This is a genomic window from Streptomyces sp. NPDC007025 (assembly GCF_042869455.1).
Classification (GTDB): domain Bacteria; phylum Actinomycetota; class Actinomycetes; order Streptomycetales; family Streptomycetaceae; genus Streptomyces.
The window spans coordinates 239,493-295,387 of sequence record NZ_JBIAFT010000012.1 but is presented as its reverse complement, the minus strand read 5'-3'; the positions used below and the strand labels follow the sequence as shown (position 1 = coordinate 295,387).

45 protein-coding genes and 2 pseudogenes are annotated in these 55,895 nt (G+C 72.6%); 22 read left to right on the top strand and 25 right to left on the bottom strand.

Annotated features, from left to right (window positions below; all coding sequences use genetic code 11):
• Nucleotides 1-87: 87 nt before the first annotated feature.
• Together ACFYMO_RS24350 and ACFYMO_RS24345 are read left to right on the top strand one after the other, a co-directional pair.
• Nucleotides 88-1,155, top strand: a complete 1,068-nt coding sequence (locus ACFYMO_RS24350) for a glycosyltransferase family 2 protein (RefSeq protein ID WP_366774611.1) — start codon at nt 88-90, stop codon at nt 1,153-1,155.
• Nucleotides 1,155-2,498 carry a polysialyltransferase family glycosyltransferase gene (locus ACFYMO_RS24345; protein ID WP_388548849.1) on the top strand — a complete coding sequence of 448 codons (1,344 nt, stop codon included), beginning with the start codon at nt 1,155-1,157 and terminating at the stop codon, nt 2,496-2,498. The genes ACFYMO_RS24350 and ACFYMO_RS24345 overlap by 1 nt, the downstream gene beginning before the upstream one ends.
• 90 nt (nt 2,499-2,588) lie before the next feature.
• Here the strand turns inward: ACFYMO_RS24345 and ACFYMO_RS24340 are convergent, their stop codons facing one another.
• Nucleotides 2,589-3,350 (bottom strand): TetR/AcrR family transcriptional regulator C-terminal domain-containing protein, encoded by a 762-nt coding sequence (locus ACFYMO_RS24340; RefSeq protein ID WP_388548846.1) that lies wholly within the window; start codon nt 3,348-3,350, stop codon nt 2,589-2,591.
• A gap of 71 nt (nt 3,351-3,421) precedes the next feature.
• Between ACFYMO_RS24340 and ACFYMO_RS24335 the strand changes: the two genes are divergently transcribed.
• Nucleotides 3,422-4,996 carry an FAD-dependent monooxygenase gene (locus ACFYMO_RS24335; RefSeq protein ID WP_366774613.1) on the top strand — a complete coding sequence of 525 codons (1,575 nt, stop codon included), beginning with the start codon at nt 3,422-3,424 and terminating at the stop codon, nt 4,994-4,996.
• Here ACFYMO_RS24335 and ACFYMO_RS24330 read toward each other — a convergent pair.
• Nucleotides 4,978-5,349, bottom strand: a complete 372-nt coding sequence (locus ACFYMO_RS24330; protein ID WP_366774614.1) for a VOC family protein — start codon at nt 5,347-5,349, stop codon at nt 4,978-4,980. The genes ACFYMO_RS24335 and ACFYMO_RS24330 overlap by 19 nt on opposite strands.
• 239 nt (nt 5,350-5,588) lie before the next feature.
• Nucleotides 5,589-7,076, bottom strand: coding sequence for an amidase (locus ACFYMO_RS24325; protein WP_366774615.1), 1,488 nt, complete (start codon nt 7,074-7,076; stop codon nt 5,589-5,591).
• Between the two features lie 193 nt (nt 7,077-7,269).
• Between ACFYMO_RS24325 and ACFYMO_RS24320 the strand changes: the two genes are divergently transcribed.
• Entirely contained in the window at nt 7,270-8,157 is an 888-nt protein-coding gene (locus ACFYMO_RS24320) for a peptidoglycan-binding protein (RefSeq protein ID WP_388548883.1), read from the top strand.
• Between the two features lie 327 nt (nt 8,158-8,484).
• Here ACFYMO_RS24320 and ACFYMO_RS24315 read toward each other — a convergent pair whose 3' ends face one another.
• The 3 genes from ACFYMO_RS24315 to ACFYMO_RS24305 form a co-directional block, all read right to left on the bottom strand.
• Nucleotides 8,485-9,846 (bottom strand): hypothetical protein, encoded by a 1,362-nt coding sequence (locus ACFYMO_RS24315; RefSeq protein WP_366774616.1) that lies wholly within the window; start codon nt 9,844-9,846, stop codon nt 8,485-8,487.
• The gene (locus tag ACFYMO_RS24310; protein WP_075002098.1) at nt 9,846-10,577 is read right to left on the bottom strand and encodes an RNA polymerase sigma factor; all 732 of its coding nucleotides are present in this window, start codon (nt 10,575-10,577) and stop codon (nt 9,846-9,848) included. Before ACFYMO_RS24310 ends, ACFYMO_RS24315 begins: the two co-directional genes overlap by 1 nt.
• 460 nt (nt 10,578-11,037) lie before the next feature.
• A complete protein-coding gene (locus ACFYMO_RS24305) occupies nt 11,038-12,678 on the bottom strand; it encodes a glycoside hydrolase family 20 protein (protein ID WP_366774617.1) in 1,641 nt (546 codons plus the stop codon).
• 162 nt (nt 12,679-12,840) lie between these two features.
• On the opposite strand from ACFYMO_RS24305, the gene ACFYMO_RS24300 reads away from it, so the two are divergent.
• From ACFYMO_RS24300 to ACFYMO_RS24280, 5 genes are all read left to right on the top strand, one after another.
• Nucleotides 12,841-13,356, top strand: a complete 516-nt coding sequence (locus tag ACFYMO_RS24300) for a 2-oxo-4-hydroxy-4-carboxy-5-ureidoimidazoline decarboxylase (protein WP_366774618.1) — start codon at nt 12,841-12,843, stop codon at nt 13,354-13,356.
• 204 nt (nt 13,357-13,560) lie between these two features.
• Nucleotides 13,561-13,941 (top strand): succinate dehydrogenase, cytochrome b556 subunit, encoded by a 381-nt coding sequence (sdhC, locus tag ACFYMO_RS24295; RefSeq protein WP_037706945.1) that lies wholly within the window; start codon nt 13,561-13,563, stop codon nt 13,939-13,941.
• Between the two features lie 6 nt (nt 13,942-13,947).
• Entirely contained in the window at nt 13,948-14,445 is a 498-nt protein-coding gene (locus tag ACFYMO_RS24290; protein ID WP_366774619.1) for a succinate dehydrogenase hydrophobic membrane anchor subunit, read from the top strand.
• Nucleotides 14,446-14,476: 31 nt separating this feature from the next.
• The gene (gene sdhA, locus ACFYMO_RS24285; RefSeq protein WP_366774620.1) at nt 14,477-16,240 is read left to right on the top strand and encodes a succinate dehydrogenase flavoprotein subunit; all 1,764 of its coding nucleotides are present in this window, start codon (nt 14,477-14,479) and stop codon (nt 16,238-16,240) included.
• Nucleotides 16,240-17,019 (top strand): succinate dehydrogenase iron-sulfur subunit, encoded by a 780-nt coding sequence (locus tag ACFYMO_RS24280; protein WP_075002103.1) that lies wholly within the window; start codon nt 16,240-16,242, stop codon nt 17,017-17,019. Before sdhA ends, ACFYMO_RS24280 begins: the two co-directional genes overlap by 1 nt.
• Before the next feature lie 320 nt (nt 17,020-17,339).
• Here ACFYMO_RS24280 and ACFYMO_RS24275 read toward each other — a convergent pair whose 3' ends face one another.
• Entirely contained in the window at nt 17,340-20,291 is a 2,952-nt protein-coding gene (locus tag ACFYMO_RS24275; protein WP_388548839.1) for a BTAD domain-containing putative transcriptional regulator, read from the bottom strand.
• A gap of 147 nt (nt 20,292-20,438) precedes the next feature.
• Here ACFYMO_RS24275 and ACFYMO_RS24270 point away from each other — a divergent pair, with 147 nt between their 5' ends.
• Together ACFYMO_RS24270 and ACFYMO_RS24265 are read left to right on the top strand one after the other, a co-directional pair.
• Complete coding sequence (locus tag ACFYMO_RS24270) at nt 20,439-20,849, top strand: hypothetical protein (protein ID WP_366774967.1); 411 nt, start codon at nt 20,439-20,441, stop codon at nt 20,847-20,849.
• A 366-nt stretch (nt 20,850-21,215) separates the two neighbouring features.
• Nucleotides 21,216-22,475 (top strand): acyl-CoA thioesterase/BAAT N-terminal domain-containing protein, encoded by a 1,260-nt coding sequence (locus tag ACFYMO_RS24265; RefSeq protein ID WP_388548836.1) that lies wholly within the window; start codon nt 21,216-21,218, stop codon nt 22,473-22,475.
• Nucleotides 22,476-22,501: 26 nt separating this feature from the next.
• Here ACFYMO_RS24265 and ACFYMO_RS24260 read toward each other — a convergent pair whose 3' ends face one another.
• Both ACFYMO_RS24260 and ACFYMO_RS24255 read right to left on the bottom strand, forming a co-directional pair.
• Nucleotides 22,502-23,905, bottom strand: a complete 1,404-nt coding sequence (locus tag ACFYMO_RS24260; protein ID WP_388548833.1) for a metallophosphoesterase — start codon at nt 23,903-23,905, stop codon at nt 22,502-22,504.
• Between the two features lie 52 nt (nt 23,906-23,957).
• The gene (locus tag ACFYMO_RS24255; RefSeq protein ID WP_276479139.1) at nt 23,958-24,197 is read right to left on the bottom strand and encodes an SCO4848 family membrane protein; all 240 of its coding nucleotides are present in this window, start codon (nt 24,195-24,197) and stop codon (nt 23,958-23,960) included.
• Nucleotides 24,198-24,583: 386 nt separating this feature from the next.
• Between ACFYMO_RS24255 and ACFYMO_RS24250 the strand changes: the two genes are divergently transcribed.
• Entirely contained in the window at nt 24,584-25,801 is a 1,218-nt protein-coding gene (locus tag ACFYMO_RS24250) for a D-alanyl-D-alanine carboxypeptidase family protein (RefSeq protein ID WP_388548830.1), read from the top strand.
• Nucleotides 25,802-25,997: 196 nt separating this feature from the next.
• Here ACFYMO_RS24250 and ACFYMO_RS24245 read toward each other — a convergent pair.
• The 3 genes and pseudogenes from ACFYMO_RS24245 to trpS form a co-directional block, all read right to left on the bottom strand.
• A pseudogene (locus ACFYMO_RS24245) lies at nt 25,998-27,017 on the bottom strand (YhjD/YihY/BrkB family envelope integrity protein); the annotation flags it as partial.
• 109 nt (nt 27,018-27,126) lie between these two features.
• On the bottom strand, nt 27,127-27,810 hold the full coding sequence (locus ACFYMO_RS24240) for a 2'-5' RNA ligase family protein (protein ID WP_276478188.1): 684 nt from the start codon (nt 27,808-27,810) through the stop codon (nt 27,127-27,129).
• A gap of 11 nt (nt 27,811-27,821) precedes the next feature.
• Nucleotides 27,822-28,835, bottom strand: a complete 1,014-nt coding sequence (gene trpS, locus ACFYMO_RS24235) for a tryptophan--tRNA ligase (RefSeq protein WP_366774784.1) — start codon at nt 28,833-28,835, stop codon at nt 27,822-27,824.
• A gap of 241 nt (nt 28,836-29,076) precedes the next feature.
• On the opposite strand from trpS, the gene rocD reads away from it, so the two are divergent.
• Nucleotides 29,077-30,303 carry an ornithine--oxo-acid transaminase gene (gene rocD, locus ACFYMO_RS24230; protein ID WP_366774783.1) on the top strand — a complete coding sequence of 409 codons (1,227 nt, stop codon included), beginning with the start codon at nt 29,077-29,079 and terminating at the stop codon, nt 30,301-30,303.
• A gap of 210 nt (nt 30,304-30,513) precedes the next feature.
• On the opposite strand, the gene ACFYMO_RS24225 is transcribed toward rocD, so the two are convergent.
• Nucleotides 30,514-30,828 (bottom strand): hypothetical protein, encoded by a 315-nt coding sequence (locus ACFYMO_RS24225; protein WP_388548825.1) that lies wholly within the window; start codon nt 30,826-30,828, stop codon nt 30,514-30,516.
• Between the two features lie 162 nt (nt 30,829-30,990).
• Between ACFYMO_RS24225 and ACFYMO_RS24220 the strand changes: the two genes are divergently transcribed.
• The gene (locus ACFYMO_RS24220) at nt 30,991-31,731 is read left to right on the top strand and encodes a GntR family transcriptional regulator (protein ID WP_360303140.1); all 741 of its coding nucleotides are present in this window, start codon (nt 30,991-30,993) and stop codon (nt 31,729-31,731) included.
• Here the strand turns inward: ACFYMO_RS24220 and ACFYMO_RS24215 are convergent.
• A complete protein-coding gene (locus tag ACFYMO_RS24215) occupies nt 31,692-33,236 on the bottom strand; it encodes a PLP-dependent aminotransferase family protein (RefSeq protein WP_366774782.1) in 1,545 nt (514 codons plus the stop codon). The genes ACFYMO_RS24220 and ACFYMO_RS24215 overlap by 40 nt on opposite strands.
• 46 nt (nt 33,237-33,282) lie before the next feature.
• On the opposite strand from ACFYMO_RS24215, the gene ACFYMO_RS24210 reads away from it, so the two are divergent.
• The 3 genes and pseudogenes from ACFYMO_RS24210 to ACFYMO_RS24200 all read left to right on the top strand — a co-directional run.
• Nucleotides 33,283-33,756, top strand: a complete 474-nt coding sequence (locus ACFYMO_RS24210; protein WP_388548821.1) for a carboxymuconolactone decarboxylase family protein — start codon at nt 33,283-33,285, stop codon at nt 33,754-33,756.
• The gene (locus tag ACFYMO_RS24205; RefSeq protein WP_366774781.1) at nt 33,756-34,496 is read left to right on the top strand and encodes an isocitrate lyase/phosphoenolpyruvate mutase family protein; all 741 of its coding nucleotides are present in this window, start codon (nt 33,756-33,758) and stop codon (nt 34,494-34,496) included. Before ACFYMO_RS24210 ends, ACFYMO_RS24205 begins: the two co-directional genes overlap by 1 nt.
• Nucleotides 34,497-35,383: 887 nt before the next feature.
• Nucleotides 35,384-35,773: pseudogene (locus ACFYMO_RS24200) on the top strand (RHS repeat-associated core domain-containing protein); the annotation flags it as partial.
• 1,028 nt (nt 35,774-36,801) lie between these two features.
• On the opposite strand, the gene ACFYMO_RS24195 reads toward ACFYMO_RS24200, so the two are convergent.
• From ACFYMO_RS24195 to ACFYMO_RS24175, 5 genes are all read right to left on the bottom strand, one after another.
• Complete coding sequence (locus ACFYMO_RS24195) at nt 36,802-37,764, bottom strand: glycine betaine ABC transporter substrate-binding protein (protein WP_366774779.1); 963 nt, start codon at nt 37,762-37,764, stop codon at nt 36,802-36,804.
• 67 nt (nt 37,765-37,831) lie between these two features.
• Entirely contained in the window at nt 37,832-39,871 is a 2,040-nt protein-coding gene (locus tag ACFYMO_RS24190) for an ABC transporter permease (protein WP_388548817.1), read from the bottom strand.
• Between the two features lie 52 nt (nt 39,872-39,923).
• Nucleotides 39,924-41,069, bottom strand: coding sequence for a glycine betaine/L-proline ABC transporter ATP-binding protein (locus ACFYMO_RS24185; RefSeq protein ID WP_388548814.1), 1,146 nt, complete (start codon nt 41,067-41,069; stop codon nt 39,924-39,926).
• Nucleotides 41,069-42,649, bottom strand: a complete 1,581-nt coding sequence (locus ACFYMO_RS24180) for a GMC oxidoreductase (RefSeq protein ID WP_366774776.1) — start codon at nt 42,647-42,649, stop codon at nt 41,069-41,071. Before ACFYMO_RS24180 ends, ACFYMO_RS24185 begins: the two co-directional genes overlap by 1 nt.
• Nucleotides 42,650-42,806: 157 nt before the next feature.
• Nucleotides 42,807-44,309, bottom strand: coding sequence for an aldehyde dehydrogenase family protein (locus tag ACFYMO_RS24175; RefSeq protein ID WP_366774899.1), 1,503 nt, complete (start codon nt 44,307-44,309; stop codon nt 42,807-42,809).
• 474 nt (nt 44,310-44,783) lie between these two features.
• On the opposite strand from ACFYMO_RS24175, the gene ACFYMO_RS24170 reads away from it, so the two are divergent.
• Nucleotides 44,784-45,386 (top strand): hypothetical protein, encoded by a 603-nt coding sequence (locus ACFYMO_RS24170; protein ID WP_388548812.1) that lies wholly within the window; start codon nt 44,784-44,786, stop codon nt 45,384-45,386.
• A 76-nt stretch (nt 45,387-45,462) separates the two neighbouring features.
• Here ACFYMO_RS24170 and ACFYMO_RS24165 read toward each other — a convergent pair whose 3' ends face one another.
• Complete coding sequence (locus ACFYMO_RS24165; protein WP_366774901.1) at nt 45,463-45,990, bottom strand: nuclear transport factor 2 family protein; 528 nt, start codon at nt 45,988-45,990, stop codon at nt 45,463-45,465.
• 91 nt (nt 45,991-46,081) lie between these two features.
• Entirely contained in the window at nt 46,082-47,110 is a 1,029-nt protein-coding gene (locus tag ACFYMO_RS24160) for a winged helix-turn-helix domain-containing protein (RefSeq protein WP_366774902.1), read from the bottom strand.
• 131 nt (nt 47,111-47,241) lie between these two features.
• Between ACFYMO_RS24160 and ACFYMO_RS24155 the strand changes: the two genes are divergently transcribed.
• Both ACFYMO_RS24155 and ACFYMO_RS24150 read left to right on the top strand, forming a co-directional pair.
• Complete coding sequence (locus tag ACFYMO_RS24155; RefSeq protein ID WP_366774903.1) at nt 47,242-48,456, top strand: MFS transporter; 1,215 nt, start codon at nt 47,242-47,244, stop codon at nt 48,454-48,456.
• 163 nt (nt 48,457-48,619) lie between these two features.
• Complete coding sequence (locus ACFYMO_RS24150) at nt 48,620-49,162, top strand: MarR family winged helix-turn-helix transcriptional regulator (protein WP_366774910.1); 543 nt, start codon at nt 48,620-48,622, stop codon at nt 49,160-49,162.
• Between the two features lie 160 nt (nt 49,163-49,322).
• On the opposite strand, the gene ACFYMO_RS24145 is transcribed toward ACFYMO_RS24150, so the two are convergent.
• The 4 genes from ACFYMO_RS24145 to ACFYMO_RS24130 all read right to left on the bottom strand — a co-directional run bounded on the left by ACFYMO_RS24145 (nt 49,323) and on the right by ACFYMO_RS24130 (nt 53,627).
• Entirely contained in the window at nt 49,323-50,321 is a 999-nt protein-coding gene (locus ACFYMO_RS24145) for a malate dehydrogenase (protein ID WP_019354825.1), read from the bottom strand.
• Between the two features lie 112 nt (nt 50,322-50,433).
• Nucleotides 50,434-51,768 carry a helix-turn-helix domain-containing protein gene (locus ACFYMO_RS24140; RefSeq protein ID WP_366774905.1) on the bottom strand — a complete coding sequence of 445 codons (1,335 nt, stop codon included), beginning with the start codon at nt 51,766-51,768 and terminating at the stop codon, nt 50,434-50,436.
• Between the two features lie 357 nt (nt 51,769-52,125).
• A complete protein-coding gene (locus tag ACFYMO_RS24135) occupies nt 52,126-52,749 on the bottom strand; it encodes a DUF3017 domain-containing protein (protein WP_366774906.1) in 624 nt (207 codons plus the stop codon).
• Nucleotides 52,750-52,772: 23 nt separating this feature from the next.
• On the bottom strand, nt 52,773-53,627 hold the full coding sequence (locus ACFYMO_RS24130) for a bifunctional methylenetetrahydrofolate dehydrogenase/methenyltetrahydrofolate cyclohydrolase (RefSeq protein ID WP_366774907.1): 855 nt from the start codon (nt 53,625-53,627) through the stop codon (nt 52,773-52,775).
• Nucleotides 53,628-53,928: 301 nt separating this feature from the next.
• Between ACFYMO_RS24130 and ACFYMO_RS24125 the strand changes: the two genes are divergently transcribed.
• Nucleotides 53,929-54,852 (top strand): hypothetical protein, encoded by a 924-nt coding sequence (locus tag ACFYMO_RS24125; RefSeq protein WP_388548807.1) that lies wholly within the window; start codon nt 53,929-53,931, stop codon nt 54,850-54,852.
• A gap of 206 nt (nt 54,853-55,058) precedes the next feature.
• Nucleotides 55,059-55,733: a hypothetical protein gene (locus ACFYMO_RS24120; protein WP_388548805.1), complete on the top strand. Its 675-nt coding sequence runs from the start codon at nt 55,059-55,061 to the stop codon at nt 55,731-55,733.
• Nucleotides 55,734-55,895: the final 162 nt, after the last annotated feature.

The following is a 55,895-nucleotide window of genomic DNA, read 5'->3' as shown; positions in this document are numbered from 1 at the left end:
CCCGTTCACCATCCGGCCACGCGCCGTTCACTCACGGGTCCGCCGCAGGTCAAGACGGGGCGGGACGTGAACCCTAGGGTCCTTCGGGTGGTCAAGCTCTCCGTCATCGTGCCGTTCTACAACGTGCAGTCATACGCCCCGGAAACGCTCCGGAGTCTCCGGGCGAACGCCCGCCGGGATTTCGAGTTCGTTCTGGTCGACGACGCCTCCCGGGACGGGACGCCGGACATTCTGGAGCGGGCCGAAAAGAGGCTCCGGGACGTGGCGCAGGTGGTCCGGGTCCGGCACATGCGCAACGCCGGTCTGGCGACGGCCCGCAATTCGGGGCTGGACCGGGCGAGCGGCGAGTTCGTCACGTTCCTGGACGGGGACGACTGGCTGGCGCCCGGCCACTATCCACGGCTGGTGGCCTGTATCGAGCGGCTGGGCTGCGACTTCGTGCGCACCGACCACGTCCGGTGCACGGGGCGCTCGCGCACCCTGGCCCGGGTGCCGCACGGCCGGCGGGGGGTGGTGGAGGATCCGCGTGCGGCGATCCTGCCGGCGACCCGCAGCACCTCCGTGGACTACGCCTACGCCTGGGCGGGGATCTACCACCGCAGGCTGCTGGACGAGGGGCTGCTGCACTTCACCGACGGGCTGCGCACGGCCGAGGACCGGCCCTGGATCTGGCGGCTGCACCGCGAGGCGCGCTCGTTCGCCGCGGTCGGGCTGCTGGGGGTCTTCTACCGGCGCGGGGTCGCCTCCTCGCTGACCCGGATCGGGGACGTGCGGCAACTCGACTTCCTCCGCGCCTTCGACCAGGTGGTCGAGGAGACCGCGCGGGACCGGGACGCCGAGCTGCTGCTGCCCAAGGCGGTGCGCACCTATTGCGCGCTCGTCTCGCACCATCTGACGAGTGACACGTTCGAACCCGCGGTGGCGCGCACGCTGCGGACGAAAAGCGCGGCGGCGCTCGGGCGGCTGCCCGCCGGGCTGCTGTCGGAGGCGCTGGACTCGATGGACAGCGAACGGTCCGTCCGGCTGCGGCGGCTGCTCAGGCGCCCGGCCCGGCCCGGACGCGCGGCGGGCGACGCCCCGGAGGCGGTCGACCCGGGTGCGCACACCACCGAAGCCGCCGGTTCCGGCGCGCGCGACAAGGGAGCGGTGGCCTGATGCGGACGCAGGTGTTCCTCGTCGGCTCCCTGTACGGCGCCGCCGCCCTGGCGGCGGCGCTCGACGCGGGCTGCTTCGAGCCGGCCGACCAGCGGCTGCTGCTGGTCAGCAACAACGCGGCGACTCCCGAGACGGCGCCGCCGCTGGAGACCGCACCGGGTTTCGAGCGGCTGCGCGGCCGGTTCGACCGGGTGCTGTCGTGGAACGAGACGATCCGGCCGCTGCACCCGGTGGGCTGGTCGCCGCGCGCGGACGACGCCCCCTTGTGGGAGCGGTATCTGCGCCGGATGTGGAACCTGGGGGACGGCCCCGAGGACGAGGTCACGCTCGTGCTGGACACGCTCCAGGATGAGCCCGGGGCGGCGGTGGCGCAGCTGTTCGCGGACGCGCCGATCGAAGCGTTCGCGGGCGGGCTGACGGGCTACGGTCCCACCGGCGGCAAGCTGGATCCGCTGGTGGGCACCCGGGTGCGCCGGCTGCTCCACCTGGATCTGGTGCCCGGTCTGGCGCCGCTGCTGCTGTCGGAGTTCGGCGTGCTGTCCGAGCCCGTCCCGGCCGAGGCGTTCCGTGCGGTGGTGGCCGAACTCGCGGAGGAGGCGCCGCCTTCGGTGGCCTTCGTGCCGCGGGGTGCGGCGCTGCTGTTGGGTCCGTCGCCGGCCGCGCCGGAGCTGCTCTCCCCGGACGAGGAGGAGTGGCTCCAGGTGCGGATGCTGCGCGGGGCCGCGGCGCGCGGCCACCGCGAGCTGGTGCTCAAGCCGCATCCGGCCGCGCCCGCCGGCCTGCCGCGCGCCGTCGAGAAGGAGGCGGGCGAGCTCGGTGTCGCGCTGACGGTGGCGGATCCGCTGATCCCGGCGGAGGTGCTGTACGAGGGGATGCGCCCGGCCCTGGTGGTGGGCTGCTGTTCGACGGCGTTGCTGTCGGCGTCGGCGCTCTACGGACTGCCCGTGGTGCGGGCCGGTACCGGCCCGCTGCTGGAGCGGCTCGCGCCCTACGAGAGCGCACAGCGGGTGCCGTTGACGCTGGTGGACGCGCTGCTGCCGGATCTGGAGGACGGTTCGCAGGTCGGCTCCGCCCCGCTTCCGCGCGGCGAGTTGGCGGCGCTGGTGCGCGCTGTCGGGTTCTGCATGCAGCCGCGGGTGCTCCCGGGGCTGCGTCCGGAGGCGGAGCGCTTCCTGGCGGAGCGGTCGTCCCCGGCGACCCGCCGCTACTTCACGCGCCGCCGGCTGACCGTGCTGGCGCTGCCCGGCGCGGTGCCCCGCCAGTTCGCTTTCGTCCCCCGCAACCGTGTGGTGCGCCGGGTCGCCCGCCGGGCGCGGGCGCTCAAGCGAGCGGCTCTGGGCTGAGTCCGGGCCGTGGGGGGGCGGGCGGGGCCGGGGCGGCGCCGGAGGAGGGGCTGGCCGCGTGCTCGCGCCGGGCCGTGCGGCGGCCTCGGTTCACCGCCCGGTGGCGTCGCCGGCGAGCACGGTGGCGCGCAGCCCGGCGATCACGGCCTGGAGCCCTTCCTCGAAGCGTGCGTCGAAGTCCGTGAACAGCTCCGCGCTGATCTGCGCGGCCAGCGGGTGTCCCACCATGCGCGCGGCGCGCTCGTCGGGGTCGTAGCCGGGGGCGCGTTCGTCGGGGAAGGGCTGAACGGCCTGTTCCTCGATGACGAAGCCGACGGTGTAGCTGAAGGCGGTGAAGAATGCGCGGGCAGCGGCGTTCACGCTGAAACCCGCCTCGGTCATCATCCGCAGGTAGCGTTCCTGGCCCTCGGCGTGCTCGGTGGTGGTCAGCCGCGTGCCGCTGAAGACTTTCGCCCCGTCCCGGTAGCGCAGCAGCGTACGCCGCAGCAGCCGCAGGCTCTCGGCGAACCACTCGTCCCAGGAGGCCGTCCCGGATGCCGGGGCTGCGAGGTCGCGCAGTTCGCGTGTCATGACGGTGGCCATCTCGTCCAGCAGGGCCTGTTTGCTGGCGAAGTGCCAGTAGAGCGCGGGCGCTTTGACGTTCAGTTCGGTGGCGATGCGGCGCAGGCTGAGCTGCTCCAGGCCCGTCTCGTTCAGCAGCCGCAGCCCGGCTTCGGCGACCTGGGTCCGGTCCAGCCGGGGGGCCGCGGTCCTCCGTGCGGGGGCTGCCGCCGCACGCGGCGGCTTGCGGACCGTCCCGTCCGCTGCCGCTTCGTCCGCTGCCTGGTCGGCCGCCTGTCTCTTCGTCGCCACATGCGCCAGCGTATCGCCGTCGTCGTCGCCGCACCTTGACAATTTAACGCCGTTAAGCGCATTGTCGCCCCATGACAGCACTTAACGACGTTAAGGACACGCCCGCGGGAGGCGGGAACGCGCCGCGTACCGGGGTGCTCGTGGTCGGCGCCGGTCCGACCGGCCTGGCACTCGCCTGCGACCTGCGCAGACGGAACATCGAGGTGCGGGTGGTGGAGAGCCGCGACCGGCTCGCACGCGGCTCGCGGGGGAAGGGCATCCAGCCGCGCACCATGGAGGTCCTCGACGATCTGGGCCTGGCACCGGCGGTGCGCGCAGCGGGCGGCCCGTATCCGCGGATGCTCATCCGCCGCCCCGGCCTGCCCGCGGCGGAGTGGGACATCATCGAGCGCGCCGAGACCCGCGACGACACCCCCTACGCCGAGGTGTGGATGCTCCCCCAGTGGCGGACCCAGGAACTGCTGCATGCGCGGCTGCGGGAACTGGGCGGCGACGTCGAGTTCGGCGCGGGCGTCACGCACCTGACGCAGGACCCGGACGGTGTCACGGCCCGGCTCTCCACCGGCGAAACCGTCCGCACCCGGTATGCCGTGGCCTGCGACGGCGGCCGCAGCACCGTACGCGCGGCGCTCGGCATCGGCATGACGGGCGAGAGCGTGGACGCCGAGCCGTCCCTCGTGGCCGACGTCCGCATCCCGGGGCTCGACCGGGGACACTGGCACGCCTGGCAGGACGACGCACACGGCACGCTCGCGCTGTGCCCGCTGCCGGGCACCGACACCTTCCAGCTCGTCGCCCAGCGCGCGGCCCTCGCCGCCGAAGGGGAGGATCCCGCGCCCGTCCTGCGCCGACTGCTCGCCGCCCGGACCGACCTGGCCCCGGAACAGCTCGAAGAGGTGCTGTACGCCTCACAGTTCCGGGTCAACGCCGCCATGGCCGACCGGTTCCGCCGGGGCCGGGTCCTCCTCGCCGGGGACGCGGCACACATCCACTCACCCGCCGGAGGCCAGGGCCTCAACACCAGCGTGCAGGACGCCTACAACCTCGGCTGGAAGCTCGGACTCGTGCTCCACGGGCACGCCGGAGAGGCGCTGCTGGACAGTTACGAGAAGGAGCGGGCACCGCTCGCGGCACGGGTGCTCGGCCTCTCCACCCGGTTGCACGGCCGGGCGGAGCGCCGGGGCGGCGAGACCGGGCAGCTCGGGATCGGCTATCCGGACAGTCCGCTGACGCGGTACCCGGCCGTGCCCCTTCCCGGCGGTCCGGCTCCCGGGGACCGGGCACCGGACGCGCGCCTGCCGGTCGGCGGAAGCGGCCCTGCGGCCCACGGAAGCAGCGGCGCGGCCGCCGGAAGCCGCGAGGCGACGGCGCCCGGCGGCCACGGCCGGGTCTTCGACCTGCTCCGCGGGCCGCACGCCACCCTCCTCGCGGTCGGTGACGCCGCGCCGCCTCGCGGCCTCCCCCCGTACGTGCGCACCCGCGTGATCCCCCCGGCCGGCGCCTACCGGAACGGGACCTTCTACCTCGTCCGTCCGGACGGATACCTCGCCCTGGTCACCGGGGACCCGCGGGAGGTCGCGGCGTATCCGGCGGTGCTGCACACCGGGGCGGCCGAGGGCGCGGCGGGTCAGGCCGTGGCGACGTAGGTGCCGAAGGACCACAGGTTGCCCTCCGGGTCCCTGGCGGCGTACTCGCGCGAGCCGTAGTCCTGGTCGGTGGGTGGCAGCACGATCTCCGCGCCCGCCTCCACCGCGCGGGCGTGGTGCGCGTCCGGGTCCTGTACGGAGACGTAGACGGCGCCGGGCCCCAGCCCGGCCATCAGACCGCTGTCGCGGGCGGTGCCGAGCATCACGAGGCCGTCCCCGAACCGCAGTTCGGCGTGGACCACCGAACCGTCGTCGCCCTCGTGGACGCGGACGGGTTCGAAGCCGAACGCGGCCTGCAGGAAGTCGAGGGCGGCGCGGGGGTCGCGGTAGGTGAGCGCGGGGTTGAGCGGCATGCCGGCCCTCCTCGTGCGTCGCGCGCCCTCCGGACCTCTCGGGCCCCGCGGGGCCTCCCCGGTGCGGCGCGCCTGCCGGGTACTGCTCCCACCCTGGCAGACACCCGCGGCATCGGCCTGCCGAGCACATCCGCCGTGCCGGGGAGAGAGCCTGGGCGGAGGCCACGGCCCGGCCGGGAGGCGCACCCGGCGGGTGCCGCCGACGCCGCGCAGGGCCCGCTCGCCACGCGCCCGGCCGCTCACACCGCCGGGGGGCGCCGTTCGTACCAGCGCTGGTCGGTCTCCAGCTGGGCGGCGAGGGAGACCAGCAGGGGTTCGCTGTCGGCGGGGCCCAGGAGCTGGGCGCCCAGCGGCAGCCGGTCCGGCTCGGTCACGGCGGCGGGGACGTTGACGCCGGGCCAGCCGAGGACGTTCCACGGCCAGGCGTACGGGCAGTGGGCGATCATCCTGCGGTCGGTCTGCCAGTTGGACAGCCGGGCCAGATCGCCGATCCGGGGCGGCGGGGTGGCGGTGGTGGGGGCGAGGACGACGTCGTAGCGGCGGAAGATCCGGCCCACGTGGCGGCGCAGCGGCTCCTCGGCGGCCCGGGCGGCGCGCAGCAGCGGGCCGCCCAGCAGCCGCCCGGTGCGGGCGGCTGCGCGGGTGCGCGGGTCCAGCAGCGCGGGGTCGGGGGTGCGCTGCGCCCAGGTGCGGATGCCCGCGGTGGCGCGGGGGAGGAACGTCAGCCCGATCGGACCGTAGTGCGGGTCGGCTTCCTCCACCTCGTGTCCGAGTACGGCGAGCCGTTCGGCCAGGGCGCGCACGGCGGTGTCGACGCGGGGGTCCAGCCGCTTCGGGGTGGCGGTGAAGGCCCACCGGGTGGAGAGCGCGATCCGCAGCCGTCCGGGGTCGCGGCCGAGCGCTCCGCGCACGTCCACGGGCGGCGGCCGGTGCAGATCGCCCTCCCGGTTTCCCGCGGCGGCGTCCAGCAGCAGTGCGGCGTCCTCGACGGTGCGCGCCAGCGGCCCGAGGACGGTGATGCCGTTGAACGCCTCGGGGTCCGGCCAGGTGGAGATGCGCCCCCGCTGGGGCTTGATACCGACGAGATGCGTCCAGGCGGCGGGGATCCGGATCGATCCGGCGCCGTCCGAACCGAGTGCCGCGGGCACCAGCCCGGCGGCGACGGCGGCTGCCGCACCGCCCGAGGAACCGCCGGGTGTGTGGGCCGTGTTCCAGGGGTTGCGGGTGTCACCGAAGGCGCGGCCCTCGGTGAACGGCCACTGCCCCAGTTCGGGGCTGTTGGTCTTGCCGACGACGATCGCTCCGGCGGCCCGCAGTCTGCGCACCGCCTCCGCGTCGGCGGTCTTGGCGGGGAAGTCCCCGGCGCAGCCGAACGCGGTGGGCTCCCCGCACACGTCGGTGTCGTCCTTGACCGCGACCGGGACGCCCAGCAGCGGCCGGCCGCGGCCCTGCGCCCGGGCCCGGTCGGCGGCGTCGGCCTCGGCCAGCGCCGCCTCCGCGCGCACTCTGCGGAAGGCGTTCAGCGTGGGCTGCGTGGCCTCGATCCGGGCGAGCGCCCGCTCGGTGAGCGCCCGGGAGGTGGTCTCCCCCGCTGCGAGGGCGGCGGCGGCACGGGCGAGTCCGGGCAGCGGCTCCGGCTCGCCGACACCGGTTCCGGGGGCGGGCGGGGGCTGCTGGGGCCGGGGCTGCGGCTGTTCGGCGGACCCCGTCCCGGTTCCTGTCGACATGGACACCTCGCGGGCTGCTCGTCGGTCGTCGGTCACGCCTGCGCCTACTGTCCCCGATCCGCACCCGGTTTTAAACCCGCCAGTAACAAAACCGGATGCGGCACCCGCCGCGGCGAGCGGCGACGGCGGGTTCACGGGGCGGCACGCTGGGCAGTGATGGACGCGTACACCTGTCGAACCTCCGGGGGTGGGGATGCGCAGGAGGGGAGCAACGGCCGTGCGCGGTGCGGCGGTCTCGGCCGCGGTGCTGCTGACGGCGGGCGCGCTCGCCGCATGCGAGGTGAAGGAAGGAGCGAGCGGCCCGTCCGTGCGGATCTCCACGGCCCCGCAGAAGGCGGCGGGGAAGCCGCCGCCCGCCCCGTCGCCCGCGCAGTCGAAGCACTCGGCACCGGCCCGGCCCGCGCGGCCCACCCGGCCGCAGCAGCCGAAGGCCGCGCGACCGGCCGCGCAGACGGTGCGGATGGCACCCGGCGCACGCGGCGCGCACGTACGCGAACTCCAGGCGCGGCTGCGGCAACTGGGCCACTTCGACCGCAACCCGACCGGCTACTACGGCCCGGTGACGGCCGCTTCGGTCTCCGCGTTCCAGCAGCGGCGCGGCATGCCCCGCACCGGCAAGGTCACCGACGCGGTGCTGAGCGCGCTGCGGGCCCGCACCCACGAGCCCACCCGCACCGAACTGCACCCGCCCACCAGCCGGCCACTGGCCGTTCCGGACCCGCGCTGCACCACGGGGCGCGCGCTGTGCATCAGCAAGACGAGCCGCACCGCCGCGTGGATGGTCGACGGCAAGGTGCGCACGGCGATGGACGTGCGATTCGGCTCGGCCTACACACCGACCCGCGAGGGCCAGTTCAAGGTCGACTTCAAGAGCCGGCACCACCGCTCGACCCTCTACGACAGCCCGATGCCCTACGCGATGTTCTTCAGCCGGGGCCAAGCGGTGCACTACTCCTCCGACTTCGCCGCCCGCGGGTACGCGGGCGCGTCCCACGGGTGCGTGAACGTGCGGGACAAGAAGAAGATCGCGAAGGTCTTCGCGGAGATCCGCCCGGGCGACAAGGTCGTGGTCTACAAGTGACCGCGCTCCGCCCGACAGAACGCCCCGCCCGCGCACCGGGCCGCCGTGCGAACAGCCGGGGAAGAGCGAGGGAGTGAGGGGGCGCGGGCGGGACCGGGGGAACGTGTCCCGCCCGCGCCATCGCGCGAACCCAGAGGTACGGGGGGAACCTCGGGCTTACCGCGCCGCCGATGACCAGTCGGCTCACTCTCTTCAGCGCCGTGCCCGGCGAAAGTGTCACACCGTCGGCCGGGTGAACCGTGTGGCGCCTGTCACTGCCGCGTCGATGCGGCTGAGGTCACCGCGACGCCGGTACGGCTGATCACCGGTGCGCCGGTGCGGCCGAAGTCACCGCCGCGTCGGTGCGGGCGTCGTCGCCGTCGTGCTCGGTGCCGGATCCGAGGGCTCGGACGGCACGCCGCCCCCGCTCGCACCGGAACCGCCGGTGTCCCCACCGCCGTCGCCACCGCCGGCGCTCTCCCCCGAACCGCCGCCGGAGCCGGTGCTCTGCCCGCCGCCCCCGCCGGCACTCTCTCCGCCGCCCCCGCCGGAGCTGTCGCCTTCCCCGTGCCGGGCGCAGAACCTCCGCACCACGGCCCGGCCGCCCGCGGCGCGTTCCAGCTTGCGGCGGTCGTCGGTCTCCAGCTTGTCCGCCGCGTACGCCCTGCACAGTGCCTCGGCGATGGCTTCCTTCCGGGAGCCGCCGTGGCCGCCGTGGTGCCCGCCCGCGCTGGGGAAGGTGCCGCCGGGTCTGTCCCTCCACGGGCCGTTGCCGCCCAGGTCGCCACCGGTGCCGCCGTCGGCGAGGTCCCGGGAGGAGCCTTCCTGCCCGCTCCCCTTGCCCCCGTCGGCGCCCCCGCCGTCTCCGTCCTCACCGCTGCCCCCGCCGGGCCGGGTGGACCGGTCGCGGCCGCCGTGCCGCTCGCCCGCGCTGTCCCGGCCCGGTGAACCGGCACCGCCTTCGTCGCTCCCCTCCGGGCTCTCGGTCCCGGAACTGGCGGCCGGGGAAGCGCTGGCGGCAGGCGCGTCGCCACTCGAGAACGGGGTCGGCAGCACGCCCGCTCCGGCCGCGACCGCGACCCCGCCGAGTGCGCAGCCCGCCAGCGCGACGGCGAATCCGGCCCGCAGGGGCCGGCCCGTGAGGATGTGCCGGGTGCGGCTGCGGGCACCGCCCAGCGCGCCACCGCCGCCGAGCGCACCCGCCGACGCGGCCGAGGGGGTGCCGCCGGAACGGGCGGCGAGCCGGGCGGCACGGAAGGCGTCCAGCGCGGCGGCCTCGCCGGGGAGTTCGACCGGCGTGGTGCCGGGTGCGGCGGGAGGGGGAGCGCTGTGGGCGGCGGAGAGCTCGTCCAGCGCTGCGGCGAGCCGGGCCGCCGTACGGCGGTCGGCCTCGCGGAACCAGTCGGGTGAGGGCACATCGAGACGGCCCCCGGCTCTTCGGCCCGACCGTCCGGTGCCGGCAGCGGAGTCCGCCTGCGCCGATTCTCCGGGAGCGGGGTTCGTGTGCTCCTGGACCGGGTCGGATTCCCGCCCTCCGGCCGCGGGTTCGTGCTCGGCGGACGAGCCGATCTCCAGCTCGGCACCCCGCGCCTCGGGGGCCGGTCCGGAACCGGAACCCGGTCTGCCGTCTTCACAGGCTTCGACCGGCAGGCCGCGCAGCAAGCGCTCCGCAGTCTCTTCGTCCAGCCAACTGTACCGGTCGTCCGCCATCACGTTTCCCTCAGCGTTCGGGTGGCTTTATGCGTCACACCGCGCGCCATGCCGCGTGTCCTGCCCTTCGCCGTGCCACCGCCCGGCCTGGACCCGGAGCCCGGACCGCCGGGGCCACCGGCCGGGCCGTCGGCCACCGCCCCGCCCGCGCCGTCGACCGCGTCGCCGGAAGGGCCCAGGGCCCGCTCCTCCAGCAGCTCCGCCAGCCTGCGCAACCCGCGGTGCGCGGCCGTCCGCACCGCACCCGAGCGCTTGCCCAGCACCTGGGCTGCGCTCTTGGCGTCCAGTCCGACCACCACCCGCAGCACGACCGCCTCGGCCTGGTCGCGCGGGAGTTGCGATATGAGCGCCATCGTGCTGCTGGTCCCCAGCGCCTCCAGCGCCTCGTCCGCCGTGTCGGTGCCCGCCGGCAGGACGGTCAGTTCGCTCTCGTCACCGCCGACGGCGGGGCGGCGGCCGCGCATCCGCAGATGGTCCAGCCCCCGGTTGCGGGCGATCCGCGCCGCCCAGCCGCGGAACCGGTCCGCGTCGCCGTGGAAGCGGGGCAGGTCGCGGGCGATCTGCAGCCACGCCTCGGAGGCCACGTCCTCGGCGTCGGCGTCCGGCACCAGCGTGCGCACGTAGCCGAGCAGGCGCGGGTGCACCGAGCGGTAGACGGTGCGGAAGGCGGACTCGTCCCCCTCCTGCGCCGCTTGCACCGCAGCGGTCAGCTCCGCGTCGTCCCCCTGCACGCCCGTCTCTCGCCCCACTCCGCGAAGGTGTCTGTGCTGTGCGCCGTTGCCGGGAGTCAGCATCCCGGCCGCCGGATTTTCGCGTCCCGACTGCCGGGTTCGGTCCACCCGGCGCGGCGCGAGCAGCACGCTAAGGCCAAGTGTGCACGCTCGTCCATGCCGAAGGGAGAGGCGGGGCGGCAGCACGCTGTGCGTAAGGATGCGGTAGCCCACCGTCAGCATCCGGACTCCGTGGTGAGCGCGGAACGGCGGCCCGCGAACGGTTGCGGCGTGGCGCGTAACACATTGCGAGGCGGTGGCGCTGAGGAGAGTACGGGCAAGCCGCTGGCGTAGTGAGCCCGTGTCCGACGGCGGCCGGGGTCTCTCCTGTGGGGGGTGGCGACCCCGGTCGCCCTCGGCTTTTCCCGCCCCCCCGGCCGCCGAACCGGGGCCGGTCGGTCCACGGCCGGGCCGGTCCCGGTCAGTCCACCTTGTCGACCAGTTTCACGAAGTCGTCCCAGGAGCGTTCGGGCCGCTGCGGGTCCCACAGCTTCTGGGCCGTCGCGGCGAGCGGCAGCCGGATCCCGCGGGCGACCTGTCCGGTGGTCTGCGCGTCGGCGAGGTCGCCCCAGACGGCGAACCGGCCGCCGAGGATGCGGTCCCGTCCGGCCCACTTGTCCGGCACCGGTTCGGTGCCGCGCACCACGGCGGGGGTCCACTCCTCGTAGATGCGTCGGCCGGTCGGGTAGGTGAAGTTGTTGGGCTGGCCGAGGACGTAGTACAGGTACTCGTCGTTGAGATTGACGATCTTCCAGCCCTCCTTCAGGTACTCGGACGGCTCCCGCTCCCCCGCTTCCCGTCCGGTCCAGTAGGCGACCTCGCGCGGCTTGTTCGGCTTGACGACGCCGCCGCGGTGCATGCCGTCGTTCCACACCTGCGGGATCTTGCCCTGCTTGTCCAGGGTCGAGGCGCGGTCGTTGAGCCAGGCGGTCGCCAGGTCCTGGACGGTGGCCTTGTCCCCGAACTCCTCCCGCGCCTTCTTCGCGAGCCCGGGGTAGGTCTGCTCCGGGTTCTCCGTCATCAGTGCCTGGTACTCGTCGCCGCCCGCGTGCGCCCACTTGCCGGGGAACAGATCGGCGAACTCGACCAGCAGTTCGTCGACGAGCTTGGCCGCGGCGGGCTTGCTGATGTCGATCGCGCCGCGCGGGGTGGCGCCCGAGGCGCTGCGCAGTTGCAGTTCGGGGTGGGCCTTCAGGACGGCGCCGAGGTGGCCGGGCGAGTCGATCTCGGGGATGACGGTGATGTGCCGGGAGGCGGCGAGGTCGACGATGTCGCGGACCTGCGCCTTGGTCAGGTGGGGGTCGGAGACGATCTCGGGGTGGGTCTCGCTCTCGACGCGGAACGCCTGGTCGTCGGAGAGGTGGAGCTGGAGCTGGTTGAGCTTGAGGTCGCCCATCTGGCGGATCCGGGCCTCGATCCAGTCGGCGCTGAAGTTCTTGCGCGCGATGTCCAGGGAGAAGCCGCGCTGCGGGCGGTCGGGGGCGTCCGCGACGGTGCCCTCGGCGAAGCGGCCCTGGGCCCGCCAGGTCTGGAGGAGGGTGCGGGTGCCGTAGAAGACCCCGGCGTCGCCGCCTCCGGTGATGGTGATCTTGCCGTCGCTGCTGACCAGCCGGTAGCTCTCGGGGCCGCCGTTCACTTTGCCGCCGGGGGACTTCCCGCCGTCCTCGCCGCGCTTGAGCTCGATGTCGCCGGTGCGGGACGGGCCCTTGGCGACCGGCACCTTCAGCTCGTCGGCGAGCAGCTTCGCCTCGTCGCGGAGCGAGTCGGCACCGGGGACGACGCGGGTGCGGTCCGTACGCTGCCAGCCCGGACCCCGTACGGCCTTCCAGTGGCGCACCGAGGGCACGGCCGAGGGTGCGGGGCCGAGCCGGTCGGGCCCCTTGGGTGGCTGCTCCGATCCGCTCCCCGAGGCGGAGGGGGAATCGCCGCCCCCGTCGCCGTCACCGCCGCAGGCGGTCAGGCCGAGCAGGCTGACGGCGAGGGTGAGTGCCAGCGGCGCGCCGGAGCGGCGCAGCGCCCCGCCGGCAGTCCGTCCCGACTTCTTCGACCAGTTTCGTCCCATACGGATACGGTATTTCCCCTTCCCAACCCTTCCCCGTCAGCTATGCGTCCCCACGCGTTCCCTTACGGGTGAAAAGCACGACTCGGACGGCCGATCTTGCCTGGTCGCCACTACCGTGGCGCATCCGGGTCCACATCCGGATCCATCGGACTTACGGAGCGCATGACCCTTCCCACCCCTCCCCGCCACGGAACGCGGACACCCCTGGACCGGCTCAACACCGCCGCCCTCGCGACGATCGAGCCGCTGCTGCTGCGCTGCTGCGGCAGCCGCCGCTGGGCCCGCCGCCTCGTGACGCACCGGCCCTACCCGGACGTGGAGGCCCTGCTGGCGGCGGCCGACGAGGCGAGCTACGACCTGACCCCGGCGGATCTGCGGGAGGCACTGGTCTGCGAGACGGCCGCACACCCGTTGGAGGGGGAGCCGCAGCCGGGCGTACTCGCCGCGCACACGGCCCTGCGGGCAGCCCACGCCGCGTACGAGCGGAAATTCGGGCACGCGTTCCTGTACTGCCTGGACGGGTTCGCCGCCGAGGAGCGGCTGGACCAGGTGCTGGCGGGCATCAGGTTGCGGTTGGAGAACGATGCCGACGAGGAGTGGGCGGTCACCGCGGAGGAGCTGCGGCGGCTGGCACGCGGGCGGCTCGGCCGGCTGGCGGCGCCCGGACCGGCGGACTGAGCCCCACCGTGGGGCCCACGGTGTGTCGCCGCTCACACCGCGGATAGGCCGTCCGTGCCTGATTGATCACACCTGCACACCCCTGGGCGAAGGTGCCGACAACCCGTCGCTACGATGACCGAGGCCGGTGGACCGTACCCGGCCGGGCCCGCCCGACCTACCGAAGCCGGCAGGCCCCAATATCCGCTCCCGGAGGGTTTATCCGTGCCGGCTGGAACGCTGTACCGCGGCCGGGAAGGAATGTGGTCCTGGGTGGCTCACCGAGTCACCGGCGTCCTCATCTTCTTCTTCCTGTTCGTGCACGTCCTCGACACCGCGCTCGTCCGCGTCTCGCCAGAGGCGTACGACGACACTGTCGCGATCTACAAGACTCCGCTCGTCAACCTGATGGAGTACGGCCTGGTGGCCGCCATCCTCTTCCACGCGCTGAACGGCCTGCGGGTCATCGCCGTGGACTTCTGGTCGAAGGGCGCGAGGTACCAGAAGCAGATGCTGTGGACCGTGCTGGGCGTGTGGATCGTCCTCATGGCCGGTGCCTTCTACCCGGTCCTGCAGCACACGCTGCGCGAGCTGTTCGGGAGCTGATCCGTGATGTCGACGACCGAGACGACCGAGGCCGCCAAGAACGACGGCGCGGGCGAGCCCACCGACAGCGTCACGCTGTACGACGTGGACCACCCGGCCCCCGTCATCGAAGCGCCGCGCAAGCGGACCGCGAAGACGCCCAAGGCGTCCCGCGGCAATTTCGAGATGCAGACATGGCTGTTCATGCGGCTGTCGGGCATCGTGCTGGTGGTGCTCGTCCTGGGCCACCTGCTGATCCAGCTCGTGCTGGACGGCGGCGTCAGCAAGATCGGCTTCGCGTTCGTCGCGGGCCGCTGGGCCTCGCCGTTCTGGCAGGTGTGGGACCTGACGATGCTGTGGCTGGCGATGCTGCACGGCGCCAACGGGCTGCGCACGGTGATCAACGACTACGCCGAGCGCGACAACACCCGCTTCTGGCTGAAGATGCTGCTCTACACGGCCACCGTCTTCACCGTCCTGCTGGGCACGCTGGTGATCTTCACCTTCGACCCGAACATCCGCTGACGTACCGGGGCTGAAGGCTGAGGTTTTCCCGATGAACAACGTCAAGATCCACAAGTACGACACCGTCATCGTCGGCGCGGGCGGCGCCGGTATGCGCGCGGCCATCGAGTCCACCAAGCGCAGCCGCACCGCGGTGCTGACCAAGCTCTACCCCACCCGCTCCCACACCGGCGCGGCGCAGGGCGGCATGGCCGCCGCCCTCGCCAACGTCGAGGAGGACAACTGGGAGTGGCACACCTTCGACACGATCAAGGGCGGCGACTACCTGGTCGACCAGGACGCCGCCGAGATCCTGGCGAAGGAGGCCATCGACTCCGTCCTCGACCTGGAGAAGATGGGCCTGCCCTTCAACCGCACCCCGGATGGCACCATCGACCAGCGGCGGTTCGGCGGGCACTCGCGCAACCACGGCGAAGCCCCGGTGCGCCGCTCCTGCTACGCCGCCGACCGCACCGGCCACATGATCCTCCAGACGCTGTACCAGAACTGCGTCAAGGAGGGTGTGGAGTTCTTCAACGAGTTCTACGTCCTGGACCTGCTCCTCAACGACGTGGACGGCATCCGCAGGACCGCCGGAGTCGTCGCCTACGAACTGGCCACCGGCGACGTGCACGTCTTCCGCGCCAAGTCCGTCGTCTTCGCCTCCGGCGGCAACGGCAAGTTCTTCAAGGTCACCTCCAACGCGCACACCCTGACCGGCGACGGCCAGGCCGCCGCGTTCCGGCGCGGGCTGCCGCTGGAGGACATGGAGTTCTTCCAGTTCCACCCGACCGGCATCTGGAAGATGGGCATCCTGCTCACCGAGGGCGCCCGCGGCGAGGGCGGCATCCTGCGGAACAAGGACGGCGAGCGCTTCATGGAGAAGTACGCGCCCGTCATGAAGGACCTCGCCTCGCGTGACGTCGTCTCCCGCGCGATCTACACCGAGATCCGCGAGGGCCGCGGCTGCGGTGCCGACAAGGACCACGTCTACCTGGACCTCACGCACCTGCCGCCGGAGCAGCTCGACGCCAAGCTGCCCGACATCACCGAGTTCGCGCGCACCTACCTGGGCATCGAGCCCTACACCGACCCGGTGCCGATCCAGCCGACCGCGCACTACGCGATGGGCGGCATCCCCACCAACGTGCAGGGCGAGGTGCTGGCGGACAACAGCACCCCCATCCCCGGCCTGTACGCGGCCGGCGAGGTCGCCTGCGTCTCGGTGCACGGCGCCAACCGGCTGGGCACCAACTCGCTGCTGGACATCAACGTCTTCGGCCGCCGGGCCGGCATCGCCGCCGCCGACTACGCGGCCACCGCCGACCACGTCGACCTGCCCGAGGACCCGGCCACGTTCGTCCTCGACGAGATCGAGAACCTGCGCGACGCCACCGGCAACGAGCGCGTGGTCGACATCCGCAAGGCGCTGCAGGCCACCATGGACAAGAACGTCATGGTCTTCCGCACCGAGCAGACGCTGAAGGAGGCCGTCGAGGAGATCGGCGCCCTGCGCAAGCGCTTCCGCGACATCAGCGTCCAGGACAAGGGCAAGCGCTTCAACACCGACCTGCTGGAGGCCCTGGAGCTGGGCAACCTGCTCGACCTGGCCGAGGTCACGGCGGTCTCCGCGCTCGCCCGCAAGGAGTCGCGCGGCGGTCACTACCGCGAGGACTTCCCCAACCGCGACGACGTCAACTTCATGCGGCACACCATGGCGTACCGCGAGGTGGGCGACGACGGCACCGAGTCGATCCGGCTGGACTACAAGCCGGTCGTGCAGACCCGCTACCAGCCGATGGAGCGTAAGTACTGATGAGCACCGCAACGCTGGACAAGAACGACTCCGCCGGGCCCGTCGACTCGGCCGAGAACAGCGCCTCGCACCTGATCACCCTCACGCTGCGGATCCGCCGGTTCAACCCGGAGGTCTCCGAGGACGCGCAGTGGCAGGACTTCACGCTGAAGATCGACCCGAAGGACCGCGTCCTCGACGCGCTCCACCAGATCAAGTGGGAGCAGGACGGCACCCTCACCTTCCGCCGCTCCTGCGCCCACGGCATCTGCGGCTCGGACGCCATGCGGATCAACGGGCGCAACCGGCTCGCCTGCAAGACGCTGCTGAAGGACATCAACCCCGAGAAGCCGATCACGGTCGAGCCGATCAAGGGGCTCACGGTCCTCAAGGACCTGGTCGTCGACATGGAGCCGTTCTTCCAGGCCTACCGCGACGTGATGCCCTTCCTCATCACCAACGGCAACGAGCCTACCCGTGAGCGCTACCAGTCCGCCGCGGACCGGGAGCGGTTCGACGACACCACCAAGTGCATCCTGTGCGCCGCGTGCACCTCGTCCTGCCCGGTCTTCTGGAACGACGGCCAGTACTTCGGGCCCGCGGCCATCGTCAACGCGCACCGGTTCATCTTCGACTCGCGCGACGAGGGCGGCGAGCAGCGGCTGGAGATCCTCAACGACCGGGACGGAGTGTGGCGCTGCCGCACCACGTTCAACTGCACGGACGCCTGTCCGCGGGGTATCGAGGTCACCAAGGCCATCCAAGAGGTCAAGCGGGCCCTGATCACCCGCCGCTTCTGACCCTCTCCGGAGCGCCCCCCTTCGCGGGGTGCGACTTCGCGGAATCAGTCCCCCTCCGAGGGCTGCATAACGTCGGCGGGGCACGCCTCCTGGGGTGCCCCGCCCTCCGCTTCGCGGTGGGGGGCGCGTTGTGGGGGCACGCCCCCTGGCGTCTTCGGCTGCCGCCGAGATCGTGTCGGGGGGCTCCGCCCCCCGACGGCCCCCCGCTAGTGGGCTTCGCCCCCTAGGACCCCCAGCCGCACCCGTGCAAGCCCCTGCTTACCTCGCTCCGGACCAGGGGCCCGGCCCGTCGGGTGCGGGAGGAGTCCTGATGCCGTCCGTCACAGCCCAAGAGCGCTCCCGCCGTCCTCCGGAAGCAGGCCGAGGAGTTCTCGCAGTTCGGGGACTTCGGTGCTGTCGGTGCCGGACAGGGCGCCGAGTGCGGCACTCCACTGCTCCCGCGCCTGCTGCGCCCGCCCCATGTCCGCCAGCACGTGGCCGCGCTCATGGCGGGCGAGCCCTTCGGCGTGGCGGTCGTGCCGTTCCGAAGCCAGTTCGGCCAGCCGGGTGGCCTCGTCAAGGGCGCGCCCCCCGTCGCCCACTGCGCGCAGTCCGCGCACCAGTCCCAGGCGGGTCTGTGTCTCCGAGTGCCAGTCCGGGAAGTCCCGCAGGACCGCGAGACCGCGCTCGAAGCTGCACAGGGCCTGCTTCGGCTCGTCGGCCCGCAGCAGGGCGTAGCCGATGTTGCAGTACGCCGTGTGCCGCACCACCGCGTCGCCGTTGCGTTCCCCGAGGGCGAGGCTGCGCTCGTGGTAAGCGACTGCCCCGGTCGGATCACCACGGTGATCGGCCAGGTTGCCGAGGTGGCTCAGTACGTGGGACTGCGCCACCGTGTCGGCCAGGCCTTGAGCGACGCGCAGGGCTTCGTGAAGAGCGTCCTGCGCCTCCGCGTCCCTGCCCAGACGATCCAGCAGCAGGCCCTGGTGACTGAGGGACCTGCGGATGCCGACCCGGTCCCCCGCCGCACGCTGCATCCGCAGCGCGCGGCCCGTGAACTCCAGGGCCTGATTCAGGCGGCCCGCGAGGAAGTGGGAGCCCGCGAGATCACTCAGTGCGATCGAGATGGCGTGCGCGTCTCCGACCGCACACGCTGCGGTCAACGCATGCCGGGCCAACTCCTCCAGTTCGTTCATCCGGCCGTATCGCTGGAGGAAGGGAAAGAGCTGCCGGACCACACCGGCCAGCGCCGCGCGGTCCGCCGCGCGGACATCGGCCCCTTCAGCGACACGCTCTGCCAGCACCGCGATATTCGGAAGCTCCGCGTCCGCCCAGCCGACGATGCCGTCGGGGAAGGCTCCTTCGCCGCCCCCCTCGGGAACGTACAGCCGGTCCCGGCGCTCGGAGCCCGGTGGCACCAGCGCGCACAGAAGGCGCCCGGTACCTTCCGCGTACCAGCGCAAGGCGGTGCTCAGCCGGCCGGCGGACGCCGGACACCCGGCAGCCGCCTCCCGCACCAGATCGTGCGCCGTATACCGCTCGGGGACGGGTTCCTCCAGCAGCGCAGCCTGCGTGAGCCGTTCCAGCGCCGCCGCGGTGCGCCCGGCGGACAGCCCGGCGAGCCGGGCGAGCAGCGGCTCACCGTAGTCGGGTAGGGGCACCGAGCCCACACAGTCCAGGACGAGCGCCGCGTCCCGGTCGACGCCCCGCTCGGATTCGCGCAAGGCGCGTACAGCACCTGTCAGCAGTCGACGGACGCTCAGATCGTCGTACTCCAGTCCTTCCAGCAGGCCGTCACCGTCCAGCAGGAGAGCGAGCCGGTCGGCGGTCAGTGTGCTGCGGGCCGCCAGACGCGCGGCCATCACCCGGAGGGCCAGCGGCAGACCGCCCGCGAGCGCGACCAGTTGGTGCCCCGCGCCGATGCCGTCGTCCCGGCCGGAGGCGGTCCGTAGCAGCGCGGCGCTCTCCCGAGCCGTCATCGGGCGCAGGGCCACGTGCCGAACGCGGTCCAGCGCCGTCAGCCCGCTGCGACTGGTGATCAGCACCCCGCAGCCGACGCCCGAGGGCAGCAGCGGCCGGACCTGCGCGGCACAGGCGGCGTCGTCCAGTACCAGCAGCATGCGCTCGCACGCCAGCACCGTCCGCAGCAGCGCGGCAGCAGCCTCCTCGTCCCCAGGGACGTCCTGCGGCGCCACCCCCAGATCCCGCAGCAGGACGGCGATCGCCTGCTGCGGTGTCCGCCGGGAACCGTCGGCCGCCGCACCGTGCAGAGAAACGTAGAGCTGCCCGCCGGGGAAGACGCTTCGCAGGTCGTAGGCGGCCTGCGCAGCCAGAGCGCTCTTCCCCACACCGGGCATCCCGCTGACGACGGCCACCCGTGGCCCACCGTCCGCCGTCCCGCCCAGCGCCGAACGCAGCGCGGCACGCTCGGCTTCCCGACCCGTGAAGCACCTCGGCGGAGGCGGTGTCGTCGCCGGAGCGAGCCGTGCGGCTCCCCTGCCTCTCCCCCGCGGCGCGGCCGGGACGGCCAACACCTCCTGGTGAGCTGCCTGCACGGCGGGCCCCGGTTCGGTGCCGAGCCGTTCCGCGAGGGTCCGGCGCAGCACCCGGTGCACCTCCAGCGCCTCGGCCTGCCGGTCCGACCGGTGCAGGGCGAGCATCAACTGCCGGTGGAACGCTTCCCGCAGCGGATGCCCGGCGGCCAGCCCGGTCAGCTCAGGGACGAGCTGCGCGGGATCGTCGCGGAGAGCGAGCCTGGCCTCCATCCGCCACTCCAGGAGCTCCAGACGCTCCTCCTGGAGCCGGTCGGCGTAGGCGAGGTCGACGAACTCCGTCCGGACGCCCGTCAGTGGGGCGCCGCGCCACAGCGCGAGAGCCGCCCGCGTCCGCTCCGACACTTCGGACCAGCGCCCGGCCGCAGCGGCTGCACGGGCCGCGACCACACCATGCCGGAAGACCCGGACATCGAGTTCACCGTCCTGCACCACGAGTCGGTATCCGGTGCGCAGACCGCGCAACCGGCCCGGGTCGTCGAGCACCCGCCGCAGCCGTGCGGCGAAGTTCTGCAACGAGGCTCGGGCCGAGGGAGGCGGGCTGTCCCACAGCGCGTCCTGCAACGCCTCGACTGTCACGACCCTTCCTGGTTCCCGCAACAGCGCCGCCAACAAGGTGCGGACCATGGTGCCGCCCACCGGGCACGGCTCCCCCGTGACCGGATCGAACAGGCAGACCGTCCCGAGCAGACCGAAGCGCAGCCCGTCCGGACTCCGGTCCCGTATCTCACCGCTCCCGCGCATCAGCAGCCTGCCCTCCCGTCGGCATGCTAATGGCCGCCACCCGACACGAGACCGGTCGCCCAGGACTGTTGGCGTTGTGTTGGCGAGCCGGTCTGCAATGACGCCCAGGAGCTCTCACAGCAGAACCGGAAGAAAGCGGATAGCACCTTGTTCAAGCACGGCACGAAGCTCGCCAGGGGACTCGCCACGGCCGCTGCACTGGCAGCGGCCACCACCGCCACCCTGAGCCTGACGGCAGTCCCCGCCCAGGCGTCGGGAACCGTATACGGCACGCTCACGGACAACGACGGCATCGTGCGGGCTCGCTGGACCTGGAAGGACTACGGCGAGATCATCACGATCACCGACGCCCGCAAGGACGGATACGGCATCAGCATCTTCGTGGACGACTACAGCGACATCTCGAAGGAGTGGGGAAGGTGTCACGTGGGCGGCTACGGCAAGACCAAGACCTGCAACCTGAGCATCCCTGAGAACCGACGTCTGTACGTGTGGGCTGACGAGTTGAACAATTCCGCCATCCATGCCCTCTACCCGACGGGTGAGGTGCACTCCTGAGCCCCCAGGCGCCGATACCCGCGCCGGCCCGCCGGGGGGCTTTCGTTGCGGGAGCACTCTTGGGCTGTGACGGACGGCATCAGGACTCCTCCCGCACCCGAAGGGCCCAAGAAAAGACCCGGAGCAAGGCCCGCAAAGGCTCACACCACTGCGGCTGGGGGTCCTAGGGGGCGGAGCCCACTAGCGGGGGGCTGTTGGGGGGCGGAGCCGCCCCGACGCCCGTCCGGCGAGGACAACGGGGGTTCGGGGGCGAAGCCCCCGACAACGGCGCCGCACCCGGCAACGACCGACGGGGGCGCCCAGCGAAGAAGGGGGGACGGCGCCCCCGCAAGGGGGCGCCGGGGAAGAGTGCGTAGGGTGCGGACGATGGGACGCATACGGATCGCACCGACGGCAACGGCAGTGGCCATGGCCCTCGCCGCGACGGCCTGCGGGGCGAGCGACCCCGCGAAGGCGCACCCGGAGCCGAAGCCGACCGCGCACTTCACGGCGGACCATCCGGTCGCCCGCGCGGACGAGCAGGTGCATGTACGGCTCGAAGGGCTCACCCCGGGCACGAAGGTCAGGATCACCGCCGGGGCGAAGGACCGGCACGACCAGCGGTGGGCCGCGGCGGTGCGGCGGACGGCGGACGAGGACGGCGCCGTCGATCTGGGCAGCGGCGGCACCGCGGACCTGCTGGAGCGGATGCTGCCGACCGGCGGCCGGGCGAAGAAGCTGATCGGCAGCGGTAAGGCGTTCTCGTACCACCCGGGCCCGCCCGGGCAGCAGCGCTCCTACTCGGTGCGGCTCACCGCCACCGCGCTGTCCGGGAAGGACGAGGGCGAGCGGGTGGCACGCCGCGACCTGGTCCGGCAGTGGCTGACGAAGGGCACCACGCACCGTGAGCTGACCGTCGCCGGGGACAAGGTGGCGGGCGATCTCTACCTGCCGCCCGAAGGGCGGAGCGGCGGCGGGGACGCGAAGGCGCCCGTGCTGGTGTTCGGCGGCTCGGAGGGCGGCAACTCCGGTACGTACACGGCCGCGCTGCTCGCCTCGCACGGGCACCCGGCGATGTCGGTGTGCTACTTCCGCTGCGGAAAGGACTCCGGGCGCCCGAACGGCATCGACAGCATCGATCTGGACTACTTCACGCGGGCCGGGCGGCTGCTCCGCAAGCAGCGGGGCGCCGATCCGGAGAAGCTGGCCGTGATGGGCAACTCGCGCGGCAGCGAGGCCGCGCAGCTGCTCGGGCAGCGGCGCCCTGACGTGTTCCGCGACGTGATCGCGTACGCGCCGTCGTCCAAGGTCAACGGTCCGTATCTGAGCGGTACGACCGCCTGGACGGACCACGGGGAGCCGGTCCCGACCGGGCCGATTCCGCTGGACCGGGTGCGCGGCACGGTGCTGGCCGTCGCGGGCGGCAACGACAAGATGTGGGGCTCGGCCGCCTCGGCCGCCGCCATGGCCCGGCAGGGCGCGAAGAAGCTGGTGTATCCGGACGCCGGCCACCATGTGAACTGGTTCCCGCTGGGTCAGCCGGGCCAGGAGGGCGGCCGGGACGGCGCCGTCGCCGCCACCGCGGAGGCGGACCAGGCCGCACGCAGCAGTTCCTGGCCGCGGGCTCTCGAACTGCTGGAGCGGTGAGCGGCGGCCCGCTCGGCGCGGCCTGACTACGCCTTCTTGGCGGCCAGGGTGACGACGGTGATGTCCGAGTCGGCGCCGACGCGGACCGGCGGGCCCCAGGCGCCCGCGCCGCGGGTGACGTAGAGCTGGGTGTCGCCGTAGCGTTCGAGTCCGGCGACGGTCGGGTTGGCGAGCGCCGCCAGGTGGTTGCCGGGCCACAGCTGGCCGCCGTGGGTGTGGCCGGAGAGCTGGAGGTCGACGCCGTGGTCCACGGCCTCGTGGATCTGCACCGGCTGGTGCGCCATCAGCACGCAGGCCCGTTCGGCGTCCCGGTCGCGGAGCGCCCGGTCGAAGTCGGGCCCTTCGCCCTGCTCCTCGCCGGCGAGGTCGTTGACCCCGGCGAGGTCGAAGCCGGGCAGTTCGCGGCGGGCGTTCTCCAGCGGGTGGACGTTCAGCTCCCGCAGGTGGTCGATCCATTCGCGGGCGTCGCCGAAGTACTCGTGGTTGCCCGTCACGAAGAACGTGCCGTGCCGGGAGCGCAGTTCGCGCAGCGGCTCGGCGGCGGGGCCGAGGTGGGCGACGCTGCCGTCGACCAGGTCGCCGACGATCGTCACCAGGTCGGGCTGGGTGCCGTTGATGGCGTCGACGATCCGCCGGGTGTGGCCGCGGCCCAGGATCGGCCCGAGGTGGATGTCGCTGACGACGGCGACGCGGTAGCCGTGGGTGCGGCGGCCCAGCTTGGCCAGCGGGACGGTGACGTGCTTGAGGGTGGGCCCGTTCAACACGCTGTAGGCCCCGGCCGCGGTGGTGCCCAGCCCGGCGGCGCCCGCTGTGACGGCGAGGGTGCGGGCGAGGAAGACGCGGCGGGAGGGTACGGGCGCGGCGAGGGGCACGGTGTGCGGCTCGTCGGGGTGCGGCCCGGCCTCGGTGGAGCCGGTCGCGGTGGATTCCGCGACGGCGTGACCGGATTCCGCGTCGGCGTCCGCCGGGACGGCCGCCCCGGCGGACGGGGACGGGCCGCCCGCAGGGGTGACCGCAGGGCCGCCCGCAGGGGTGACCGGCTCCGCGACCGGCGCCGGCTCCACCACGGCCGGGGCCGGCTCCGCGGTGGGGCCCTGGATCGACCGTGCCCTCCCCCATGCGGTGCGCCGCAGGACGAACCGCACCAGTTCTCCGGCGAGCAGCGCCAGGGTCAGATAGAGCAGGCAGGCCAGCCAGAGGAAGCCCGGCCAGGCGAATATCTGCTCCGTCAGGAAGGGGGCACCGGCCCGGCCGGAGACCAGCGCGCCGAGGGTGGTGACCGGCAGCAGCACCGCCAGCACCGTGCCCAGGCGGCGCCACCCGCTCCGGGGCGCGGACACGTCGCGTACCAAGCGCCGCCACAGGTACAGGTGCGTGCCGGCCAGCAGGCCCAGCACGATGAGCCCGATCAGTACGAACACAACCACCATGGAAGTCGTCCCTCCCCCTCGTCTCCCCCGCTCACCGGATTCCGCGCCCGCCTCAGGTGCGCCGGGCCGCCCGCAGTCCGCGCAGTCCGAGCACGCCGATGGCCGTTCCCAGCAGGAACGAAGTAATCGCCAGCAGCAGATGGACCCAGAAGTAGCCCGTGGGCGCACCGGCGTCGTCGAAGGCCAGCCCGCTGCTGTCCTTCCATAGGTTTTTGACGAAGGTGACCCACACGAACCACGACCAGACGCCGAAGGCGAGCAGGAACCAGGAGACGCGCCGGGAGAGCACCAGCCCGGTGCGCCGCCGGGCCGGGGACTCAGACTCCGGCCCGGGGGCGGGTTCCGCGGTGGGCGGGGTGGTGGAGGCGTCGCGCATGATGTCCAGTATGGCCGGTGTGCCGTCGGTGGCTGCCGGGCGCCCCCCTGGTGAGCTTTCGGGACGGCCCTGGGGGTCCGGGTGCGCTGCCCCCTACCCCCCATTGGCCTACGGGACTGGGCGAGTTGGGCTACTTGGACCCGTGGTTGGCGGGCCTCGACGTCCCCGGCGCGCCGATGGGCCTGTACGTTCGCAGGGTGCCCATTTCTTCGCATTATTCAGCTCCCGCCGCGCGCCCGTGCGCGCGCGGCACCGCGCGCACGCGGCGTACGGCGGCGCGCGGTGGCCTCGCGTCCGCCGCCTTGGCCCTCTGCCTGCTGGCTGCCGCGGGTGCCCAGCCCTCCTACGCGGACGAGAACGAGCCGGGCGGCAAGCCCGCGGAGCCGAAGCCTCCGGCGCAGATGTCGACGGTCGGCGGCGAGCAGCTGGGCCGGCCGGGTACCCAGGTGAATCTGAAGGAGGGGGCGCCCGAGCTGCCCGAGAAGCTTTCGGGGCGTTCGTGGATCGTCTCGGACGCGGAGTCGGGCAAGGTGCTGGCCGCGCACAACGCGCACTGGCGGCTGCCCCCGGCCAGCACCCTGAAGATGCTCTTCGCCGACACGGTGCTGCCCAAGCTGCCCAAGGACCGCAGCCACAAGGTGGTCCCGTCCGACCTGGAGGGGATGGGCGAGGGCAGCAGCCTGGTCGGTGTGAAGGAGGGTGAGTCGTACACGGTGCACGACCTGTGGCTCGGCGTCTTCCTGCGCTCGGGCAACGACGCGGTGCACGTGCTGTCGGCGATGAACGGCGGCGTGCCGAAGACGGTGCGGGAGATGAACGAGAAGGCCCGCGCGCTGCACGCCGAGGACACCGAGGTGCTCAGCCCGGACGGCTACGACCACGAGGGCCAGGTCTCCTCCGCCTACGACCTGACGCTGTTCGCGCGCTCCGGCCTGCAGAACGAGGAGTTCCGCGAGTACGCGGCCACCGCCACCGCGAAGTTCCCCGGCGAGACGAAGAAGGACAAGAAGACCGGGAAGACCAAGCGCGGGAGCTTCCAGATCCAGAACACCAACCGTCTGCTGACCGGTGATGTCGGTGTCGACCCCTACCCGGGGATCGCGGGCGTCAAGAACGGCTTCACGACGAACGCGGGCAACACCTTCACCGGCGTCGCGCAGCGCGGGGACCGGGTACTGCTGGTGACGGTGATGCACCCGGACGCGAAGGAGCCGCACAGCGTCTACAAGGAGGCCGCCAAGCTGCTGGACTGGGGCTTCGCCGCCGACGGCAAGGTGGAGCCGGTCGGTCTGCTGGCGGCGCCGGGCAGCGCGACGAACGGCGGCCCCCAGGCGGGCAAGGACGGTGAGGCGGGCGGCTCGGACGCACGTGCCGCCGCGCACTCCGCCGACAAGCCCTCGGGCGGTGCCGGTACCGCGCTGGGGATCACGGCCGGTGTTCTGGTCGTCCTCGCTCTGGTGGCGTACGGGGTACACCGCCGCTGGCCGCTTCCGGAGCTGGCCCGCCGCCGTCGCGGGTGACGTCGGCGCCACCGGTGGTGTGCCGACCGCCGGTGGCGTCAGGGCCCGTGTCACCTCCGCCGGTGGCGTCAGGGCCCGTGTCACCTCCGCCGGTGGCGTCAGGGCCCGTGTCGCCTCCGCCGGTGGCGTCAGGGCCCCCTTCGCCGGTGGCGTCCTCTCCGGTGGTGTGGGGCCCGGCGGTGGACTCCTCACCGGCGCGGGCCGCCGCACCGCCGGGGTCGGCTTCGCTGCCCCCGGCGGCCTCGCGCTCGCTGCCCTCGGCGCCCTCGGCGTCGGGTGAGTCGTCGCCGCTCACGGCGTTGGGTGAGTCGTCGCCGCCGCTCACGGCCAGGTCCTTGACCGGCTGCCGGTCCTCGGGGCCTCCGTCGGGTGCCGGGGCCGTGGCCGTCCAGGCGGCGCAGTAGAGCAGGAGCTTGGTCATGAAGCTGATCCACAGCAGCAGCGCGATGGGGACGCCGAAGGCGCCGTAGAGGTTCTTGGCGGCGACCTGCTGGAGATAGCCGCCGAGCAGCAGCTTCAGCAGTTCGAAGCCGACCGCGCCCTGCAGGGCGGCCGCCACCGTCGCGCGGCGCGGCGGCCGCACCCGGGGCAGCAGGGTGAGGACGTACCACAGCAGCAGGAAGTCGGCGGCGACGGCCGCCGCGTAGGCGGCGGTGCGCAGCAGTACCGTGCCCACTCCGCCCTCGGCCAGTTCCAGGCGCTCGGCGACCCGGGTGACGGCGGTCACGGCGAAGGCGGAGCCGCCGAAGGAGACCAGTCCGACGACGCCGAGGCCCAGCAGGATCCCGACGTCGACCACGCGGCGCACGACGAGGTTGCCGGGGTCCTCCTCCAGGTCCCACATGGCCCGCAGGCTCTCGCGCAGTACGCCGACCCAGCGGCCGCCGGTGAGCAGCAGCAGTCCGCCCGCGATGCCGCCGACGGTGCCCGCGTTGTCCACCAGCGACTGGAGTTCCAGCCGGTCGGAGATGCCCGGCACCTGCTCGGTCAGGGTGTTCTGGAGCCGGGTCATCTGGCCGTGCGAGAGCAGCGCGGCCGCCACGGCGGCGCCCACGGCCAGCATCGGGAACAGCGCGAGGAAGCTGTTGAAGGTGATGGCGGCGGCGAGCCGGGTCCACTTCCGGGTGTCCAGGTGCTCGTAGATCCGCCAGAGGCGGGTGGCGCGGAGCCGGGCGAGGGACGAGCCCACGATCGGCAGCTTCGTCAGTTTTTCCACACCAGCCACCTGCCCAGCCCCGCGCGCTCCAGCCGTCACCGGACCGTATCGCGTACCGCACGCCGCGGGGGCGCTGCCCTGCTCAGCGTTCCCCGTCCGGGGGAGGCGGTCAGAGCGTGGCGGGCGGGCGGGCCGAGCGCCGCTGGTACGGCGGGCGGCAGGTTCCGGACGGGAGGGTGACCTCGAAGCTGGGCGCGGCCTCCACCCCGGGGCCCTGCGGATGGCCGGGGCCGGCCGCCGGGCCCGGGCCGGCGCTGGGGTGCTGCGCGAACGGGAACTCGCGCTTGAGCCGCCACACCTGGTCCGCGCCCTGCTCGTAGAGGGCGAACCCGGCGGCCGTCCAGGCGCACTCGAAGTCGGCCAGCTCCCGGTGGGCGCGGTCCATGGCGGGCTCCGGAATGCCGTGCGCGACGGTCACGTGCGGGTGGTACGGGAAGTGCAGCTCGCGATCGAGCGGGCCCTGCGGGTCGCGGACCTGCTCCTGGAGCCGGGAGCAGGCCGTGGCTCCTTCGACGACCTGGACGAAGACCACCGGTGAGAGCGGCCGGAAGGTGCCGGTGCCGGAGAGCCGCACCGGGAAGGCGCGTCCGGCCAGCGCCACGGCCGCCAGGTGCGCCTCGATCTCCGGCCGGGCCGCGGCGGGCACCTCGGTGGGCGGCAGCAGCGTGATGTGGGTGGGGATGCCATGGGCGGCGGCGTCGCCGAAAGAGGCCCGCCGCGCCTGGAGCAGTGTGCCGTACGGCTCCGGGACAGCGAGCGATACGCCGAGGGTGACGGTCGCTCCCGCGCCCATAGGTTCTCCCTTCACTGCCTGCCGGGCACGAGGCCCACCTTGTCGTACACGGTCCGCAGCGTCTCGCTCGCCACGGCCCTGGCCTTCTCCGCGCCGTCGGCCAGGATCTTGTCCAGCGCCGACGGGTCGTCCATGAATTCCTGCGTCCGGGTGCGGAAAGGTGTCACCCACTCGGTGACGATCTCCGCGAGGTCGGTCTTCAGCGCACCGTAGCCCTTGCCCGCGTACTTATCCTCCAGTTCCTGGATTCCGGAACCGGTGAGCGTGGCGTAGATCGTCAGCAGGTTGCTGATGCCGGGCTTCTTGTCCTGGTCGAACCGGATGACGGTGTCGGTGTCGGTGACCGCGCTCTTGATCTTCTTCGCGGTGGTCTTCGGCTCGTCCAGCAGCTCGACGAGGCCCTTGGGAGTGGACGCCGACTTGCTCATCTTGACCCCGGGGTCCTGGAGGTCGTAGATCTTCGCCGTCTCCTTGAGGATGTACGCCTCGGGCACGGGGAAGGTGGCGCCGTACCGCCCGTTGAAGCGCTCGGCGATGGTGCGGGTCAGCTCCAGGTGCTGGCGCTGGTCCTCGCCCACCGGCACCTGGTGGGCCTGGTAGACCAGGATGTCCGCCACCATCAGTGCCGGGTAGGTGAACAGCCCGACGCTGGTGTGGTCGGTGCCCTGCTTGGCCGACTTGTCCTTGAACTGCGTCATGCGCGCGGCCTCGCCGAACCCGGTCAGGCACTCCACGATCCAGCTCAGCTGGGTGTGCTCGGGAACGTGGCTCTGCAGGAAGAGCGTGCACCGCTGCGGGTCCAGTCCGGCGGCCAGGAGCTGCGCCGCGGCCAGCCGCGAGTTGTCGCGCAGGTCGGCCGGGTCCTTGGGGATCGTCAGGGCGTGCAGGTCGACGACCATGTAGAAGGCGTCGTGGGTCTCCTGGAGGGCCACCCACTGGCGCACGGCACCGAGGTAGTTGCCGAGATGGAACGAACCGGCAGTGGGCTGGATACCGGACAGCACACGAGGACGATCATTGACCATGCCGTCATTCTCTCAGGTGTCCGGACCGGCCGATGCCCCCGTCCCGGGTGACCTGGGGCACGGGAGAGATCCGCGGGAGCACGCGGGCCCGGCACGGAGGCACGGGGGCTCACGGCCCGGGCCGGGGGCGCGCGGCGGAACCGATCGGGCACTCTCGTACCCCCCGCCTGCCGAGGGACGATAGAAAGGTGCGGCCCCACCGGGCAGGTATGCCGGTATGCACGGCGGAACGGAGACGACGATGTCGACGCAACCCACCCTCTCAAGCTCCTCGAGCGCGCAGAGCATCGCCACAGCGGAGGCTCACAGCGCGCACAACTACCATCCGCTCCCTGTCGTCATCGCCACCGCGGACGGCGCGTGGGTGACCGACGTCGAGGGGCGCCGCTATCTCGACATGCTGGCCGGTTACTCGGCGCTGAACTTCGGCCATCGCAACCCGCGCCTGATCGCGGCGGCCAAGGCCCAGCTCGACCGGGCCACCCTCACCTCGCGTGCCTTCCACAACGACCGCTTCGCGGACTTCGCCGCACAGCTCGCGGAGCTGTGCGGCATGGAGATGGTGCTGCCCATGAACACCGGCGCCGAGGCGGTGGAGACCGCCGTCAAGACGGCGCGCAAATGGGGCTACCAGGTCAAGGGGGTCCCCGACGGGCAGGCGAAGATCGTCGTCGCCGACAACAACTTCCACGGCCGGACCACGACGATCATCAGCTTCTCGACCGACGAGGAGGCCCGGGCCGACTACGGACCGTACACGCCGGGCTTCGAGATCGTCCCCTACGGCGATCTCGCGGCGCTGGAGGAGGCCGTCGACGCGGACACGGTGGCCGTGCTCCTGGAGCCCATCCAGGGCGAGGCGGGCGTTCTGGAGCCCCCGCCCGGGTATCTCGCCGGGGTCCGCGAGCTGACCCGCTCCCGCGGGGTGCTGTTCATCGCCGACGAGATCCAGTCCGGGCTCGGCCGCACCGGCGCCACCTTCGCCTGCGAGCAGGAGGGCGTCGTCCCCGACATGTACGTACTGGGCAAGGCGCTGGGCGGCGGCGTGGTGCCCGTCTCGGCCGTCGTCTCCACCCGCGAGGTGCTGGGCGTCTTCCGCCCCGGCGAGCACGGCTCGACGTTCGGCGGCAACCCGCTGGCCTGCGCGGTGGCGCTGGAGGTCCTGGAGATGCTGCGCAGCGGCGAGTACCAGCAGCGCGCCAAGGACCTGGGCGAACACCTGCACCGGGAGCTGCGCCTGCTCCCGACCACGGCGGTCCGCGAGGTCCGCGGCCGCGGCCTGTGGGCGGGGGTCGACATCGATCCGTCGTACGGCACCGGCCGCGAGATCTCCGAACGGCTGCTGGCCCGCGGGGTGCTGGCCAAGGACACCCACGGCTCCACCATCCGGCTGGCCCCGCCGCTGTGCATCTCCAGGGAGGACCTGGACTGGGGCCTGGACCAGCTCAGGTCGGTACTCACGAGCTGACCCCGCCGCCGCGACCGACACGGCCCGCACGGCACGGCGCCGCCGCCCGGCCCCTCCGGGCGGCGGCGCCCTGTGCGTCGCGGGGTGACTCCCGGCGTGCCCCTGTCCCGCTTCGCGCGGAGGCAGCCGGGGGGCAACCGAGGGGACGGCCGAAGCCGGGCGCGGCGCGGAGCCGCACGCCGGCAGCGCGTCCCCGCGCTACTGCCCCGGCTACCCGTCGTCGCAGACCCCGAGCCGGAGCCCCCGGCTGTGCGCGATGCGCAGCGCGTCACGGAGGGCCCGCACGGCCGCCGTCAGGGCCAGGCGCAGCGCGAGAGCCCCGGCGCCGGGATCCGCCAGAAGCGCCTCGCCCTCCCCCAACACCCCCGCCGCGTCGCGGATCTGCCGCTCCTCGGTCGCATCGGCCGGCGCGGAGATCATCCCGTCCTCGGCCCCGGGCGCCAGGTAGCAGGGTTTCCCGGTCTCCGACGTCCACGGCAGCAGGCGCAGGTCTTCCTGAAAGAGGGGGTCGTTCTCGGAGCCCATACAGCGCTCCTCTCTTGAGAGGTGAATTCGGTGTGCACTAGGTCACTGTGCGTCCGTCCTAGTTCACCGACAAGCCCTTCGGTCGAGATTCACCCATCAGAGGTGCACTAGTTCGCACTTGAGCCCTTCCGGCGAACTAGTTCACCGGATAGCGTCCGTCCCATGGCAGAGCAACGCTTCATGGACATCGCGGCCGAACTGCGGGACCGGATTCTGAGCGGCGAGTTGAGCCCCGGGGACAAGGTGCCGACCGTCAAGGAGTTGGCGGCTTCCTATCGGTGCGCCGGAGCAACTGCACAGCGGGCACTGGGCCAGTTGTCGGTGGAAGGAGTCGTACGGACATCGCCGCGTGGCACATTCGTCGCGGACGAGGCGCCGGTCAGCATGACGCCTGCCGAGCGGGCCGGGCTGGCACGGCGGACCGGAAGCGTGCTGACGAACGGCGAGTCCGTGGTCGTCACGGCGGCGGAACTGATCGTGCCCCCGCTGTACGTGGCGGAGATCTTCGACCTGGAACACGGAGACCAAGTCGTCCGGCGGGAGTACGTGGTCGGGCGGGGAAGGGCCCGGCTGATGCTGGCGGTCGACTGGTTCCCCGCCCACTTCGCCGCGCTCGTACCGGATTTGCTCAGCACCGCACCCGGCAAGGTGCATGGCCTCCTGCCCAAGGTCCTCGAATCCACCGGGCGCGTTCCCACCTATGCGCGCGACGACATGCACGCCCGACAAGCGGACCAGCGCGAAGCCGGGCACCTCGGCATTCCGCCGGGCGCACCCACTCTGGCTGGTGCGCACCGCTGGAGCGACAAGGACGGCATGATCCTTTACGGCGAATGGTGCCTGCCTCCACGGTTGACCCTCTCCTACGAGACGGACCCCAGCGGTCTGGGCACGGACGGCTGACAGCCGCGCGCCAGCGCCCCGCACAGGGCCTCCAGCGCGGCGGTATAGGCGTGTTCGGGCGGGGTGCCGTAGCCGACCACCAGCGCCGGGTCCGGCGGCGGCTGCGCGGGTGCCGCCGGATGGCGGAAGGCGGAGAGCGGGTCGAGGGCGACCCCGGCGCGGTCCAGGGCACGCAGCGCGTCCGCCTCGGTGACCCCGGGCGGCAGGCGCAGCACGGCGTGCAGTCCGGCCGCGATACCGGTGGCGCTCACCTCGGGGACCCGCAGGGCCAACTGTTCCACCAGCCGGTCGCGGCGGACACGGTAGCGCTGCCGCATGGCGCGTACGTGGCGGTCGTAGGCGCCGCGTTCCAGGAAGTCCGCGAGGGTGAGCTGGTCGAGGGCGCCGGTGGTCCACTCCGCGGGCGTCTTCGCGGCCAGCACGGCGTCCACCAGGTGCTCGGGCAGCACCATCCACCCCAGCCGTAGCGCGGGGGCGAGGGCCTTGCTGGCAGTGCCCAGGTAGACGACCCGGTCGGGGTCGAGCCCTTGGAGCGCCCCCACCGGGTTCCTGTCGTACCGGAACTCGCCGTCGTAGTCGTCCTCCAGGACCAGTCCGCCGCTCCGGCCGGCCCAGTCGACCACGGCTGCCCGGCGGTCGGGGTGCAGCGGCGCCCCGAGCGGATACTGGTGTGCCGGGGTGAGCAGTACGGCCCGTACACCGGTGAACTGCTCCTCGGTGTCGAGGAGTTGCGTGCGGGCGCCGTGGGAGTCGACCGGCAGGGGGCGGGTGCGGGGGCGGGAGGTCTGCTCCAGCAACTCGCGGTGGAAGGGCAGTCCGTACTCCTCGACGGCGATGTCCCCCGGCACCGCCCGGGCCAGCAGTGCGATGCCCTGGGCGAATCCGGCGCAGATGACGATGCGGTCCGGGTCGGCGCGGACTCCGCGGGCCCTGGCGAGATAGTCGGCCAGCGCCTGCCGGAGCTGGCGGGCGCCGCGCAGGTCGCCGTGCGAGAAGGCGCCGGCCGGTGCGTCGGTGAGGGCGCGGCGTGCCGAGGTGAGCCACGCCGAGCGGGGGAAGGCCGAGACGTCGGGTGCGCCAGTGCGCAGATCGTGGGCGGGGCGCTGCTGCCCGTGCCGGTCCCGGGCGAGCGACAGCCGGGAGGGCCGCTCGGCGCGGGTCCGGGCGGCCGGGCGGCGCGGGGGCGCCGGGGCCGCGCGGTCCGCCACCCGGGTCCCGGAGCCCTGCCGTGCGGACAGCCACCCTTCGGCCACGAGTTCCGTGTACGCCCCGGCCACGGTGTTGCGCGCCAGGCCCAGATCGGCGGCGAGGGTGCGGGACGAGGGCAGGCGGGTGCCGGGGGCCAGCCGGCCGGTCCGGACGGCGTCGCGGAGCGCGGCCAGCAGGGCGGCGCGGGGGCGGGGCGCCCCGGGGCCCGCCGTGGAGCCGAGATCGAGGTCGAGGTGGAGGTCACTGCCGGTGCGGCGGTCCCGGCGATGCCGAGAATTGGCCCACGAATCTGCCATGGAAGTGGACCATACATCTGAACCACTTCCGCATAGGCTCGCAGCCATGACGACCACACCGCGGATGGACATCTGGCAGACCGCACCCCGGCTGATGAAGGGCATGTACGCCTTCCAGGAGGCCGCGTCGGCGGCGGGACTCGAACCCGTGATCGGCGAGCTGGTCAAGATCCGCGCCTCGCAGATCAACCGCTGCGCCTACTGCCTGGACATGCATCTGGCCGACGCGCGCAAGGCGGGCGAGTCGCAGCTGCGGCTGGACCTGCTCGCCGCCTGGGAGGAGAGCGGCGACCTGTTCACCGAGCGGGAGCGGGCCGCGCTCGCACTGACGGAGGCCGTCACCGAGCTGACGGACGGCTTCGTGCCGGACGAGGTGTGGGAGCGGGCCGCCGCGCACTTCGACGAGACCGAACTCGCCGCGCTCATCGGCCAGATCGTGGCCATCAACGCCTGGAACCGGTTCAACGTGACCGTGCGGGGCCTTCCGCAGAGCCTGCGGGACGGCGGTCGGGCCGCCTGATGGACACCGCGGACCACGCGGATGCCGCTGCCCGGTTCCGCCGGCTGCACCACGACCGGAAGCCGGGCGAGGCGCTGGTGCTGCCCGGCGCCTGGGACCCGGCCTCCGCACAGATCTTCGCCCAGGCGGGGTTCTCCGCGCTGGCCACCCCCAGCGCCGGGGTGGCGGCCTCGCTCGGCTACGAGGACGGCGCGTGCCCCGCCGACGAGATGTTCGCCGCCGTCGCCCGGATCACCCGCGCCGTCACCATCCCGGTGAGCGCGGACATCGAACGGGGATACGGGCTGCCCCCGACCGAGATCGCCGCCCGCCTCCGCGCCGCCGGGGCCGTCGGCTGCAACCTGGAGGACTCGGCGGACGGAGCGCTGCTGCCGACCGAGGAGCAGGCCGGCTTCCTGGCGGACGTACGGGCCGCGCTGGGCTCCGCACCCTTCCTGAACGCACGGATCGACGTCTACATCCGGGGCGCCGAGGAACCGCTCGCGGAGGCGCTGGCACGGGGCAGCGCCTACGTCGCGGCGGGCGCGGACGGGGTGTATCCGATCGGCGCGCCGACGGAGGACCTCGCGGTCCTCGCCCGCACGCTGCCGGTGCCGGTCAACGCGCTGGCCGAGGAAGACGGACCCCGCGCCGCGGAGCTGGCCGCCGCCGGTGCCGCGCGGGTCACCTTCGGCGGCGGCCTCGCGGCCCGCGCCTACGCGGGCGTCCAGGCCCTCGCGGACCACCTGCTCGCCTCCTGACGCCGGGCGCCCCCTTCGCGGGGGCGCCGCATCGGACGGTGTTGCGGCTGTCTCCTCTCGCGTCCGCCCCGATGCGCAGAGGACCGCGGACGAAGTTGGCGCTTGCCGCACCGAACTTCTTCCGCAGCAGGCCCGAAAGGGTCCGGAGCGCGGCGCGGATGTCAGCCGCCGCAGCAGCTCTCGCGGAGTGCGAGGCGACGTTCTCACGATTCGCACTCCGCCCACTGACATCGCGCAGGGGTTGTACAGCAGACCCGGATCGTTCCCCCCTCGGTATGTACGTCTGTTGTCTGAGAGCAAAAATTTCCGAGCGGATTATGTGCGCCCTCTGGATCTGAGTCGCCACGGTGTGGAACCGTCGCAGGCGCTTCCGGTCAGAGCGGCCGGGGGCTGATTCCCAGGGGGGAAGACGCTGTTACGTGCTTCGGGCACGTCCATGTGGCGTGCCCGAAAACAGTCCAGACGTTCCGTCACTGCCGTGATCGCCCTGCTGGCGGCTACCGCGACCGGCGCGGCGGCGCTTCCGGCCACCGCGAGTGCCGCGGCCCCGGCGAAGGGGGCGCCGGGGTCGGCGTGGGGCACGGGCCGGCCGGACGCGAAGCTCCCGCCGGTGAAGGTGGGAGGGACCGAACCGGCCGCCAACGAGGACGAGGTCGAGCCCTCCCCGGAGGTGGCGGCGCAAGGCGCAGAAGGAACGCGCCGATCGGCCGTCCGACGCCACCGAGGAGAAGAAGGCACGAAAGTCCGCAGCGGCCACGTCGGACGTCGTACCGGAAGGACAGGGGGACGTTCCCTGGCACGGGATATCCGACTTCCGGATCACCGACTCCCTGGTGGCCCGGGTCAACTACTCGACCGGCAACCTGATGCTGGCGGCGACCGACTTCGACGCCACCGCGATGTACCACACGGGCGCCCGCTACTACGACCCCCGCATCGGCCGCTTCACCCAACCCGACCCCTCCGGCCAGGAAAAGAACCCCTACCTCTACGCCGAAGGCGACCCGGTCAACCGCATCGACCCTGGAGGGCTTCTCGATATTCCAGGAGCCGTGGGCAAGTTTCAGGATGCAATGGACTTGGTCAGCATAGGAAAAGACCTGGCTTCCGGAGACTTCACAGAGGCAGCCAAGGGTTCTGCAAGTTTCACCGCTGGCTTCGTCGTCGGCACAGTGTGCACGGCAGCCACCGGCCCCGAGACGGGCTTCGTCTCATCCGTCGGCTGCTTTGCGGCCGGAGCCAACACCAGCGCCCTAGTGGAAAGCTGGATATCCTAGAGAAGGGAAAGAAATGCCACGACCGGACCCCCCGCCTTCAATGCGGAGAGCAATGCTTCAAGTATTTCTGGCATTCGCACTCCTGTATGTCATCTGGTTCCTGATTGCCGTGACCACCGGGGGTGACATTCTCTCTTCCCTCAGCGCACCTCTGATTCTGGTACCCCCGGGCCTCGGAATTGCCTGGGTGCGTTATCGGAACCTCAAACGCGACTGAGGAACCGGGGTGAGCAATTCCTGAGCAAGGCGGGCGAGAGCGTAAATCTGATCTCGGATCAGGCACAGCAGGTCGACACTCGTGGTTGACCGACCTGGCCTGTACCGGACCCGTCGGTCCCGGCCAGACCCAGGACTCACCAACGAGGAGAAATCGGGTGATCCAAACAGGAAGAGGAAGCCGAAGCTGCGCCGGTGTCGCCCCAATTCTTCAACCCGTCCTGGTCCCACCGGCAGTCCTGCTTGTCGCCACCGGACTCGTAGCCCTGGTTCTCGGACCGATCAGCCGGCAGAAGAGACAGAAGAAATGGGCGAGCCTCACGAGTTCCGGGGGTCAGCCCGATGCGGCAATCGCTGGGGGACTTTCGACCGCGGAAGCGTTCTTGGGCTGTGCCGGACAGCATCTGGACTCTCCCCGCACCCGACGGGCCAGGAACCTGGTCCGGAGCGCACGTACGGGAGGGGAGCCGAGGGATGCGGCTGGGGGTTCCAGGGGGCGAAGCCCACTAGCGGGGGCCGTCGGGTGGGGGTCCCCCGGACGAAGTCTGGGGGAGGAGCCCCCCGACACGACCTCTCGGCGGCAGCCGAAGACAACGGGGGCGTGCCCCCCACACAGCACCGCACCCCGCGAAGGGGACAGCCGAAAAACCCAGAAGGCGTGCCCCTCACAACGCAAACGCGTTCCGCAGAGGGGAACCGACCCGGCGAACACGCCCCCCGCGAAGCGGGAACGCACCGGCCCCCGCGACGACAGGCGTCGCGGGGGCCGGTAGTGCGTGCAGCGGCAGCGGCGACAGCCGCACCGCGCGGGATCAGTCCTTGGGGATCCACTTCTCCCACGTGGACTTGTTGTCCTTGATCCACTTGGCCGCGGCGTCCTCCGGGTCCATCTTCTTACCGGCGATCATTCCGGCGACCTCGTTCTGGTCCTTGGTCGACCAGTGGAAGTTCTTGATGAACTCGGCGGCCTTGCTGTCACCGTTCGCGAAGTCCTTGTTCATGAACTTCTCGAGCTGGTTGGTCTCGTAGCCGCACTTGGCCTCGGACGCGGGAACCTCGCAGCCCTTGGTGTACTTGGGCAGCGGCACCTCGACCAGGTCGATCTTCTCGTTCATCCACTGCGGCTCCCACCAGTAGGTGAGGAACGGCTTCTTGGCGTCGTAGAGCCGCTTGAGCTCCTTGAGCTGGGCCGCTTCGGCGCCGGAGGGGATGTGCTTGAACTTGAGCCCGAGGTTCTTGATGAGCTCCTTGTCGTGCTGCGAGTAGGACGGGGCGGCACCGATGAAGTGGCCCAGGTCGCCGCTCTCGGAGGTCCTGAAGTCCTTGTAGTGCTTGTTGAGGTTCTTGTAGCTCTTCAGGATGTCGGGGTGCTTGTCGGCGTAGTACTTCGGCACGAACCAGCCGATGTGGCCGACGACGCCGAGGTCGCCGCCGGAGACGACGGTCTTCTTCTCCTCGACGTACTTCTTCTGCTTCTTCGGGACGCCGTGCCAGTCCTCGAGGATGACGTCGGCCTTGCCGCTGTTGAGCGCGTCGAAGGCGACGGGCTCGTCCATCTGCTTGGCCTCGACCTTGACGTCCATCTCGTCCTCGAGGAGCTTCTTGACGACGGCCGCGTTGGCGGTGGCACCCACCCAGGACGGCTCGGCGAGGACGACCTTGTCGTCGCCGCCGCCGCTGGCCTTGGTGTCGGCGGCGCAGCCGGTGGTGAGGGCGAGCACGCCCAGCAGACCGACGCCGGCCACTCCGATGGTGCTTACGCGCTTGATTCTCATGCGAATTTCTCTTTCCTGTGGGACGGGATGGGGGGACCCGTCGGGGGGATCTCGGGGGACGGAGGTCTCAGTCGCGGTTGCGCTTCGCGGCCGGCTGGGACAGGCGGTCGAGCATGATGCCGAGGCAGACGATGGCGATGCCGGCGGGGAAGCCCTGCGAGAGGTCGCCCTTCGACAGGCCGCGGACCACCATGTAGCCGAGTGCGCCGCCGCCGATGAGGCCGGCGACGACGACCATCGACAGCACCAGCACGACGCCCTGGTTGAGGGCGACCAGCATGGATTTCCTGGCCAGCGGCAGCTGCACGCCGAACAGCTGCTGCATGCCGGTGGCGCCGAGCGAGCTCGATGCCTCCATGGCGGCCGGGTCGACGTGCCGCAGTCCCTGTGCGGTGATGCGGATGACCGCGGGTGCCGCGTAGATGACCGCGGCGAGGATGCCACCGGTACGGTTCTGGCCGACCAGCGCGATCACCGGGATCAGGTACACGAACTGCGGCATCGTCTGCATGGTGTCGAGCACCGGCCGCATGAGCTTGTCCACCCGTTCGACGCGGGCGCACAGCACGCCGACGAGCACGCCGACGACGACGGTGAGCAGAAGGCCCGCGAGCACCTGCGAGAGGGTGTCCATGGCCACGTCCCACAGCCGCATCCAGCCGACCAGGGCCAGGCAGACCACGCCGGTGAGCGCGGCGCGCCAGGTGCCGACGATCCAGCCGATCGCGGCCACGAGCAGGGCCAGCGCCCACCAGGGGGTGGTCTGCAGACCGTTGCGCAGCGGGTTGAGGACGATCTCGGTGAAGCCCTCGGCCCAGGTGATGGTGCCGCCCAGGACGGGGATGCCGGAGCCCAGGTGGTCGGTGAACCAGTTGACGGCCGTGTCGATGGAGTTGGTGAAGTCGACGACCCAGTTCTCGGGCCACTCGTCTCCGGCGACGGCGGTGCCGATCGCGGCGAAGAGGACGGTGAGTGCGGCGATGCCGCCCCAGACGACGATCCGCAGCTGTGCGGCGGCGCGGGAGAAGCTCGTGGTGGCGACGTCGTCGATCCGCTCGCCGGCCGCGGCCGTGGTGCGGTCCAGCAGGACGGCCAGCAGCACGACGGCGACACCGGCGACCAGCGCGTCACCGTTCTTCAGCGCGCCGAGGGCCTCGTAGACCTCGGAGCCCAGGCCGCCGGCGCCGATCAGCGAGGCGAGCACGACCATGGACAGACACATCATGATCGTCTGGTTGAGGCCCAGCATCATCTGCTTGCGGGCCAGCGGCAGCCGGGCGGTCAGCAGCCGCTGCCGGGCGTCGGCACCCAGCGAGGTGGCCGCCTCCAGCGCGGTCGGGTCGGCCTGGCGCAGGCCGAGCGAGGTGAGGCGGGCCATCGGCGGCGCCGCGTAGATCACCGTCGCGATGAGCGCGGACGGGACGCCGATGTCGAACATCAGCACCAGCGGCAGCAGGTAGGCGAACGCCGGCATGACCTGCATGGTGTCGAAGACGGGCCGCAGGATCTTCTCGAAGCGGTCCGAGACTCCGGAGGCCAGTCCCAGCAGGGCGCCGAGGAGGGCGGCGAGGATGATCGAGACGATCATCAGCGCCAGCGTCTCCATCGTCGGTTCCCACACGTCCAGCACTCCGCACACCGCGAAGACCGCGAGTGCCGTGCCGCCGGTGCGCAGCGCGCGGCGGGAGAGGTCGGCGCCGCCCGCGGCCCAGGCGATCAGGGTGCCGACGACGATGACGCCGACGTAGCTCATCGACTCCAGCAGGCTGAGCAGCGTGTCGTAGGAGGCCTGCGCGAAGTTGCTGATGTGCAGCAGGAAGTACAGGAAGATCCAGTGCGATTCGCGGTTGTCGACGAGCCAGTTGTCCAGGTCGTTGAGCGGCGACTGCACATCGGCGGTCAGCGAGCGCGGCCAGGTGCCGGCGCCGGTGACCAGTGCGCTGACCACGACGACCAGGATCGCGACCAGCAGCGCGAGGGTCTTGGGGTTGCCGAGGAAGCGGGCGAGCGCCGAGGGCGGTGCGGCTTCCTGCGGGGCCTCGGCGGGCTCCTTCGGGGAGGGCGCGGGGTTCGCGGCCTCGTCCTTGGTGAGGGTCGGGGAGCTCATATCAGCCCCCCGCCGGTATGGACCGCCTCCGCGGTGCTGTGGCGTGTGGCGCTCATACGGCGGCCACCTCCCGTTCCGTGCCGTCCTCGGGTGCGGTGTCCCCGGGGGCGGCGTCCTTGTCGAGCCCGGCGACGACGATCAGCAGGCTCGCGTGGTCGACGACGCCGAGCAGCCGGCCGTCCTCGACGACGCGGCAGTGCTCGCCGGTGCGGGCGACGGTCTCGATCGCGGTCGAGACGAGGGTGTCGGGGGCGACCTCGGTGCCGGTCTTCGCCTCGGCGCCCTCGGCGGGGCGCATCGCGCGGCGTACCGAGATGACCTGCTCGCGGGGGACGTCGCGGACGAAGTCGCGGACGTAGTCGTCGGCCGGGTTGGCGACGATCTCCTCGGGGGTGCCGAGCTGGACGACCTCGCCGTCGCGCATCAGGGCGATGCGGTCGCCCAGGCGCAACGCCTCGGACAGGTCGTGGGTGATGAAGACCATCGTGCGGCCCTCTTCGTGGTGCAGCCGGATGACCTCTTCCTGCATGTCGCGGCGGATCAGCGGGTCCAGCGCGCTGAACGGCTCGTCGAAGAGCAGCACCTCGGGGTCGACGGCCAGCGCGCGGGCGAGGCCGACGCGCTGTTGCTGGCCGCCGGAGAGCTGGCCGGGGCGGCGCTCGCCCAGTCCGTCCAGGCCGACCTTGGCGACCATCTCGGCGGCGCGTTCGCGCCGTTCGGCCTTGCCCATGCCCTGGATCTCCAGGCCGTAGGCGACGTTGTCGACGACGGTGCGGTGCGGGAGCAGGCCGAAGTTCTGGAACACCATGGAGGCCCGGTGCCGGCGCAGCTCGCGCAGCGCGTCGGCGCCCATGCCGATGACGTCCTCGCCGTTGAACTCCAGCGAGCCGGCGGTGGGTTCGATCAGCCGGGTCAGGCAGCGCACCAGGGTGGACTTGCCGGAGCCGGAGAGGCCCATGACGACGAAGACCTCGCCCCGGTGCACGTCGAAGGAGACGTCGCGGACGGCGGCGGTGCAGCCGGTCCGCTCGCGCAGTTCGCTCTGCGAGAGTCCGGCGTGGGAGGCGTCGTGGGGGATCCGGTCGGCCTTGGGACCGAAGACCTTCCACAGGTTGCGGACGGAGATGGCGGGACCCGCCTGGTCGCCGTGCTCGTGTGTGTTCTCGCCGGCTGCCGTGGCTTCAGCGGTCTCGGACATCAGGCAACACCTCCCGGTGCCGTGGTCGCTTGTTTGTCGGTCTGGGTGGGACGGATGAGGTCGACCGCCTTCTCGCCGAGCATCAGCACCCCGATCATCGGGTTGACGGCGGGCATGGTCGGGAAGACGGAGGCGTCCGCGATGCGGATGCCCGTCAGGCCGCGGACGCGCAGCCGGGGGTCGACGACGGCGAGCGCGTCGTCCTCCGCGCCCATCCGGCAGGTGCCCGCCGGGTGGTAGACGGTGTGCGCGGCCTTGCGCACCAGTTCGCTGATCTCCTCGTCGTCGGTCACCTCGGGGCCGGGGAAGACCTCCCGCTTGAGCCACTTGGCGAACGGCTCTGCCTGGGCGACCTTGCGGGCGAGCTTGATGCCGTCGACGAGCGTCTGGCCGTCGTAGTCGAAGCCGTTCTCGTCGGTCTCGAAGTACTTGAAGTCGAGCGCGGGCTTGACCTCGGGGTCGGCGGAGGTCAGGTAGACCCGGCCGCGGCTGCGCGACTTGGGGATGTTGGGGGTCATCGACACGCCGTGCTCGGGGCGTTCGTAGCCCAGTCGCTCGGGGTTGTCGGTGAAGGGGATCTGGTAGAAGTGGAACATCAGGTCGGGGCCCTGGTGCTCCGGGTCCCGCTTGACGAACAGGCCCGCGTCGGAGTCCATCGCCGAGTTGTCCGGGATCGGACCGTCGGTCTCCCACACGATCACCGACTCGGGGTGGTCGATGAGGTTCTCGCCGACGCCCGGCAGGTCGTGGACGACCGGGATGCCCAGCTCCTGGAGGTCCTCCCGGCGGCCGACGCCCGAGTGCATCAGCAGCCGCGGCGTGTCCACGGCGCCCGCGCACACCAGCACCTCGCGGCCGGCGGTCAGCAGCCGCTCCTCCCCGTCCTTGCCGCGCACGTGCACGCCGCTGACGGTCTTGCCGTCGGCGCCGCCGATCTCCAGCTTGTACGCCCACGTCTCCAGCAGGATGTGCAGGTTGGGGCGGTCACCGGCCTCGATGTGCGGGTGCAGGTAGGCGACGGAGGCGGAGGAGCGCTTGTTGTCCTCCGGGTGGTAGGAGAGGTCGAAGAAGCCGACGCCCTCCTCGAAGGGCCGGTCGTTGAAGCCGACGACCTCGGGAAGGCCGAGGGCGTCCTTCGCGGCGTCGATCCAGTCCTGCGCGATCGCGTTCTGGTCCTTCTTGGCGACGCGCACCACGTTGTTGCGCAGCTTGCCGAAGTAGGGCTCCATGGCCTGGGCGCCCCAGCCGGTGGCGCCCGCGGCCTCCCACTCGTCCCAGTCGGAGGGCAGCGGCTTGAAGGAGATCAGGGTGTTGTGCGACGAGCAGCCGCCGAGCACCTTGGCGCGGCTGTGCAGGATGTGCGAGTTGCCGCGGGGCTGCTCGGTGGTCGTGTACTCGTAGTCCAGCTCCCCGCCCAGCAGGCCCAGCCACTTGCGGAGGGTGAGGACCTCGGGCCGGTCGATGTCGGAGGGGCCGCCTTCGATCAGGGCGACGGTGACGTCCGGGTCCTCGGCGAGCCGCGAGGCGATCACCGATCCGGCCGTCCCACCTCCGACGATCACGTAGTCATAGCTGGGCATAGGGGTGCTGCTCCTTGAGAACTTCCGGCGAGGGGGCTGCTGGCGGTTGGTACGGGTGCGCCGCGGCGGCTCGACCGGTCGAGCCGCCGTCGCGCTCTGTTCGGGTTTCGGGGTGGCGCGGTGGGAGGGGGCCGGTGGCCGGGCTTCGTTGCCCGGCTCAGCCGGCGAACCAGCGGACCGGGGCAGGCCGCAGGTTCTCGTACACGTGTTTGGTCTCGCGGTACTCGGCCAGACCGTGGGGGCCCAGCTCACGGCCGATGCCGGACTTGCCGAAGCCTCCCCACTCGGCCTGCGGCAGGTACGGGTGGAAGTCGTTGATCCAGACCGTGCCGTGGCGCAGTCGCGCGGCAACCCTGCGCGCGCGAGCGGTGTCGCCCGAGAAGACGGCGCCCGCGAGGCCGTACTCGGTGTCGTTGGCCAGCGTTACAGCTTCGTCCTCGGTGCTGAAGCTCTCTACCGTCAAGATTGGGCCAAAGGTCTCCTCGCGGATGACCCGCATCCCGCGGTGGCAGTTGTCCAGCACGGTCGGCGCGTAGAAGTAGCCGCCCTCGGGCCGCACCTCGGACGGCTGCGGGCGCTCCCCGCCGCACCGCAGCTCGGCGCCCTCGGCGAGCGCCGAGGCGACGTAGCCCTCGGTCTTCTCCAGCTGCTGCCGGGAGACCAGGGGGCCGCACTCGACGCCTTCCTCGGTGCCCCGGCCCAGCTTGATGCGCTGCGCACGGGAGACGAGCTCGGCGACGAAGCGGTCCTTGACGGACTCCTCGATGATCAGCCGCGCACCGGCCGAGCAGACCTGGCCGCTGTGGATGAAGGCGGCGTTCAGGGCCTGGTCGACGGCGGTGTCGAAGCCCTCCTCGGTGGCGCAGGCGTCGGCGAAGACCACGTTGGGGTTCTTGCCGCCGAGCTCCAGGGCGACCTTCTTGGCACCCGCGACGGCGGCGGCGCCGGCCTTGGTGCCGCTGACGAGTCCACCGGTGAAGGAGAAGAGGTCCACGTCCGGGTGCTCGGCCAGCCGCTGGCCGACGGGCAGGCCCGCGCCGGTGACGATGTTGGCGACCCCGGCCGGGGCGCCGGCCTCGATCACCAGCTTCACCAGGTGGACGGTCGAGAGCGGGGTGACCTCGCTGGGCTTGATGACGAAGGTGTCGCCGGCCGCCAGCGCCGGGGCGACCTTCCAGCTCGCCTGGAGCAGCGGGTAGTTCCAGGGGGTGATCATGGCGCAGACGCCGACGGGTTCATGCACGACCACGCTGTGCACATCCGGGCTGCCGGCGTCCACGACCCGGCCGCCGGACTCGTTCATGACCAGGTCGGCGAAGTAGCGGAACGCGTTGGTGACGTCGTCCACGTCCACCCGGCCCTCTTCGAGGGTCTTGCCGGTGTCCCGGGACTCGGTCAGCGCGATCTCCTCCCGGTCCCGCTGGAGGAGGTCGGCGACACGGCGCAGCAGCGCGGCGCGCTCCGCGGTGGGCGTGTGCGGCCAGGGGCCCTCGTCGAACGCGCGGCGGGCCGCGGCGACCGCCGCGTCGGTGTCCGATGCGTCGCCCTCGGCGACGACGGCGAGCGTGGTGGCGTCCGCGGGGTCCAGCACCTCCCGGGTGCCGCCGGCTGCGGCCGTGCGCCACGCGCCATCGATATGAATGCTCTCCAGAACGGACACCTTCGGTACTGCCTTCCGTTACTTACCGCTTTCTCCGGGGCGACCCCGGTGCCCCGTTGGGGGCTTTTGCCACAACCCTGGGTAGATGGCAATCGGGAACCCTGCCCCGTTCTTCCGGTTGCATGTCCAGAAAACGTCGCCAAGTGGCCTTCATCACGGGCCGAGGTGCGGCACCCCTCTGCGGACCGTACGGTGAGTACGTCTTTGTCCGTATTTGGCAGCCCGGCGCGCCGACACGGCGGCACCGGACTCCTCTCCGGCGGATCGGAGCCAGCAATGCGTAAGCAGTACCGAACCTCACTGGTTGTAGCCGTTTGCGCTGCGGCGACGGCCTCCGGCGGACTCCTGGCCCCGGCTCATGCCACCACCATGGCCACGCAGCGTGACGGTCCGGATATCGAAGAGTTGTCGGGCGAGGAAATAGCGGAAAAAGCGTCGCACGAGCTGAATTCGGCACACTCCATGCGGCTCAGAATGAAAGCACCGGATCTCCGGCTCGACCTGACTCTCGACGAAAAGGCGAACTGCTCCGGAGAAGTCGGGGTCCCGGGCAAGGGCTCCATGCGGCTCATCAAGCGCGGCGGCACCGTCTGGATCAAACCGGACGCGGCGTTCTGGCGGGCGCAGCTCGGCCCCGAGAAGGGCGCGAAGGCGGCCGAGAAGTTCAAGGGGCACTACATCAAGGGCAGTGCGCAGGGCCGCGACAAGCTCGGCGGCGGGGGCCTGGCCACGGCCTGCGACCTGAACGCCTTCCGCGCCGCCTCCGGAGTGTCCGGCTCCTCCGGCCCCCGCTGGAAGCGGGGCCACAAGGGGGACGTGCACGGCCACCACTCCGTCCCCGTCACCCGCGCCCGGCAGCAGGCCCGCGTCACCATGCACGTCTCGACGGAGGGCAAGCCCTACCCGCTGCGCCTGGAGCGGAAGGCGGGCGGCAACCACGACGAGATCGACCTGGGCCGCTTCAACCGGCCCGTCTCCCGCGCCACCCCGCCCGAGGACCGCACCGTCTCGGTCGAGCAGCTCCGCCGGCACCTGGACGGCTCCGGCCGGGACGAGCCCCCTTCGGAGTCCGTGTAGCCGGGAGTCGGTGCCGCCGAAGCCCGGAGGCAGGTGACCGGGCCTCCGGCGGCCGGCATCCGGGCCTACCGCGTGGTCAGGCCTCGGACTCCGGCGCCCGGCCCTCGTCGTCCGGAGCGCAGGCGGCCGCGACCGCCACCCCGTCCTCGTAGAGGTGGTAGCGCACCACCAGCCCCCGCTCGACGGTCAGCCGCAGCGCGAAGGGCGAGACGAACTCCTTGCCCGTCACGCGGACCCGGCCGGCCAGGTTGCCGGTCACGACCGCCTCGTCCCCTTCCACGACGAGCGCCTCCAGGGGCCGCCCGCGGGGCGCCATCGGCTCCACCCCGGCGGCCAGCTCCCGGAAGTGCGCGGCCACGTCAGCCCGGGTCGGCCGCGGACGCACCCAGGGCACCGCGGGATTGTCGGCGATCATCCAGTCCACCTGCTCGGCGAAGAGCGCGGCGATCCCGTCCGGGTCCCCCGCACCGACACGGGAGAGGAACTCCTCGACGACGGTCCGCGTGTCCGGGGCGGGGGCGCCGGTGAGGGGGTGCGCCGCGGTCGCCGGGCTGTTCTTCGGAGCAGTCACCGCGGGCGTGGGGTCTGTCTGCGTTCCGGTCATGGCCCGAGGATCCCCGTCCGGCGGCGGCGGCGCGATTACCTGCCGGGTCATCGACGGACGCCCCGCGGCCCGGGCACCCGCGGCCGGGTCGTCACTCCTGGGCCCGCAGCAGCTCCTCGCCCGCCGCGGTGCGGTGGTAGAGCACCGAGCGGCCCGCCCGGCGCCCCTGGATCAGCCGGGCGTCCCGCAGCACCCGCAGATGGCGGCCGACCGAGCCCAGTCCCTGTCCGGTGAGCGCGACGAGCTGCGTGGTGCTCTTCGGGGAGTCGAGGAGCACCAGGACCGCGGCCCGCGCGGGGCCGAGCAGCACCCCCAACGCCTCCGGGACGGACGGATGTCCGGCGTCGGCGAGGGTTCCGGAGCAGGGGTAGACCACGGCGTAGCGGGGGCGGACCCCGGTGGGCGGACGGGCCTGGCCCCGCGGTACGCCGACGGGGAGCGCCTCCCAGCTCACCCATCCGGTGTGCGGGGTGACAGGAACGAACATCAGTCGTGCGCCGTCCAGTTCGCGCGGCGGATAGCTCCGGGCGTTGATCTGGAGGCGGCTGCCGCCGAGCCAGCGCATGCCCGGCCGCATGTCGCCGAGCGCCGCGGCCCAGCCGCCCCGGCCGAGTTGCGCGGTGCGCGCCACCACATCGGCCTCGATGATCCGGCGGCGCCGCGGCCAGTACGGCAGCACCGTCTCGTGCCACACCCACTCCAGCGTTTCGGCCGTGCGGTGCGGCAGGTCGTCGCGGCGCAGGACGCCGGGCAGCGGTCCCGAACCCAGGGACACCAGCAGGTCGGCACGGGCCACCTGGGGCGGGGTGGCGCGGATGCACGCGAGTTCCTCCGCGAAGGACGCGGCAGCGGCGCCGTGTGCGCCGGGGTCGGGCGGCGGAGTGAGGAAGTCCGCGTTCCAGGTGGGGCCGAGCGCGGCACGGATGAGCTGTCCGGTGACCGGGTCGGCGGCCTGGCGGGCACGGTAGGCGGGCCGGTGGGCGGCGAGCCACGCGCGTTCGCCGGGGTGGGCCGCGCTGCCGCGCTCCAGCACCTTGAGACCGGCGATCGTCTCGGCGAGCGGGGACACCACGAAGCGGCTGCCCGCCAGAGTGTCGGCACTGACCTGCCACCATCCCATGTCCCCCGCCGCCCCCCTGCCGGTCCGCTCCGCCGCCCCTCGCCGGCTGCACCGCGGGTGCGTCCGCGTCGAGGTTTCGCCCTGCCGCGAAACAGTAACCGGCAGCCGCGGTCCTCCCGAGACTTCCCGCCATGCGCACCTATCGCGAGCTGTTCCGGACCCCCGAGTTCCGTCCGCTCTTCCTCACCAGCACCTTCCAGGTGGCCGGGCAGACGGTGAGCGGCCTGGCCCTGGGGACCCTGCTCTACACCGCCACCGGCTCCCCGCTGCTGTCCTCGCTGGCGATGTTCGGCCCCTCGCTGGCCCAGCTCATCGGCGCGGCCACCCTGCTGTCGGCCGCCGACAGGCTGCCGCCCCGCGCCGCGCTGACCGGGCTGCTCGTGGCGTTCTCGCTCGGTACCGCCGCCCAGACCCTGCCGGGACTGCCCGTCGCGGGGGCGTTCGCCGTGCTGCTGATACTCGGGATCCTGGCCTCCCTGGGCGGCGGGGTGCGCTACGGGCTGCTCTCCGAGATCCTCCCCAAGGACGGCTACCTCCTCGGCCGCTCCGTGCTCAACATGTCCAGCGGTGTCATGCAGATCGGCGGTTACGCCCTCGGCGGGCTGCTCGTCACGGTCCTCTCGGCCCGCGGCACCCTGCTGGTCGGGGCGGCGCTGTACCTGACGGGGGCGGTGACGGCCCGGCTCGGCTTCGGGCAGCGTCCGCCGCGCGCCGCGGGCCGCCCCTCCCCCGCCGAGACCTGGCGGACCAACTCCCTGCTGTGGTCCTCGCCCGCCCGCCGGGTCGTCTACCTCGGGCTGTGGGTGCCCAACGGCCTGGTGGTCGGGTGCGAGTCGCTCTTCGTGCCGTACGCGCCGCGGGAGGCCGGGCTGCTGTTCGCCTGCGGAGCGGTGGGCATGCTGGCCGGGGACACGGTCGTCGGCCGCTGGCTGCCGCCCGGCCGACGGAAGCGGCCGGCAGTGCCGATGCTCGCGCTGCTCGCCTCCCCCTATCTGCTGTTCGTGCTGCACCCCGCGGTGCCGTTCGCGGCGGGGCTGGTGATGCTGGCGTCCTTCGGCTTCGGTGCCAGTCTGCTGCTCCAGGAGCGGCTGATGCAGCGGACGCCGGACGAGCTCGGGGGCCACGCGCTGGGCCTGCACTCCTCCGGGATGCTGGCCATGCAGGGCGTGGGCGCGGCGCTGGCGGGCGCCGTCGCGGAACGCACCTCCCCCGCGACCGCCATGACGCTGGTGGCCGCCCTCTCCCTGACGGTGACGCTCTCTCTCGCGCCGGGCCTCCGGACCGGGCGGCGCCGGATCCGCCGGACCGGACCGCGAGCCCGGCAGGAGCCGTACGAGAGGCGCTGACCGGTCGCGCGGCGGGCCGCTCCGCGAAACTCCTCTTCGAAGTCCGGCATGGCAGCCACCCGAGCGGCAAGGCGAAGAACCGGATCGCCGCGAGCGCGACGGAGAACCCGCGGAAAGCCGAGCAGCTTTCCTCACGGAGCCAGGGAGGCCCACCGGCATGTCGATGGACGGTCACAGAGGGGGACGACAGAGTACGGAGGAGTACGGCGGGGAGCTGGCCGAGGACGACGCCGTACGCGCGCTGCTCCTGCTGATGCCGCGTATCGTCAGCCGGTTCAAGCGCCTGCCGGTACCGGAGGAGTTGCAGGCCCTCGCGCTGGCCCCGCGGCACCTCTCCCTGCTCTCGTACCTCCTCTTCGACGGCCCGACCAGCGTCAACGACCTGGCCACCCGGCTGGAGGTCGCCCCGACCACGGTCAGCCTCCTGGTGGGCGAGCTGAGCCGGAAGGGCGTGCTGGAACGGCGGGAGGACGAGAACGACCGGCGCCGCCGCATCGTGAGCATCACCGCGGCGCACCGCCCCACCATCTCCCGGTGGCTGGCCCGCGGCGCCGACGCCTGGCGCCAGGTACTGACCGGCCTCTCCCCCGCCGAGCGGGCTTTGCTCGTCACCAGCCTGCGCACCTACGAGGAGGCAATGGCCGAGGAGGAGGCCGCCGATGCGGACCGTGCGGAAGGCGGGGCGCACGGGGCCAAGGCGAGCTGACCGCATCCGGGCGCCTCGCCCGACGGTTCCCGGCTGGTACGGACTCCGGCCGGTACGGTTCCCGCCGCTACGGATTCCGGCCGATGTGGCGGAAAAGCCCGCGGGCCCGTACGGATCCGGCGATCCGTACGGGCCCGCGGGCGGCGGTGCCGCGGTCGGCTCAGACCAGGCCGAGGCCGCTGACCGCGTCCCGCTCCTCGGTCAGCTCCTGGACCGAGGCGTCGATGCGGGTGCGGGAGAACTCGTTGATCTCCAGGCCCTGGACGATCTCGTAGGCACCGTCCTTCGTGGTCACCGGGAAGGAGGAGATGATGCCTTCCGGCACGCCGTAGGAGCCGTCCGAGGGGATGCCCATGGAGGTCCAGTCACCCTCGGGGGTGCCGTTGACCCAGGTGTGCACGTGGTCGACGGCGGCGTTCGCGGCGGAGGCGGCCGAGGAGGCGCCGCGGGCCTCGATGATGGCCGCGCCGCGCTTGGCGACGGTCGGGATGAACTCGTCGGCCAGCCACTTCTCGTCGTCCACGAGCTGGGCGGCGTTCTTGCCGGCGATCTCCGCGTGGAAGATGTCCGGGTACTGGGTGGCGGAGTGGTTGCCCCAGATCGTCAGCTTCTTGATGTCGGCGACGGTCGAACCGGTCTTCTTCGCGAGCTGGGTGAGGGCGCGGTTGTGGTCCAGGCGCGTCATGGCGGTGAACCGCTCGGCCGGAACGTCCGGCGCCGCCGAGCGGGCGATCAGCGCGTTGGTGTTGGCCGGGTTGCCGACCACCAGGACCTTGATGTCGTCGGCCGCGTGGTCGTTGATGGCCTTGCCCTGCGGCTTGAAGATGCCGCCGTTGGCCTCCAGCAGGTCGCCGCGCTCCATGCCCTTGGTGCGGGGCCGGGCGCCGACGAGCAGCGCCACGTTGGCACCGTCGAAGGCGACGTTCGGGTCGTCGGCGATGTCGATGCCCTGGAGGAGCGGGAAGGCGCAGTCGTCCAGCTCCATGGCGGTGCCCTCGGCCGCCTTCAGCGCGGGGGTGATCTCCAGCAGGCGGAGCTTGACGGGGACGTCGGGGCCCAGCAACTGGCCGGAGGCGATCCGGAACAGCAGCGCGTAGCCGATCTGGCCTGCGGCGCCGGTGACGGTGACGGTGACGGGGCTGACGGGAGTGCGGGTCATGGCGTTCTCCGTAGTACCTGACGTGGCTGGCGGGTGGCCGGAAGTCTCTCTACGTCAAGAGACCCATCGGCCAGGCTATCCGACCCCCCGCCCCGCGCACCCCCGGGTCCGCTCAGCGCACCTTCTTGCCCGGCACCGTGCAGCCCTTGCCACCCGCCGCCAGCGTCGCGCAGGCCCGCGCCTGGTCCTGCGAACCGACGGAGACCATCTTGGTGTAGGCGTCGTTGGTGCTCGTCACCTCGTCGCGCTCCGCCTGGCCGCCCGGCCCGCTGATCCTCAGCGCGTCCCCGGACTTCGCGCTGGTGATCCGGGCCCAGGACGCCTTGCACACCGTGCTGTGCCGGACCTCGACGAAGCTGCTGCCGACCCAGGCCGAACTGCTGGTCGCGGCGTGCTCGCCGCCGCAGCCCATCGCCTCCGGGTCCTTGCCCGAGCAGTCCTCGCCCGAGCACTTCACCCCGGCGGGAAGCTGCGGCGCGCTCCGGCTGGGGGCAGGCTCCGGTGCTGCGGCCTCCTCCTTGCCGTCCTCCCCCGTGCCGAAGAAGAGCACGGCGCCCGCGGCGATCACGAGGACGGCCACCAGGGAAGCGAGCAGCACGGTGATTCTGCGCCGTCCGCCCGACGGTTTCGCGGCGCGGTCGCCCGGCGCGGCGCGGTCGCCTCCGGCTCCGGGTGCGGCGGCCGGTGCGGGTCCGCCCGGTGCGCCGCCGACCGCGGCGGACGCCAGTCCGTGGTCGCCCGGCGCGTCGCCGGTGCCCTGGCCGCCGCCGGTGCCTCGGCCGCCGGCCGGGCCGGAGGACCGCCCGCCGACCGCGGGGGCGGCGGTGCCCCAGTCGGTCGCGTCGGACCGGTGGCGCCGCTCCCGCGCACGCGCCTTCTCCGCGCTCGCGTTGTGCGGGCCCGGCCGGTCGGGGTCCGGCCGGTCCGCGGTCGTCCAGTCGGCGCCCGCCTTGTCGCCCGCCGCGCGAATGGCGTCCCTGCGCAGCACCGCCGTCTCCACGTCCTGGCCGCCCGGAGCGTCCTGCGGAGTGCCGGCCCCGGGAGCGGCGCCCTGGTCCGCGCCCTTGCCCTTGCGCCGCTTGCGCCCCTTCCCGGACGCCTGCTCCGGTGCCTCGTCCAGCGCGGCCCGCGCCTGGGCGATCTGGATGGCCTCCAGCGTGGTGTCGCGGCGCATCTCGCTCCGGCTCCACGCGCGTTCGGCCAGCTCCCACATGGTGCCGAGGTGGCGCACGTCCGTCCCGGTCACCTCCGCGAGGGCCTGGGTGGCGCCGCGGGGCGGCAGCAGCCGGCCGTTCAGATAGCGCTCCCACGACGACTTGCTGTACCCGGTGCGGTCGGCGACGGTGGCGACGCTCAACCCGCTGCGGTCGACGAGCCGCCGCAACTGGCTCGCGAACTCGCGGATCTGCGGGTCCAGATCCTCCGGTAGCGACCTCCAACGAGGCATGGCCTCCCCCTTGTCCGCGAGTGCGCTCTCAGCATTCCTTCCCCCGTGTCGCGCCACGGCCTCAGGTGTGCTCGTTCGCGCAAACGCCCCCTAGTCTGCCAGCCGTTCCGGACGCCAACGGTCCTCGCACGGTCCCCGGGTGGCTCGTCCCGTCCGACGGCGCGTGCGGGAGCGGGCTCCCGGCACCGTACGGACAGCACCGGAAGCCACCTGCGCCGGGCCGGCAGCCGAGGGACCTGCCGACCCACCGGCCGGCGGACCGGCGGACCTGCGGGCGGCGATGTGGCGGTTCGCCCCACGGGGCGGGCGACCGCCGCGGGGCGCGGCAGCGGCGCCCCGCCTCCGACGGAGCGCCCGTCAACGCACGGTGAAGTGGACGATGGTGTCCAGGAACGGCAGCGAGAGCCATGGGCTCGGCTGCGCCATCAAGGCAAGCAGCACGATGGCGAGGCCCAGCACGCCATAGGTGATCATGTCGGTGAAGCGCGAGCGTACCGCCAGCATGCCGACCGAGGGCTTGCCCCAGCGCAGCAGCGCCCCGCCGACCAGCGACAGGCCGATGACGAGCGTGCCCGCGCGGAACTCCGCGATGGTCACCAGCAGTCCGGCCAGCACCCCGAGGCACACGGCCAGCAGCGGCCACTGCCGATACGGCGCCGGGCGGTGCCCTCCTATGGCGCGCCCCCCGCCCTCGGGCCGCGCGGTGTCCCGGGTCAGCACCGGGAAGCGCCGCGACGCCTTCTTCGGTGGAGCCGCCTCCTGCCCCGCCATCGCGGAGTCTCCCTTCAGTCCGCCGTCCCCGGCCCCGTTCCCGTTCCCGTCGCCGTCCCCGTCGCCACCCCCGGCTCCGTCGCCGCCCGTGCCGTCGCTCCGGGCGCCGCTCGGGCCCTTGTCGCCACCGGTCCGCTCGCCGCTCCGGTCGGCGTCGACGCCGGTGCGGCCCTCGCCCCGGTCGGCGGGGCGGCGGTCGTCCTCTGCCATGACGGTGTTCTCCCCGACCTCGCTCAGCCGGCCGCCGCCTCGGCCGCCTCCACCACGTTCACCAGCAGCTGCGCCCGGGTCATCGGGCCGACGCCGCCCGGGTTGGGCGAGATCCAGCCGGCGACCTCGGCCACCCCCGGGTGCACGTCGCCCGCGATCTTGCCGTTCTCGTCCCGGCTGACCCCCACGTCCAGTACGGCGGCGCCCGGTCGGACGTCCTCCGGCTTGATCAGGTGCGGCACCCCGGCGGCCGCGACGACGATGTCCGCCTGGCGCAGCAGCTCCGGCAGATCGCGGGTCCCGGTGTGGCACTGCGTCACCGTGGCGTTCTCGCTCCGCCGGGTCAGCAGCAGCGGCAGCGGGCGGCCCGCGGTCACCCCGCGTCCGACCACCACCACGTGGGCGCCGTTCAACTCGACGCCGTAGCGGCGCAGCAGCACCACCATGCCCTGCGGGGTGCAGGGCAGCGGTGCGGGCTTGTTGAGCACCAGGCGGCCCAGGTTGGTCGGGTGCAGACCGTCGGCGTCCTTGGCCGGATCCATCAGCTCCAGCACCCGGTTGACGTCGATGCCCTTGGGCAGCGGGAGCTGGACGATGTAGCCGGTGCAGGCCGGGTCCTCGTTCAACTCGCGGACGACCGCCTCGATCTCCTCCTGGCTCGCCGTCGCGGGCAGCTGCCGCTGGATGGAGTTGATGCCGATCTGCTGGCTGTCGCGGTGCTTCCCCGCGACGTATTTCTGGGAGCCGACGTCCTCACCGACGAGCAGAGTGCCCAGGCCGGGCGTGACGCCCTTCGCCTTGAGCGCCTCGACACGGGTGGTCAGGTCGGACTTGATCGCGGCGGCGGTGGCCTTGCCATCGAGAATCTGGGCGGTCATGCGCCCCATCCTCGCGGATCCGGGCCGCCGGTCTCCACTCAGGTGCCGTCGCCCCCGGTCTGCGGTGCCCGGCGGGCCCGTCGAGCGGGACACGGATGCCGGGCGCGGGAGCGGGTGCGTGGGGCGGCTCGCAGGTCGGGCGCGCGGCGCCGCCGTGCGCTCCCCGCCGTGCGCGGTGCGATCCGGCGTCACCCTTGTGGCGTCCCGTTGGCAACGGGACGGCAAAGGTAGGTTCATGTGCCTCCCTGCTCCCCCTACGCTCCGTTGCGAACGCGTACACAGGGTCAGTAGCGTGCGGGGCGTGTTCAGCGTGATCATCGTCCCGGACGGGTGCCGGGGACTCGAGGCGCAGCACCGGCTGGAGCCGGGCCATACGCTGCGTTTCGGGCGCACGGCACCAACCGGCAGCGGCCTGGCCCTCTCCCACCCCGCCGTCGCATGCGCGGCCGGGGAGATCACCGCGACCGGCGCCTTCTGGATACTCACCAACTTCAGCAGCGATCAGACCTATCTCGTCGAGAATCCCGAGGGCGCGGGGGAGCACATCCGGGTCGCACCCGGCCGCGCGGACGCCCCGGTCCCCTTCGAGTTCGCACGCGTTCGCCTGTGCGCGGGCGAATCGGGGGCCGGATGCGGATTCGATGTACTGGCGCCGCGCCACGACTACCTGGCGTCCGCCGACTCCCTCGTCGGCGGCACGCGTTCCCGGGCGCGGCGCGCCGCCGCGCTCCTTCCCGACGGGACGCACGGGGACGGGACGCACGGCGAGGGGAACCGGCGCGAGGACCGGACCGGGGAACCGACCGAGGACGGGGCGGCCGAGCCGACCGAGGACCGGACGCAGGGCTGGCGCTTCGACCCCTTCCCGCGGCCCTACCCGTTGGACCGCACCTGCCACTACTTCCTCGTCCTGGCGGCACTGTGCGAGGCGAGCCTGCGCGGGGACGCGGCGGCCCCGGTGCCGGACGTCGTGGAGCTGACGGAGCGGCTGCGCCCGGTGTGGCCGGACGCCTCCCCCGCGGCCGTCGCCTGGAACATCGACTACCTGCGGCTGAAGCTGCGGCTGCGCGCACCGGACGCCGCGGAGAGCGTCCGCGAGGCCCTGGTGCGGTTCGCGCTCCGGTTCGACCTGGTGCAGGAAGCGGATCTGCCGGTGCTGGACGGCGAGTTGGCACACGCCGGCGCGGGATGGGAGAGCGGGGCCCGGGCGGCCGGGGCGTACTGAGCGTTGCGACTTCGCCACAGCCGGGAAAGTCGGCTGGACAGTCGGACAGTCGGACCAGCAACATTGGTGCACGGCGTCGGGCAGTGCAGGGAGGGCCGACGGTGCGGCGCCGTACCGGGGGGCAGCGACATTGCTGAGGGCAGGCCGTGATTCTCCGGAATTGCTCGGCCCCATCCGCTCCTCGACACCGTCGGAGGAACCAGCCCGTGAGCTACCCCCCGCAACCCGGCCAGCAGCCCAACCCCTATTCGGCACCCCAGCAGGGCGGCCAGGGCGCTCCCTACGGATACCCGGGGCAGGGCGCCGGTCAGCCCGGCTACAACCAGCCCGGATACAACCAGCCGGGCTACAGCCACCCCGGCTACGGCTACCCCGGCGGAGTGCCGCCGTACCCGGGAGGTCCCGGCGCAGGCATGCAGCCGACCGTCAGCATGCCGGGCCAGGTCGTCACGGCGCGCGTGCTGCTGTTCGTGGCCGGCTCGTTGTGGGCACTGCTGGCCGTGTTCGTCTTCTTCGTCGGGCTGGTGGCCAACGACGCCGTCAACGACATCCCCGGAGTGGACGCGGCGGGCGGTGCCGCACTGGGCGTCGCGTTCATCGGGCTCCTGATATTCGGCGGCCTCGCGACGCTGCACATCGTGCCCGCCTCGATGTTCGGGAAGGGCCGTGTCGGCACCCGCGTCACCGCGATCATCGCCGCGTCGGTCAACGCCCTGCTGCCGCTGCTGGGTTGCTTCGGTGCGCTGGGCAGCGCCGTGGGCGGCGAGGACGCGGCGAGCATCTTCTTCTGGTACATCCTGTGGCTGGCCACCGCGGTCGTGACGCTCGTCTTCTGCTGCCTGAGCCCGGCGAGCCAGTGGTTCAACCGGCCGCAGTACTGAGCCGACGGCGGCGCCCGCGGGCAGGAATCGGGGCGGGGGGCCCCCCCCCGGGGGGGGGGGGCCCCCCCGCCCGGGGGGGCCCCCCCCCGGGGGGGGGCCGCCGGGGGCGCCCCCCCCCCCCCCCCGGCGGGGGCTCAGGGCCCCGCCCCGCGGCCGAGAATT

Excerpts from the sequence above, each read along its gene's own strand:
- ACFYMO_RS24185 (WP_388548814.1), bottom strand. The coding sequence starts at position 41,069 with ATGTCCGAGACCGCTGAAGCCACGGCAGCCGGCGAGAACACACACGAG.
- ACFYMO_RS24300 (WP_366774618.1), top strand. The coding sequence starts at position 12,841 with ATGACCCTTCCCACCCCTCCCCGCCACGGAACGCGGACACCCCTGGAC.
- ACFYMO_RS24170 (WP_388548812.1), top strand. The coding sequence starts at position 44,784 with ATGAAAGCACCGGATCTCCGGCTCGACCTGACTCTCGACGAAAAGGCG.
- ACFYMO_RS24345 (WP_388548849.1), top strand. The coding sequence starts at position 1,155 with ATGCGGACGCAGGTGTTCCTCGTCGGCTCCCTGTACGGCGCCGCCGCC.
- ACFYMO_RS24165 (WP_366774901.1), bottom strand. The coding sequence starts at position 45,990 with ATGACCGGAACGCAGACAGACCCCACGCCCGCGGTGACTGCTCCGAAG.
- trpS (WP_366774784.1), bottom strand. The coding sequence starts at position 28,835 with ATGGTCAATGATCGTCCTCGTGTGCTGTCCGGTATCCAGCCCACTGCC.
- ACFYMO_RS24180 (WP_366774776.1), bottom strand. The coding sequence starts at position 42,649 with ATGCCCAGCTATGACTACGTGATCGTCGGAGGTGGGACGGCCGGATCG.
- ACFYMO_RS24140 (WP_366774905.1), bottom strand. The coding sequence starts at position 51,768 with ATGCCTCGTTGGAGGTCGCTACCGGAGGATCTGGACCCGCAGATCCGC.
- ACFYMO_RS24135 (WP_366774906.1), bottom strand. The coding sequence starts at position 52,749 with ATGGCAGAGGACGACCGCCGCCCCGCCGACCGGGGCGAGGGCCGCACC.
- ACFYMO_RS24195 (WP_366774779.1), bottom strand. The coding sequence starts at position 37,764 with ATGAGAATCAAGCGCGTAAGCACCATCGGAGTGGCCGGCGTCGGTCTG.
- ACFYMO_RS24160 (WP_366774902.1), bottom strand. The coding sequence starts at position 47,110 with ATGGGATGGTGGCAGGTCAGTGCCGACACTCTGGCGGGCAGCCGCTTC.
- ACFYMO_RS24320 (WP_388548883.1), top strand. The coding sequence starts at position 7,270 with ATGCGCAGGAGGGGAGCAACGGCCGTGCGCGGTGCGGCGGTCTCGGCC.
- ACFYMO_RS24315 (WP_366774616.1), bottom strand. The coding sequence starts at position 9,846 with ATGGCGGACGACCGGTACAGTTGGCTGGACGAAGAGACTGCGGAGCGC.
- ACFYMO_RS24330 (WP_366774614.1), bottom strand. The coding sequence starts at position 5,349 with ATGCCGCTCAACCCCGCGCTCACCTACCGCGACCCCCGCGCCGCCCTC.
- ACFYMO_RS24155 (WP_366774903.1), top strand. The coding sequence starts at position 47,242 with ATGCGCACCTATCGCGAGCTGTTCCGGACCCCCGAGTTCCGTCCGCTC.
- ACFYMO_RS24240 (WP_276478188.1), bottom strand. The coding sequence starts at position 27,810 with ATGGGCGCGGGAGCGACCGTCACCCTCGGCGTATCGCTCGCTGTCCCG.
- ACFYMO_RS24265 (WP_388548836.1), top strand. The coding sequence starts at position 21,216 with ATGGGACGCATACGGATCGCACCGACGGCAACGGCAGTGGCCATGGCC.
- ACFYMO_RS24335 (WP_366774613.1), top strand. The coding sequence starts at position 3,422 with ATGACAGCACTTAACGACGTTAAGGACACGCCCGCGGGAGGCGGGAAC.
- ACFYMO_RS24280 (WP_075002103.1), top strand. The coding sequence starts at position 16,240 with ATGAGCACCGCAACGCTGGACAAGAACGACTCCGCCGGGCCCGTCGAC.
- ACFYMO_RS24290 (WP_366774619.1), top strand. The coding sequence starts at position 13,948 with ATGTCGACGACCGAGACGACCGAGGCCGCCAAGAACGACGGCGCGGGC.
- ACFYMO_RS24305 (WP_366774617.1), bottom strand. The coding sequence starts at position 12,678 with ATGGGACGAAACTGGTCGAAGAAGTCGGGACGGACTGCCGGCGGGGCG.
- ACFYMO_RS24150 (WP_366774910.1), top strand. The coding sequence starts at position 48,620 with ATGGACGGTCACAGAGGGGGACGACAGAGTACGGAGGAGTACGGCGGG.
- ACFYMO_RS24325 (WP_366774615.1), bottom strand. The coding sequence starts at position 7,076 with ATGTCGACAGGAACCGGGACGGGGTCCGCCGAACAGCCGCAGCCCCGG.
- ACFYMO_RS24275 (WP_388548839.1), bottom strand. The coding sequence starts at position 20,291 with ATGCGCGGGAGCGGTGAGATACGGGACCGGAGTCCGGACGGGCTGCGC.
- ACFYMO_RS24130 (WP_366774907.1), bottom strand. The coding sequence starts at position 53,627 with ATGACCGCCCAGATTCTCGATGGCAAGGCCACCGCCGCCGCGATCAAG.
- ACFYMO_RS24260 (WP_388548833.1), bottom strand. The coding sequence starts at position 23,905 with ATGGTGGTTGTGTTCGTACTGATCGGGCTCATCGTGCTGGGCCTGCTG.
- ACFYMO_RS24225 (WP_388548825.1), bottom strand. The coding sequence starts at position 30,828 with ATGGGCTCCGAGAACGACCCCCTCTTTCAGGAAGACCTGCGCCTGCTG.
- sdhA (WP_366774620.1), top strand. The coding sequence starts at position 14,477 with ATGAACAACGTCAAGATCCACAAGTACGACACCGTCATCGTCGGCGCG.
- ACFYMO_RS24215 (WP_366774782.1), bottom strand. The coding sequence starts at position 33,236 with ATGGCAGATTCGTGGGCCAATTCTCGGCATCGCCGGGACCGCCGCACC.
- ACFYMO_RS24220 (WP_360303140.1), top strand. The coding sequence starts at position 30,991 with ATGGCAGAGCAACGCTTCATGGACATCGCGGCCGAACTGCGGGACCGG.
- ACFYMO_RS24205 (WP_366774781.1), top strand. The coding sequence starts at position 33,756 with ATGGACACCGCGGACCACGCGGATGCCGCTGCCCGGTTCCGCCGGCTG.
- ACFYMO_RS24145 (WP_019354825.1), bottom strand. The coding sequence starts at position 50,321 with ATGACCCGCACTCCCGTCAGCCCCGTCACCGTCACCGTCACCGGCGCC.
- rocD (WP_366774783.1), top strand. The coding sequence starts at position 29,077 with ATGTCGACGCAACCCACCCTCTCAAGCTCCTCGAGCGCGCAGAGCATC.
- ACFYMO_RS24210 (WP_388548821.1), top strand. The coding sequence starts at position 33,283 with ATGACGACCACACCGCGGATGGACATCTGGCAGACCGCACCCCGGCTG.
- ACFYMO_RS24190 (WP_388548817.1), bottom strand. The coding sequence starts at position 39,871 with ATGAGCTCCCCGACCCTCACCAAGGACGAGGCCGCGAACCCCGCGCCC.